Source organism: Streptococcus parasanguinis (assembly GCF_964238605.1).
Classification (GTDB): domain Bacteria; phylum Bacillota; class Bacilli; order Lactobacillales; family Streptococcaceae; genus Streptococcus; species Streptococcus parasanguinis_AJ.
Genome location: NZ_CAXSMM010000014.1, coordinates 1 through 50,429 on the forward strand (window position 1 = coordinate 1; position 50,429 = coordinate 50,429).

Below are 50,429 nucleotides of genomic sequence, written 5' to 3' on the forward strand. Positions count from 1 at the left end.
CCTACTCAACTGTGCGGAGGTGGGACGACGAAATCGAATTCTAACGAATTACCGATTTCTGTCCCACTCTCTATTTTTTATTTGTATCAAGAAAATGAACTGAAAAGACAAAAAACATATATATTAGCTTGTCATATCGAAGTGAAACGATTATAATGAAAAAAGATAGGTTGTGTATAAAATCACAATATGTAGTGATAATTTTTCGACTCACATACCTTATCTAGTAAACGTAGAAAAAGGAGAAAAATCGTTTATGAAAAAGTGGCTCTATTCTGTTGTGACAGCAGTTGCCCTATTTTTACTAGCGGCTTTAGGATTTGCCAAACCAAATAGTATAGCTAAAGTCCATGCAGATACTATTAATAGTGTAGTCAAATCTGTAAACATTTCGAAATCAACTGGTGGAGCGATTACAGATCCACTCGGTGTTTGGGAGAGCTTTCAAGTTGAAGCAGACTTTGAGTTGCCGAATGGGAGTGTAAAAGCAGGGGATCAGACTGAAATCCAACTTGGAGATGGCTTTAAGGTCTTTGAAACGGACACCATTGACCTGCTGGATCCAAGTGGTCAAAAGGTTGCGACAGCAACGGTAGATGATCAAAGAAAAAAGATTACAGTGACCTATACGGACTATCCTGAAAGAATGGCCAATGTGACAGGGAAACTGCGTTTCTTTGCGCGTGTAGACCACCAAGTTGTCAAAGGACAAAAGACACTTGAATTCAAACTTAAAATCGGTAAAGATGTGATTCCAGGTGGGAATATCGATTACAAAGGGGTCAATCCAGGTGAGAATCCTCCTACTCCAGAAGTCTTTAGCAAGTGGGGTTGGACCAATTCAGATGATAAATTAAAATTGACCTATACCTTGAATATCAATCAAGGCCACACAGCCCTTCATAATATTGATATCAAAGACCACTTGGCCTTTACAGATGGGAAGATCAAGGCAGATTCTGTTAACATCCATACAGGAACTTGGCAGGTTAGTGATGAAGATGGGGCTTATCATTTACGAGACACCACAAATGTCACGAAAAATTATTCCCCTGTTGTCAGTGCTGATGGTCAATCTCTAACGGTTCATATTGGAGATCTAGCTCCAGAACAAGGAATGACGATTCGCTATGATGTCTATTTGGACAAGGTCCCAGCCATCAATACATCCTTTAAAAACAATGCTAGCATGACAGCTACAGAAATCAAGGAGCAAAATAAGGTAGCAGACATTCTGTATCAGTTCTTTGATGGACACTTCAATGGTGAGAAGTACTCATTCACCATTCATAAAAAAGGTGAAAATGGCCAAGCGCTTGCAGGTGCCGTCTTTGCTGTGACAGCAGATGATACTGGTGAGCAAGTGGGAACCATTACGACAGATGAGAATGGTGTTGGCACCATTACGGGCTTGATCAAACAAGCTTATACGGTTCAAGAAATTCAAGCTCCAACAGGCTATGTTCTCTCTGAAGAACCTATCAAGATTAGCAAGGACGATTTTGGAAATGACCTTGCGATTTCTCGTGATGTTGTGAACCAAAAAGAAAAGACAAGCGTTGCTGGTCAAAAGACATGGAATGACAATGACGATCAAGATGGCAAGCGTCCGTCAAAAATCACAGTCAACCTCCTAGCAAATGGTGTCAAAGTCGCTTCTAAAGAAGTGAAACCAGATGCTACAGGAACTTGGGCTTATCATTTTGATAATCTCGATGTGGTCGATGATGCTGGCAATGTTATTGCTTATACTGTTTCAGAAGAACCTGTTGAAGGCTATGAAGCGACTATTGAAGGAACCAATATTACCAACAGTCGGACACCAGAAGTTGTTGAGATTCCAGTAACGAAAGTTTGGAAAGACAATGATAACCAAGATGGCGTTCGTCCTGACAAGGTCACTGTTCGTCTCCTTGCAGATGGTACAGAAGTAGCTAGCCAAGAGCTCAGTGAAGCAACTGATTGGAAGACAGTCTTTACCAATCTTCCAAAATACAATCACGGCAAACAAATTGTCTACACAGTCACAGAAGACACAGTAGCCAATTACTCTGCTGCGATTGATGGAACAAGCATTACCAATAGCTACAAGCCTGGTAAAACCAGCGTCACTGTTACAAAACGTTGGGAAGACAACAATGACCAAGATGGCAAACGTCCAAGCGCCATTAAGGTACAGCTCTATGCAGACGGCAAAGCTCAAGGAAAAGAAGTGGAACTTTCTGCTAAAAATAACTGGACTCATACCTTTAGTAATTTGCCTCTAAAAGCGAAAGGCAAAGAGATTCAGTACCAAGTGAAAGAAGTTGGGACAGTCAAAGGCTATACAAGTACGGTCGATGACAGTAACAAGGGAAATGTAGTGATCACCAATAGCCGCACACCAGAAGTAACAGAAGTAGCGGTCAAGAAGATCTGGGATGATGCAGACAATAAAGAGGGTCTTCGTCCTGAAAAAATCACAGTTCGTCTCCTTGCGGATGGTCAAGAAGTAGCTGTAAAAGAAATCACAGCTACTGATAATTGGCAGGCAAGCTTCACGGATCTACCTGTATACAAGGAAGGTAAGAAGATTGCCTACACGATTACAGAGGATCCAGTAGCAGGTTATACAAGCAACATTGATGGTTTCACGGTAACCAACCGTCATACGCCACCAACAACACCTCCTACCACACCACCAAGCACACCGCCAACGATTCCGCCAACAACACCTCCTACAACGCCACCAAGCACACCGGAAAAACCAGAAACTCCAACTACACCAAAAGAAGGGAAGAAAAAAATTCTTCCATCAACTGGTGAAGTTGTTGCTTACGGGTTGACCATACTCGGTGCCCTCTTAGCAGTTTTTGCTTTGGCTTTGCTCTTGCGTGGTAAACGGAAAGAGAAATAAGCTTCATACCGATAAAGAGGCTGGGACAAAAGTCCTAGCCTCTCAATTATTTTTGGATTGTCGAGCAAGACGCAGTGGTTGAGTGGGCTCTACTACGCTGATTTCATCAGCTTTTACAGCCCTACTCAACTGTGCGGAGGTGGGACGACGAAATCAAATTCTAACGAATTACCGATTTCTGTCCCACTCTCTTTTGAATAAGTTGTTTGAAGAATGATCCATCAAACCGTCCAAATTCCCAAGGTTTTTTTAGAAAAGAGAAAAGGTCCTCTTAAAGGAAACATAAGTGTTTGACAGAAAGATGAAATCTTGGTAGAATAAGAAGGTCGAATAGACAACTAACTCTTTCTTGGTAGCAGGATATGCCAAACCTGCCACTCGGATAGAGCATAAAGAAAAGGAGCTTATCATGGCAATCTCAAAAGAGAAAAAAAATGAAATCATTGCACAATACGCACGTCACGAAGGTGACACTGGTTCAGTAGAAGTACAAGTTGCTGTCCTTACTTGGGAAATCAACCACTTGAACGAACACATCAAACAACACAAAAAAGACCACGCTACTTACCGTGGTTTGATGAAGAAAATCGGTCGCCGTCGTAACTTGTTGGCTTACCTTCGTACAAACGACGTTAACCGTTACCGTGAGTTGATCAACTCTCTTGGACTTCGTCGTTAATTCAAGATACAAAGGCCGTCAAAAGCACAAAGCAAAAATAGGAAAATTGACGAAGAAGCTTCAGCTTCTAGGAGATTTTATCTTTTTTGCCAAGTGCTTAGGCCGTGTTCAATTGAATACAAAAAAAGTTACTCTATTATAGGGTGACTTTTCTTTTTCACTAGAATTATAGTACAATCTTCGGTTCGTCGCCTTGTCTAGAAACGTTCTATCCAGCAAGAATGGAGCTCTCTGGATTCAGGGGGCTGTTTTCTTGTCTTTTCCTTATCGAACAAGATCCATCATTCTGAGGAAGTCGTTTTGTTTGACAGATGTAATATCTAGAGTTACAATTGATGCATCATAAGAAATAGAGGTTATCGATATGATTGAAATTACATATCTAGACGGTGCAAAACAAGAAAGAGTCATGCATTTTGATTCCTACGAAGAGTTTGAACACTCCCAACAAGCCTGCTTGATTGGGGTAGCAGATTTTTATCCTGTTGTGAAACTGACCTATAATGGGTATGAATTGGATTACCAAGGGACTTACGGAGATGTCTTCTTCTATTTGATGAAGCAAGATTTGACGCAGTACCAAAACTAAAGGAGAAAGAAAATGGCAAAAGCAATTACAGACGCAACATTTGAAGCAGAAACCAAAGAAGGCTTGGTCTTGGTAGACTTTTGGGCAACCTGGTGTGGTCCATGTCGCATGCAAGCTCCTATTTTAGAAAAATTATCGGAAGAACTTTCGGAAGATGAGTTAAAAATCCTAAAAATGGACGTGGATGAAAATCCAGAAACAGCGCGTGCTTTCGGCATTATGTCCATCCCAACCTTGCTCTTTAAAAAAGATGGGCAGGTTGTTAAACAAGTAGCAGGAGTGCATACCGCAGCACAAATTAAGGCCATTGTGGCTGAGTTGAGTTAAAAAGCAAAAAAGCTAAAGAAGAATGAACCTTCTTTAGCTTTTTTTGAATTTTATTCTCCCAATTCTGCACTGTAAGCAATAATTTGATCCACAGTGTCTGAAAGGAATTGGATGGTATCGCGGAGTGGTTTGTCCGTTGAGATATCTGCCCCGATGATCATGGCTGACTCAAGTGGGGTCTTGCTACCACCTGATTTAAGGAGGTCTAGCCAATCTTTAGCTCCGTTTTCGGAGTTCTTCAAATGCAGGTAACCCGCTGTTGAGATAACCAAGCCAGCTGAGTAGGTGTAGCTGTAAAGTCCCATGTAGTAGTGGCTTTGGCGCATCCAGGTCAAAGCTGCGTCGTCATCGATTTCAACGGCATCTCCCCAGAACTCTGTCAAGACTTCCTTCATGATGCTGTTGAGCTTGCTAGCGCCGAAGGTACCACCTTCTTCGATCAAGGTGTAGACCTTGCGTTGGAAGGCTGCTTCCAATAAGTGGGTGATGAAGTTGTGGAAGTAGGTATCTGTCAAACGGTGAGCCAAGGCAAAGCGTTTTTGACGAGGATCGTCAAACTGGTGTTCCAAATAGTCGCTGAGGAGGAGCTCATTAAAGGTAGAAGGAGCTTCCACATAGTAGGTCGACATGTGGGCGTTGAAGTAGCTTTGGTTGTTGTCTGAGAAGATGAATTGACCAGAGTGTCCAATCTCGTGGATCAGGGTATAAACATCGCTCATCCGTCCTGTCCAACTCATCAAGACATAAGGATGGACACGATAGGGGTCAGCTGCATAACCACCGGAATCCTTGCCTTCATTGGCCGCAAAGTCAACCCAACGTTCGGTTTGGTAGCGGGCAATTTCGCGGGAATATTCTTCGCCAAGAGGAGCTACAGATTTCATGACCAAGTCATAAGCATCATCAATGGTGACATCTGGGTTGAGCGCACTGTCTAAGTCCAACTTCCAATCAGCAAAGGTCATTTTCTCAAGGCCGTTGACCTTGGCCACGTGTTTGAGGAATTTTTGAGCGACCGGAGCGAAGTCTTTCATGATCAGGTCGATCTGACGGTCAAACATGGCACGATCCACTTCCTGCTCGGCTAAGAGATAGTCAAAGACTGAGTCGTAACCTCGCATGTCTGCGATCAGTTTTTCTGCTTTGACTTGGGCTAGATAGGTGGCAGCAGCCGTGTTTTGGTGCTTGCGGAGGCCTTCTGAGAAAGAACGAAAGGCTTTTTCACGGACTTCTGCATTCTCATGGTTTTGGTAGAAGTTTTCATAGGTGACAAAGCTATTCTTGTAAACTTTTCCATCTACTTCAAAATCAGCCATTTCAAAGTCACCTGCCCGCATCTTGGTGTAGATATCTTGCGGTCCGTAGAAGACTTCACCAAGGTTGGTCAGAGTTTTTTCCACATCAGCTCCCAAGTAGTGAGCTTTTTTGATTTTAGCCTGACGAATGGCAAAAGTGAGGTGAGGGAGTTGTCCGAGACGTTCAAGGACTTCTTCATCCGCTTCTACCAAAGCATCATCAAAGAAGGAAAGTTCAACGCTAGCCCAAGTTTCGAAATCCATCCCCGCTTGAGCAATTTCCGCAAAAGCTTCGTCGCCAAAGTCAGTGGTTTGTGGCATAAAGCTGTAGTTGCCAATGTGGCTGAGTTGGATCTGAATCTGTTCAAAGACCGCAAAGGCAGCTTCAAAGTCTTCAAAAGTGTGGAGGTTGCCCTTGTAGTTGCGGACAAATTCATTGATTTCTTCACGTGTTTTTTCAATGGCGCGCAAGAAGTCTTCCTGGTCTTGGTAGAGGGCTGTGAGGTCCCAGAGTTCGTTCTCAGGAAATTCAGAACGTTTTTTTAATTCCATAGTGTTCTCCTTTTGATCAAATAACTATACTTAGTATAGCAGAAAAAAGGGCAGAAACATAGAGGGAGAGGGAAGATGCTTGTGTGAAAATCTTGAAAAGAGCTGGAAAAATTGACCATTTTTGATATACTAGGATTGATATGAGGAGGTTTTTATGAAAAAGGTTATGATTTCACTACTGGCGGGTGCGTCCGTTTTATCTTTAGTGGCTTGTGCTCCCAAACGCTACGAGCGCCAAAGTAAACCAAAGACAGCAACGTCATCAACTGTCAAAAAAGAAAAGAAGGATACAGGACAAAAGAACTATCAAGAAGTGTTAGACCGCTACAAGGCTTATGCAGTTGCGATTACTGCTCAGGATCAAACAGCTTTACAAAATGAACTGAAGAAGATCGATGCTACTTCAGAAGAATATGCGTATATCTTTAACCTTCAAACACTTGGGAGTACCAATGAGTGGAAATATGCTTTTGAGGATCTTAATCGTGATGGTAATGATGAACTGCTGATTGGGGATGGCAAAACGATTGCTGCTGTGTATTATTTGAAAGATAACCAGCCAACCTTGCTCCATGTAGCCTATGTGGCTTCTGCAGGTGGCTATCGCTCTAGCTTAGATCTTTTTGACAATGGACAAATCGTCTATGCTACTTGGCAATCCCTTAATCCAGAAATGGAATTGACCCTTTATTCGCTAGGAAAAGGCGAAGCCAAGGAAGAAAAGAAAGCAACCATTCAAATTGGTGGGAAGAAAACAGCAGAACAAGCTCTTGGGATTTCAGCCAAGAAGTTGGACCTCAGTAAGCTTGACTGGAAAACGTTTGACGGTTCAGGGGATTCCAAATCAACAGCTAAAGCAGAAGAGAAAAAATCAGAAAGCTTCCAAGTGCAAGTTAGCGTAGCCGATCTTCGTATTCGAAAAGAACCGTCTACTTCAGCTCCTTCTGCAGGGATGATCGCAAAAGGAACTCACACCATCACGGAAACCGTAGAAGCGGATGGTCATACTTGGGGCAAATTGGAATCTGGACAAGGCTGGATCGCCCTTGAATTCACAACGCGCGTGGATGGAAATGCCGAATCAGCTCCTGCCCCTGCCAAAACAAGCACTGGGATGAATCTGGATGAAATCAAAGCTGGAAATTTCTCAAGTGTAGCGGGAATTTGGAAAAATAAGTACGGTACGAGCATTGAGTTTGATGCGCAAGGAATTGTGAAGGTCAATGGTAGTGCTGTTAATGGTGTTCAATTTTCTGGTTTTTACTTCAAGGAGGGTAATCTACACGGAGTTAGTCGGATGCCTGGGGCAACGAACGAAACGCCTATTCTTTTCATTCCTTCAAGAGAAGGTGGCAGTGAATCCATTTACTGGAGTAAGAGTGATGCTACGAATGGGAACGATTTGTACTACCGTGTGGACTAAAAAAAGGAGACAAGCATGAAAAAAATAGGAACATATTTACTAGCTGCAGCCCTCTTGCTTTCTCTGGCAGCTTGCACCCCAAAACGCTATGAGCGTAAGCACAGTTCGGTAGGAGCTTCATCGGTCAAAAAAACATCTGACAAAGCCCAAGAAAAAGAGCAAACAGAAGAAGATAAGTCAGATGAACATGATAAAGAAGCCATTGGGACCTTGTCAAAAGCAGACCAAGCGGATATCTATTCGATTATTGAAAACAGTGCGTCTTTGACCTATTCACTTCAGGTGCAACCGACTCGCTTGCTAGAGTTGAACAATGATCACGGTGCAGTTGATGGTTACCCACAAGACATGTTCATTGATTACTACAATACCTACACGCCGGGAACTTATAATTTGCAAGATGTCATTGATAAATTGAATGCTGAAGAGACATCGGACTCTATCCGTAGTCTGTCACAAGATCAGCTGATCCAACTAACAAACGAAAAGAAGGACGGCTGGATCTATTCGACAAAAGACAAGGCCTTCTACGAAATTGTACCTGGTGGTCGTGGCGGAGCGATGCCACCGATGGAAATCCCTTCACCGGATGAATGGGTAGTCAATGAAGATTCAGTTGAAGTGACAACGACTATCCAAGGAACTTCCGACCCATACAGACGTTTTGTCTTGAAACGTAACAACAAGAACTACAAGGGTGGAACCCACAAAACACGCTTTTATGTCGACAGTACAGAATTCGTGAAATCGTAAAAATAATCAAAAGCTATATCCAGCTCTAAAATTTTTATATAGAACTTGCTGAAGATTCACAGAAAAAGGCCCTCAAAGCCTTTTTCTTTTGGGCTTGAATATGTTAAAATAAAAGGTATACGTGCTTGGATACAAAGATGAGGATATAACAAACAGATAGGCTGCGTCAATCGAATGCTATCATGCGTAATTGAACCCGCCTACAACTCTGTGGAAAAAGATAAATCTACCTAGGAGCGTTCGCTCCGTCGTTCGATTTCCTATTTTCCTTTGAGTTGCTTAACGCCTTTGTATCCTGATTTTTGTAGGCAAGTCGTATAATTTTATCAATCCAAAGGGGATTACAATGACAAAACAAGTGTTTCAAACGACTTTTGCGGGTCGTGAGTTAATCGTAGAGACTGGTCAGGTTGCGAAGCAAGCAAATGGCTCTGTTGTCGTGCGTTACGGTGAGTCAACTGTCTTGACGGCAGCCGTCATGTCTAAAAAAATGGCAACTGGGGATTTCTTCCCACTTCAAGTCAACTACGAAGAAAAAATGTATGCGGCTGGGAAATTTCCTGGTGGCTTTATGAAACGTGAAGGACGTCCTTCAACAGATGCGACCTTGACAGCGCGTTTGATTGACCGTCCGATCCGTCCAATGTTTGCGGAAGGTTTTCGTAACGAAGTGCAAGTCATCAACACAGTCCTTTCTTACGACGAAAATGCATCTGCACCAATGGCAGCCATGTTTGGTTCATCATTGGCTCTTTCTATCTCAGATATTCCGTTTGACGGACCAATCGCTGGGGTACAAGTAGGCTATGTTGACGGGGAAATCATCATCAACCCAACGCAAGAACAAGCTGAGAGCTCTCTTCTTGAATTGACAGTAGCTGGTACCAAGCACGCTATCAACATGGTAGAGTCTGGTGCCAAAGAATTGTCAGAAGAAATCATGTTGGAAGCTCTTCTTAAAGGGCACGAAGCCGTTAAAGAATTGATTGCCTTCCAAGAAGAAATCGTTGCGGCAGTCGGTAAAGAAAAAGCAGAAGTGGAATTGCTTCATGTAGATGCTGACTTGCAGGCTGAAATCATCGCAGCCTACAACAGTGACCTTCAAAAAGCGGTTCAAGTTGAAGAAAAATTGGCGCGTGAAGCTGCGACTCAAGAAGTGAAAGACCAAGTCACAGCTGTTTACGAAGAAAAATATGCAGACCATGAAGAATTCGACCGCATCATGCGGGATGTGGCTGAAATCTTGGAACAAATGGAACACGCGGAAGTGCGCCGTTTGATTACAGAAGACAAGGTTCGTCCGGATGGTCGTAAGGTTGATGAAATCCGTCCTTTGGATGCACAAGTGGACTACCTTCCTCGTGTGCACGGTTCAGGTCTCTTTACGCGTGGACAAACGCAAGCCCTTTCTGTCTTGACCTTGGCACCAATGGGTGAAACGCAAATCATCGATGGTTTGGATCCTGAGTACAAGAAACGCTTTATGCACCACTACAACTTCCCACAATATTCTGTAGGGGAAACAGGTCGTTACGGTGCGCCTGGTCGTCGTGAAATTGGTCACGGTGCCCTCGGTGAGCGTGCCCTTGCTCAAGTATTGCCAAGCTTGGAGGAATTCCCATATGCCATCCGTTTGGTAGCAGAAGTATTGGAATCAAATGGTTCTTCTTCTCAAGCCTCTATCTGTGCGGGAACACTTGCCCTTATGGCGGGTGGTGTGCCAATCAAGGCCCCAGTAGCAGGTATTGCAATGGGTCTGATCTCAGATGGAAACAACTATACCGTATTGACAGATATCCAAGGTTTGGAAGACCACTTTGGAGACATGGACTTTAAGGTTGCAGGTACGCGTGATGGGATTACAGCCCTTCAAATGGATATCAAGATCCAAGGGATCACTGCAGAAATCTTGACTGAAGCACTTGCTCAAGCCAAGAAAGCGCGTTTTGAAATCCTTGATGTCATCGAAGCAACCATTCCAGAAGTGCGTCCAGAATTGGCGCCAACTGCTCCGAAAATTGATACCATCAAGATTGATGTCGACAAGATTAAGATTGTCATCGGTAAGGGTGGAGAAACCATCGATAAGATCATCGCTGAAACAGGCGTTAAGATTGATATCGACGAAGAAGGAAACGTGTCTATCTACTCGAGCGATCAAGATGCGATTAACCGTGCTAAGGAAATCATTGCAGGTTTGGTTCGTGAAGCCAAAGTGGATGAAGTCTACCATGCCAAAGTGGTTCGGATCGAGAAATTTGGTGCTTTTGTCAACCTCTTTGACAAGACGGATGCCCTCGTTCATATCTCTGAAATGGCTTGGACGCGCACCAACCGTGTCGAAGACTTGGTAGCCATCGGCGATGAAGTCGATGTGAAGATTATCAAGATTGACGAAAAAGGTCGTGTCGATGCTTCTATGAAAGCTCTTCTTCCTCGTCCGCCAAAAGCAGAAAACAGCGAGGAAAAAGGTGAAAAAACTCATCGCCATGGCGACCGTCCTCGTCACCACAACAAAGACCACAAACCTAAAAAAGACTTTACTATTACACAAAAAGATTCAGAATAATCATTAGAAAAGGAGGAGCACGGTATGGGATGGTGGCGTGAAACCATCGATATTGTAAAAGAAAATGACCCAGCAGCGCGTACCTCGCTGGAGGTCCTTTTGACCTATCCGGGCGTCAAAGCACTGGCAGCTCACCGTGTTTCCCACTTTTTGTGGAATCATGGCTTTAAGCTTCTAGCTCGGATGCATAGTCAGTTCTGGCGTTTTTGGACCCAGATTGAAATCCATCCAGGTGCGACCATTGCTTCCGGTGTCTTTATCGACCATGGAGCGGGCCTCGTTATCGGGGAAACAGCCATTGTTGAAAAAGGAGTCATGCTCTACCACGGGGTGACCCTTGGGGGAACAGGGAAGGATGTCGGTAAACGCCATCCAACGGTTCGTGAAGGAGCCTTGGTCTCCGCTCATGCTCAGGTCATCGGTCCGATTGAGATTGGGGCCAAAGCCAAAGTAGGAGCGGGAGCGGTCGTGGTCTCCGATGTACCGAGTGATGTGACCGTTGTCGGAGTCCCTGCTAAAATTGTTCGTGTTCACGGTAAGAAGGATGAGCCAATCATTCACCAAGAAGAAGAAAAACGCGAATACTATGTGAATAAGATGGAGCATGCTAAGGAAGCCAGTCATCGGTCTTCTAGCTTGTAAGGAGATCGCTACGTGATTCAATCAACCAATACATTGAATGACCACCAACTACTGGAAGCAAAGGCCCTTATTGCCGTCTGTCGGAACTATGACGGAACTTTTCGGGATCCTTATCTCTCCAATATGCTCAATTTTGATCCCGATATGCCGGCCTTTTTCCTTTATTACGAAAAAGGTGAACTTGTTGGCCTATTAACCGTCTATGCGGATGACCCAGATGTGGAAGTAGCGATCCTGGTCCACCCTAATCACCGTCGTCAGGGAATTGCGCGTGCTTTGTATGGAAGTTTTGAGAAAGAAACGGCATCTTATCCAATTGAGTCTGTGACTTTTCAGACAGAGCGTATTTTTCTAGAGAATCATCCTGATTTTGCCAGCAATTGGGGACTGGTTGAGGATGACGAAACAGAAACCTGGTTAGGTAAAGATAGAAGACCATATCCGTTAGTAAATGATTCCAATCTGGAAGTTTTGTTAGCAGATCGTTCGTATCAGGATCAAATTAGTCAGTTAAAATTTCAGGCATTTTCAGAGGAACATGAATCGAGAGAAGTTGTGGATAGATATGTCGCCAAAGCTCTGAAAGATCCAGAAAGTCGCCTGTATATTTTGCTAAAAGACGGTCAGGTTATCGGGACTTGCACGGTTGATTTATCAAGTAATACCAATTACTTCTACGGTTTAGCAATAGCTGAACTTGAACGCGGAAACGGCTATGGAAGCTATTTGGCAAAATCCCTCGTTAACCAACTCATTGAGCAAAATGATAAGGAATTTCAGATTGCAGTGGAAGATAGCAATGTAGGTGCCAAACACTTGTATGAAAAGCTTGGCTTTGTCAAACAGACTCAGGTGGTTTATTTGAACCCAAAAGAGTAGAAACAGAAAGGAAATGAAGCGTGTTAAAAATTTATGATACCATGTCTCGTGATTTGCGAGAATTTATCCCCATCGAGGAAGGAAAGGTTCGCATGTATGTTTGTGGGCCAACGGTTTACAACTATATCCACGTAGGGAATGCCCGCTCAACGGTGGCCTTTGACACGATTCGTCGCTACTTTGAGTATCGTGGCTACGAAGTTGCCTACATTTCCAACTTTACAGATGTGGATGATAAGATCATCAACCGTGCCAAAGAAGAAGGCATTACGCCACAGGAAGTGGCAGACAAGTATATTGCGGCCTTCCGTGAGGATGTGACGGCTCTTGGAGTGAAACCTGCAACCCGCCACCCTCGTGTGGTCGAGTTTATGGATGACATCATCCGTTTTGTCGCTGATTTGATTGAAAAAGGCTATGCCTACGAGAGCCAAGGCGATGTCTATTTCCGTGTGGAAAAATCCCACAACTATGCAAAATTAGCCAATAAAACCCTAGAAGACTTGGAGTTAGGTGCTTCTGGTCGGACAGATGAAGAAACAGCTCGCAAGGAAAATCCAGTCGACTTTGCCCTTTGGAAAGCTGCCAAACCAGGTGAGATTTCTTGGGACAGCCCTTGGGGACCTGGTCGTCCTGGTTGGCACATTGAGTGTTCGGTCATGTCAACGGGGATTTTAGGCGATACTATTGATATCCACGGTGGTGGTGCCGATCTTGAGTTTCCACACCATACTAATGAAATTGCTCAGTCTGAAGCTAAAACAGGCAAGACCTTTGCCAATTACTGGATGCACAATGGATTTGTCAATATTGATAATGTCAAGATGTCCAAGTCCTTAGGCAACTTTATCACCGTGCATGATGCATTGAAGACTATCGACGGCCAAGTGCTTCGCTTCTTCTTTGCGACCCAGCACTACCGCAAGCCCATTAACTTCACAGAAAAAGCGGTTCGCGATGCGGAGACCAACCTCAAGTATTTGAAAAACACCTATGAGCAACCGTTCACAGGAGAAGTGGATCCAGCAGACTTGCAAGGTTTTGTGGACAAGTTTATCGTGGCTATGGATGAAGATATCAATGCGGCAAACGGAATTACCGTCGTCTTTGAATTGGCTAAATGGATCAATTCAGGTCACTACAACCAAGACGTTAAGGATGCCTTGACCAAGATGTTAGAAGTCTTTGGAGTGGTCTTTGTCGAAGAAGTCTTGGATGCAGATATTGAAGCCTTGATCGCTGAACGTCAGGAAGCGCGGGCGAAGAAAGATTTTGCGCGAGCAGATGCCATTCGCGATGAATTAGCTGCGCAAGGAATCAAGCTCTTGGATACAAAAGAAGGTGTAAGGTGGACACGTGATTGATGTCAATCTAATCAATGGGATTGCCCTTGCCTTTGAGGGAGATGCGGTCTATTCCATGTATATTCGCAGACACCTGATCTTTCAAGGAATGACTAAGCCCAATAAACTTCACCAGGCTGCCACCCGCTATGTCTCAGCTAGGGCTCAGGCTAGCTTGATTGAAAGCATGCTGGAGCAAGAAATTCTGACGGAAAAAGAGTTGGAGATCTACAAGCGCGGTCGCAACACCAATAGCCATACCAAGGCCAAAAATGCGGATGTCGTGACCTATCGGATGTCGACGGGCTTTGAGGCTGTTATGGGTTATCTCCATATGACGGGAGAGCTCTCTCGTCTAGAAGAGCTGATTGACTGGTGCATCCAGCAAGTAGAAGAAGGAAGAAAGCAGTGAAAAATATCAGAGAGTGGTTTCCTCATGCAGAGGTGACGGATCAAGCCAATCCACCAGCTGGTTATGTAGCCATTCCCCTTCAGGCTCATCAATGGTTGCTGCTGAAGGAAGAAGAGCTAACCGAGCGAGAAAAACAATTGATTTCCTGGTTGGGCAGTGAAGAAGAGGTTGCCCCTAATCCTTGGTACCAATACCTGATCGATGGAAAGGGAGATGCCCCTCAAGTCATCAAAAAAATGCAACTCGTCTATTGCCACATCTCGCACTCGACAGCAGAAGGGACAGCTTCTTGGTTGGAGATGATGCAGACACTCTTGCCCAATTTCCGAGCAACCTTGCAACTGAGTGGGCAGGACTATGTGCTCATTCTGGACCAAGACCAGTCTTTGCCTGTGGCCGATATCTTAAAAGATACCGTCTCTGCCATGGAGTATGACTTCAATATTCGTTTATCTATCCTGGTCGGGCAAGTATGGACCGAGTCTAAAGACGGGAAAGTGTCTCCTGTCATCCGAGCAGAACAGGCTGTCTTTCGAGCTTGGATTCGAGAAGGTCATCAAGGTGTTTATCGCTTTTCTCAACTCTACCTATGGGGAATCGAGCAGGCAGATTTGGAACTCCATCCTATCAAAGAACGTTTGCATCAGTTGATTGGAAGTCAAGACCAGTTGCAGGACATCATTGTCGCCCTCTGGGACAACGGGGCAGTCGTCACCAAGGCGGCCCAGCAACTTTATCTCCATCGCAATTCCCTTCAATACAAGATTGACAAGTGGGAGGAGTTGACGGGTCTTCAGTTGAAAAATCTGACAGATCTAGCCTTGTGCTATCATTTAGTTTTACAAGATGTGATTTAAACAGAATCAATCCAGAGTTTTGTGCAACTTGCACAAAACTCTTTTTCTTTTTTGTGAGACTTGCCATAGAAATGTAAAACGTTTTCATTTACAATAGAACTATAAAAATCAAAGGAGTACCATCATGGTAGAATTGAATCTTAAAAATATTTACAAAAAATATCCAAACAGCGAACATTACTCAGTTGAAGACTTCAACTTGGACATCAAAGACAAAGAATTTATCGTTTTCGTAGGTCCTTCAGGATGTGGTAAATCAACGACTCTTCGTATGATCGCTGGTCTTGAAGACATCACAGAAGGTGAATGTTCAATCGATGGTACTGTTGTAAACAACGTGGCACCTAAAGACCGTGATATCGCCATGGTATTCCAAAACTACGCTCTTTACCCACACATGACTGTGTACGATAACATGGCCTTTGGTTTGAAATTGCGTAAATACAGCAAGGAAGATATCGACAAACGTGTACAAGAAGCAGCTGAAATCCTTGGCTTGAAAGAATTCTTGGATCGTAAACCAGCTGACCTTTCTGGTGGTCAACGTCAACGTGTAGCCATGGGACGTGCCATCGTCCGTGATGCAAAAGTATTCTTGATGGACGAACCTTTGTCAAACTTGGATGCTAAACTTCGTGTATCCATGCGTGCTGAAATCGCGAAAATCCACCGTCGTATCGGAGCTACAACGATCTACGTAACTCACGACCAAACAGAAGCGATGACATTGGCTGACCGTATCGTTATCATGTCTGCTACTAAAAACCCTGCAGGTACTGGTACAATTGGACGTGTAGAACAAATCGGAACTCCACAAGAAGTGTACAAAAACCCAGTCAACAAATTTGTAGCTGGATTCATCGGAAGCCCTGCTATGAACTTCATTAACGTAAAATTGGAAGGTGGATACATCGTTGCCAATGGCTTGAATTTGAAAGTTCCAGAAGGTGCTTTGAAAGTTCTTCGTGAAAAAGGCTATGATGGTAAAGAAATCATCTTTGGTATCCGTCCAGAAGACGTGAACACAGAAGCTGCTTTCCTTGAAACATTCCCAGAATCAGTCGTGAAAGCAACCATCTCTGTATCTGAATTGCTTGGTTCAGAATCTCACTTGTACTGCCAAGTTGGTGACAACGAATTCATCGCTAAAGTAGATGCACGTGACTACCTTGGAACTGGTGAAACCATCGAACTTGGATTTGACTTGAACAAAGCTCACTTCTTCGACAAAGAAACTGAAAAAACAGTATACTAATACCTACTGAAACTGTAGAGACTGAGACGATATGTCTCGGTCTCTTTCATTTTAAGGAGACAAAACATGGAAAAAGACTGGTGGAAGGGAAAGGTCGCTTATCAGATCTACCCCAAAAGCTTCAAAGACAGCAATGGAGATGGTGTTGGGGATTTGAAAGGAATCACGGAGAAACTAGATTACCTTCAAGACTTAGGGATTGATATTCTCTGGTTATCTCCTATTTACAAGAGTCCTTTTATTGACCAGGGTTATGATATTTCCAACTATTATGCCATTGACCCAATTTTTGGAACCATGGAAGATATGGAAGAGCTGATCGCGGAAGGCAAGAAGCGGGGCATTTCCATCATTATGGACCTGGTGGTTAACCACTGCTCCAGTCATCACGAGTGGTTCCAAAAAGCTTTAGCGGATCCAGATGGACCTTATGCGGACTACTTTTATTTCATCGAAAGTGACAAGGAACCCAACAACTGGGAAAGTTACTTTGGAGGCAGTGTCTGGGAACCAGTTCCTGGCACCAACAAATACTATCTCCATTCTTTCCACAAGGATCAGCCGGATCTCAATTGGCAAAATCCTGTCTTACGCGAAGAGATTTACAAGATGATCAATTGGTGGTTGGACAAGGGAATCGCTGGCTTCCGGATTGACGCCATTATCAATATCAAAAAGGATTTAGAATGGCGTTCGCTTCCGTCCGATCGTGACAATGGCCTGGTTCCAGTGCCGGAATCGCTGGTCAATGCCCAACCGATTGAACCTTTCCTGCGAGAGTTAAAGGAGCGAACTTTCGCCAAGTACAATGCCTTCACTGTAGGGGAAGTTTTCAATGAAACCGATGAAGAGTTGCACTTCTTTATTGGAAAAGATGGTGTCTTCTCTTCCATCTTTGACTTCAAACAAACCATGCTGGGTCAGGAAGGAAAAGGCTGGTTCGACCATGCTCTTCCAACTGCAGATGAACTCAAGGAAAGTATTTTCCAAGCCCATGAGCGCGCGGATAGCATTGGGGTTCTTTCGACCATTATCGAGAATCACGACGAGCCTCGTGGGGTGTCCCATTATATTGCGGAAGGTCCAGTAAACGATACCAGTAAAAAAGCTCTGGGAACTATTCAGGTTTTGCGTAAGGGAATTCCTTTTATCTACCAAGGCCAAGAAATTGGGATGGAAAACCAAGTCTTTGAATCGGTGGAGGACTTTGATGATATCGCAACCATCAATGGCTACCACGTCGCGAAAGAAGCTGGTTTAAGCGAGGAAGAAGCCTTGGCCGCGATTGCCAACTACAGCCGGGACAATGCGCGAACACCCATGCAATGGTCAGCAGAGCCAGGTCTGGGCTTTAGTGATGGGCCAGCCTGGTTGATCAGTCCCAAACCAAATGTTGCCATCAATGTGGAAGACCAGGAAAAGGATCCAAATTCCATCTTGAATTATTATCGGCAGTTAACGGCCTTGTATCGACATCCCCTCTATGGGAATACTATCCGATTTGGAGATATGATCCCAGCGTATCGGGACCGTGAAAACATCATCGCCTTTGAACGCCGTGGGGACAAACGTCTCTTGATTGTCAGCAATTTCCAAAATCGCCAGGCCACCTTGGAGTTGCCAGCTCCGATTAAAACGGTCGTTTTAAATAATACTGCTGGGTTGTTCCAAGAAGGAGACCAAGTGCTCGAATTGACCCCTTACCAAACGGTTGTGTTGGAATTGGCAGAATAGAAAAGAACCTTCGCATCTGCGAAGGTTCTTTTCATGTCATCCAGGTCTAAATCTGGAACTTACTCAACTTCTTTCTTTTTCAAGAGGAGGAAGCCTCCGCTAACGGCTAGCAAGAAGCCTGAAAGAATGAAGTGCGCCGTTGTGTCTTCTCCAGTTTGTGGCAATTGTGCCTTGGCTGGACTTTCTTGGAAGCTTTGTCCTACTTGGTAAGTCAAGGCTTGCACGCTTTCTTCTTTAGTTGTCATTTCTTTTTGTGGAAGGAGCACTTTAGGAGTGTCCTTCTTGGCCAAGATTGGCTGTGGATTGGTTGTTTGGTTATGAATTGGTACCACCACTTGATCTGGTTCTTTAGCTGGAACGTAATCCATCAAGCTTGCTAACTTGCTGCCAAAGATCGCATTGGTTACCCAGCGGAAGAAGTGGACAGGGTGTTGACGGTTGGTTGGATTTCCTGCATAGACAAAGAGTGGTTGTCCCATCAGTTCTCCAGAGATGGCCATGACTTTGTTAGCCAGAACATCATTATGTGGCCACCAACCTGCAATATAATAATCGCTCGGAGCGATGCTCATCAAGGTCTTGAAATGTTCTGGAACCTTTTCAATCCAGTTTCCTGAGTTGGAGTAGAAGAGGGTATTCTTCTTGTATCCGCTGGTCAATGGATCCTGGTCATCAATGATCGCTTTCATCAAGCCTTCGTAGTCACTACCGCCTTTTAATTTTTCAGCGTCAAATCCTGTAAGAACTCCCAATTTTTCCAATTTTTGCATGGCTTCCCCACCAATGACAAGGGTTGGTTTCTTGCCAAAAATGGAAGCATCAAAGCGGTTGCTTTCCAAAATAACAACATCCGCTTCTTCTGGCGTATTGACGATTTGGAAGCCTAATTTTTCAAGGACCAGACTAGTATGAGCAGGCGCATCTACTCCAGCCCAATTATAGTGGTAGTTCGGAGAGTAGACCTTCATCGGTTTCAAGGTTGGTCCGCTTGGCACCTTGTAGAGGGCATCCCCATAAATGGCATAGTTTGGCAGGAGCGAAGCAAAGGTATCGCGGTCAACGATGTAGCCATCGTCTGTTAGGTAGACGGATTTTCCTTGTGCAATCGCCTGGTTAACAGCTTTAACGGCACTGGCTGAGGTGTTTGCGATCACATAGTAAGGAGCTTTTGGATCGATCTCAGAGGTACGAGTGGCGCGGGTGGTGGTGACTTCTCCTAATTTTCCGTTGAAAAGACCATCCGCAAAGACAGGTTCGGACTTGAACCCTCTCATATCTGGGAAGTTGACCAGCAACTCTGCGTACATAGCAGCCCAGGCAGATTCGTTGGAGCCCTTGTAGAGAATGTGGTTAGCATAGCCACGTTTGGCTTGGGCCATGTCAATGACTAAGTCCCCTTTTTTATAGTTGCCAATATCTTCTTTGAGTTCCTTGACGAGGACACCATTGCGTTTGAAGTAGTCGATCATATTAAAGGCTTCTTGGGCATCGTTGTCTTTGTCGAGGCTCATTGGGATGACGTAGTAGTCTGGGAAGAATTTCGGACGACCGTTTTTCACACGTCCCACGATTTCTCCATTTGGGCCGACCAGTTCATTTTCAGCTTTTGGATCTTCGGTTTTATTGAGACCGCGCAGGTAGAAGTTGAGACGCATCTCAAGGAGACGGTCCGGATCTTGGTTGAGGAAGTCAATTCCGCCTAGGACAGCATTGCGACCTGCTTTGTAGGATTCTTCATTTCCTTCTGGAATTTCGATAGTATGGCCTAAGATACCATGGTAGACAGCATAAACTCCTGTATAGCCAGAGAAGGAGTCATCCCAGCCATCGCCCCAATCCAGTTTTGGAATGATGTAACTATTGTATTTAGAATTGGCAACTCCTGCCCGTCCCATATGATGGGCATTTTCTAGCATCAGGTCTGACAGAAGATCGTATTCGAAGTTCGGATCATGTGGTGGCGTTGCAGGTTCGATCAAGAATTCTTTGACAAAACCGTGTAAGTCGTAGAGAGCGATTGGATTCCATTTGTTGATCATTTGGATAACCGTGCGAACTTCAGGGTTGGTTTGGTAGCTGGCATCCCGGTTTGGATCGAGCCCGTTTGCTAGGGCCCGCAGATTGAGAGCATCCCCATCTGGGTTTTCCGTGAAGTCAAATAAGAAGATGAATTTATTGAGCAAGGTTGGAATATCTAGCGTGACTGTTTTAGCATTTCCAGCTTCATCGGTGGTGTTAAAGGTCACCTTTTCCTTGGTCGCAAAAGTATTGAAGAGGCCTGTGATGATATCAATGCCTGGTTGTTCATCCGCGTGGGTGTTGTGGACTAAGACAGGTAATTTGTAATCCAAGGTCTTGTCCTTCAGAGCTGCCAGCATTTCGCTTGGCTTGGTCAAGGCTGTAGGGTTGGTACTAGAAAGGTAGTGATCAATGCTAGCTTGGTCCTTGCTCACGATCCCCATCTTCATATCCCGGCCTTGGGCACTCTTACCAAGGGTTTCCAGCTGCACCAAACGATCGGGTTTCGCTTCTTCCTTGGATTTTTCGATAGCAGCTAGCATCTCTTCATGTGTATGGTAGTCTTGGTAAGGTCGAAAAACAAGGGTCTTATTGATGGTGATCCCTAAGTCTGCATTGGTTCCGACTAGCTCATGGTTGCCGATGTAATTGCGATAAGTCCGGCGAATATTATTTGGGCTACGAAGACTGAGATCTTCACCAAAGAGATCCTGCACGTCAATGTGGAGATCCAGATCATTGCCGTTTGCGGTCTCTGTGATCGTAAGGAATGGATCCTTGCTCAGTGTTCCTGTCTCCATATCCCAAGTTTTCCACTCAGAGAGAGGCTTATTGTCTAAGGTCCAGTTGATCTTGCCAGCAGCTTGAGCTTTTTCTTGGACTTTGTCATCAATCGTACTCTTTTCAGAGAGATAAATGGTGCTATCCGCCAATCGAGTCGCTTGGTCAGCGGTTGTTGTAGCACGGTTAGTGCTTGGACTAGCGGCTGGAGCAACTTCTGTAGTAGAAGCCACATCAGAAGTCGCTGCTCTTTCTGCAGGACTAGCAGGAGTTACTTCTGTGGCTGTAGCCGGACTGGCAGTATCAGCTGTCACAGGTTGCTCAGTAGTAGGTGTCGCTTCAAGGACCGTGCTTGGTTCCGTTTGAGGCGCTTCTAAGCTATCGGCTGAAGCTTGGCCATGACCGATAACGGAAAGCAAGACAGCAGCGGAGAGGCTGAGTGTTGTAGTGTACAAATGTTTCTTATACGAAGACTTCATATAGAAGACCCTCCTTAAAAAGTTATTTTCCAGTTCTAGTATACCATTTTAGGAAAGCGTTTACAACAACTGCCTGAATAAAAAAGCCTTTGCATCTTGCAAGGGCTTCTTTGTCTATTCTGTTTCCTCATGGAATTGTTGGTAAAAATCAACCTTAACCTGGATAAAAGTTTCTAAGTCTCTTAAGAGTTGGAGCAAGGTGGCGCGTGTTTCGAATTCTTCACGGGTCTTAGGAAGAGGGCGTTCGCGAAAGATCGCTAAATACTGACTAATATCATCAAGAAGATCTTGGGCGGGATTTTCCTGACTTAACTGTTGGGCTGTCTTCTTAAATAGTTGTGCTAGGATCATACTTTCACTCGCCGCCAACTGACAGCGGTTGACGTTTTCTGCCATATCCCGCAGAATATCGTTTTGCCGCTTGCGCATTTCGAAGTAGTGAATATGGTAGTTGGTTTGGTGAAAGAGGTGGTTGGAATGGTCCAGATAAACTAGGTTCAAGGCATCCTGTAGGATGCTGTCCAACTCCTTGATCAAGCGAGCATCATTGCGACCATCCCCTTTACTAAGTAATTCCGCAAAACGACCAAGGATCTTTTTCAGTTGGTCTTCAACAACATCATGGTAGTGATCGATCGCTCCCTGATTAGAAGGCATATAGAGATTGGCCAGCAAGGCAAAGCTGGTCCCAATTAAAAAGAGGGCAAGTTCATTGAGCAAGAGTCCCCAGGAAGTAGACTGCTCAATTAAGAGATGGGTGACCAGCACCGTACTAGGCGTGATGCCGATCTGCCAACCCAATAGAAAGGCGCAAGGAACATAGAGAGCGATAAAGACTCCCAGTGCCCAAAGGTTGAATCCAAAAAAGGAAAAGGCGAGACTTCCGATAGCAAGGGCCAGCAAGGTCGACATAAAGCGCTGGTAGGCCTGCTTGATGGTACTGCGACGCGTATCAGAGATACTCAATATGGCAATGACGCCAGCTGAGATGGCATAGGTCAAGCCCAGAGCATAAGCAAGGGCAGCTGCTAAACAGGTGGCCAAGGTGAGCTTGATGGTTCGTTGAAAAAGAGGCATGGCTTCCTTTCTAGTTCGGTTTGTTCATTGAGATTGATTTGATTTCATTATATCATGAATTGGCCTCTTCCTCCTTTCTTGTGGTATACTAGTTCTATGGAAAATAACGATATCGTATATGGTGTCCACGCAGTCACCGAGGCTTTACAAGCCAACACAGGCAATAAATTATATATTCAAGAAGATCTCCGAGGGAAAAATGTCGACAAGATCAAGGCCTTAGCAGGCGAAAAGAAGGTGTCGATTTCTTGGACGCCGAAGAAAATCCTGCAGGAAATGACAGAAGGAGCTGTTCACCAAGGTTTCGTTCTTCGTGTAGCAGCCTTTGCTTACACAGACTTGGCAGCGATTCTGAAACAGACAGCCCAAGAAGAGAACCCGCTTTTGTTAATTCTCGATGGCTTAACAGATCCGCACAATCTTGGATCTATCTTGCGGACAGCTGATGCGACCAATGTCTCAGGAGTTATCATTCCTAAGCACCGAGCGGTTGGAGTGACCCCAGTGGTGTCAAAAACTTCTACCGGAGCTGTGGAGCACATTCCCATTGCGCGTGTGACTAATCTCAGCCAAACTCTAGACAAGCTAAAGGAAGAGGGCTTCTGGATCTTTGGGACTGACATGAACGGGACGCCATCTCACCAATGGAATACGGCTGGTAAGTTAGCCTTGATCATTGGCAATGAAGGAAAAGGGATCTCAGCCAACATCAAAAAGCAAGTCGATGAGATGATCACCATTCCTATGAATGGCCATGTTCAAAGCCTCAATGCCAGTGTGGCAGCAGCCATCCTCATGTATGAGGTCTTTCGCAACCGACTATAAATAGTAGAAAGGCAATGATATGAAACGAAAAATCTTATTGGTTGACGGCTACAATATGATTGCCTTCTGGCAGGAGACCCGCCAGCTCTTTCAAAAAAGTGAGCTCGATGCGGCGCGCAACATCCTCCTGCAAAAACTGAGCCATTATGCTAGCTTTGAAGGGATCGAAGTCATCTGTGTCTTTGATGCCCAGTATATGCCGGGAGTGCGGCAGACCTACGATGAGTTCAATGTTCAGGTGATCTTTACCGGTGAGGATGAGACGGCAGATGACTATATCGAGCGTTTGGCGGCAGAGCTCAATACGCCCCTCCACCAGGTATCCGTCGCGACCAGTGACTTACATGAACAATGGACTGTCTTTGCTCAAGGGGCCCTTCGGGTATCCGCTAGAGAGTTAGAAAAACGGGTCGCAGTCGTCAAAGGAAACCTCAATCAGGCGCAGCGAGTGGTTAACGATCAAAAACCACCCATGCGACCGCTCGATCACCAAGTATTGCGACAATTACAAGAAATGATGGGAGACAAGAAATGACATTTGCTGTTTTAACAGATTCGACCGCCGATTTAGACCAAAACTGGGCCAAGGAACACCAGGTGACTATTCTCGGTTTGACCATTGAGTTAGAGGGAACAGTATACCAGACAGTAGGACAAGGTCAATTGACCAGCCCTGAGCTTTTAGAAGCCATGAAAAATGGGGCCAAACCGACAACCAGTCAGGTCAATGTGGGCCAATTCCAGGAGACCTTTAAACAATTTGCCAAAGAAGGAAAAGATCTGCTTTATGTGGCCTTTTCATCGGTCTTATCTGGGACCTATCAGAGTGCAGTCATGGCACGAGACCTGGTTTTAGAAGACTATCCGGAAGCCGTGATTGAGATTGTCGATCCGAAGGCTGCTGGGATTGGAGAGGGCTATCTGGTCATGCGGGCGGTAGCTGCGCGCGATGCGGGTCGCTCATTAGCAGAAGCCAAAGAAGAGATCGTGGCTCTAGCTCCAAAACTGCGGACCTATTTCCTCGTCGATGATCTCTACCACCTCATGCGGGGCGGTCGTCTTTCTAAGAGTGCTGCGATCATGGGAAGTCTAGCAAGCATCAAGCCTATTCTCTGGATTGATGCAGAAGGTAAATTAGTGCCCATTACGAAAGTCCGTGGACGCAAAAAAGCCGTCCGAGAATTACTGGAGTTGATCAAAACCGATATCGGTGAAAGCACAGCCTTGGTCTCTTATACAAACGATCTAGAAGGAGCCGAAGCGTTGAAGGCAGAAATGCTTGCGCTTGAAGGCATCGATGAAGTTCTCGTGATGCCCCTTGGCCCGGTTATTTCTGCCCACGTCGGTCCGAATGCCTTGATCGGATTTGTCATTGGAAAAGAAAATCGTAAATAATTTTCCAAATCGGTTGACTTTTATCTTAGAATTTTGATACAATAGTAGGCGGTATTGTTTACCCCATTTGTAAGGCCCCGGAACCTTTCAAATAACTCGCGGACCGGAACATCCGCCCTGTAAACAAAAACGACATTCATATAGGAGAAATCATGAACAAAACTACATTCATGGCTAAACCAGGCCAAGTAGAACGCAAATGGTACGTTGTTGACGCAACTGATGTACCTCTTGGACGCCTTTCAGCAGTTGTTGCTAGCGTGCTTCGCGGAAAAAACAAACCAACATTCACACCTCACACTGATACAGGTGACTTCGTAATCGTTATCAATGCTGAAAAAGTTAAATTGACTGGTAAAAAAGCAACTGATAAGATCTACTACACTCACTCAAACCACCCAGGTGGATTGAAATCAATCTCTGCTGGTGAACTTCGTTCTAAAAATGCAGTACGTTTGATCGAGAAATCAGTTAAAGGTATGCTTCCACACAATACTCTTGGCCGCGCTCAAGGTATGAAATTGAAAGTATTTGTTGGAGCTGAGCACACTCACGCTGCACAACAACCAGAAGTTCTTGATATTTCAGGACTTATCTAAGGAAAGGAACAATAAAGTATGTCACAAGCACAATATGCAGGTACTGGACGTCGTAAAAACGCTGTTGCACGCGTTCGCCTTGTTCCAGGAACTGGTAAAATCACTGTTAACAAAAAAGATGTTGAAGAGTACATCCCACACGCTGACCTTCGTCTTGTAATCAACCAACCATTCGCAGTTACTTCAACTGCAGGTTCATACGACGTTTTCGTTAACGTTGTAGGTGGTGGATACGCTGGTCAAGCAGGAGCAATCCGTCACGGTATCGCTCGTGCCCTTCTTCAAGTAGACCCAGACTTCCGCGATTCATTGAAACGCGCAGGACTTCTTACACGTGACTCACGTAAAGTTGAACGTAAGAAACCAGGCTTGAAAAAGGCCCGTAAAGCATCACAATTTAGTAAACGTTAATTCGTTACTGGACAGCAGAATACAAACGAAAACACTTTGCATCTTGCAAGGTGTTTTTTTCTATGAGAACTGGCGGTGCGCAATTAGGATAGCTCTAGCGACTTTAGTCGCATAGAGATATGCTATGCACAGTTGCCTCAAGAAAACAATGCTTCTTGGTCCACCCTGTTAGACAAGCTTCAAAACCAAGGAATCCAACAGATTTCTCTTGTAGTTACAGATGGCTTTAAGGGGCTTGAGCAGATTATCAGTCAGGCTCACCCATTAGCTAAACAACAATGTTGCTTAATTCATATTAGTCGAAATCTAGCTAGTAAAGTGAAACGAGCAGATAGAGCGGTTATTCTGGGGCAATTTATAATGATTTATCGTGCTGAAAATTTAGAAATGGCAGGACAAGCTTTAGAGGACTTTCTCGCCGAATGGAAACCAAAGTATAGGAAAGTCATGGAAAGTCTGGAGAAGACGGATAATCTTTTAACTTTTTATCAGTTTCCCTACCAGATTTGGCACAGCATGTATTCGACAAACCTCATTGAGTCTCTTAACAAAGAAATCAAACATCAAACGAAAAAGAAGGTTCTTTTTCCTAATGAGGAGGCTCTGGAACGTTACTTAGTTACGTTGTTTGAAGATTATAATTTCAAGCAAAGTCAACGAATCCATAAAGGGTTTGGTCAATGTTCTGATACACTTGAAAGCTTATTTAATTAACACTCCGTAACTCTACTTAAGTGTTTACACATAATTATTTACAGTATCAAAAAATAAAGTATATTGTTTTCATCATAATATAATTAAATATCAGTATAGAGAATTTTATCTATATATCAGATATCAGCAATTGCTTTTGCTGTCATTTTTCGCTACAATAGTTACAAGGAGGAAATAAACATGTTAAAAGAAGTATTAAACGTCGCAAAAGTTGCGAAAAAATCATCTCTCTTCTTAGGAGGGGTAGCATTTGGGACGCTTGGCTTGAAAGTCTTAGCAAGTAAAGAAGCTAAGAAAGGCTATTCTAAGGCCTTGGCTAAAGCTTACAAATTGAAAGATGGACTGGATGCATCTGTTTCTGTTGTAAAACAACACGGTGATGATGTTTTACAAGACGCTAAATATTTATACGAACAGGAAAAGAAAGAAGAACAATTAGATAGCCTGACAGGTGAATAATATGTCTTTTAAAGTGCTACACAGAGGATATCAACATATCCGATTATCGTCCTCGTTTTCACTGACCTTGGATATTCAAGATTATCTTCGTTCCTTGGCTAAAGATGAAAAAGGGATCGACTCTATTCAGTTTTATATGGATCAGCAGCACTTTACTCTACGTATGAAAGAAGGCTTCTCTGTATTAGAAAATGCAGAGGCCTTTTTAAAAAAAATTGACAAGGGGAAAGTTTCGGACTTGATGACTCTTCCCATTCGTAGAGAAGAGAGTGCTTATTCAATTGTATCGGGTGCAGCGATTAAGCGTTTGCTGTTTCGAAGTTTTGTACCCTACCCTATTCGTTATATTTGGACTTGTTATCAGGCTTTGGGTTATGTCAAAGAAGCCTATCAAACTTTAGCGCGCAAGGAACTAACCATGGAGGTCTTGGACTGTTCGGCCATTTTGTTGTCCTTGTTTATGAACCAATCCAAGACAGCTAGCAACATCATGTTTATGCTTGATTTGGGTAATCATCTGGATCAGTGGTCTTTAAAAAAAACAGCAACAGATTTGGAACAAAGCCTTCTTGCTAAAGAAAGTGATGTTTTCTTAGTGCGGGGAGACATGGTCATCAGCATCAAGAGTTCTGATGTTCAAGTAGGTGATGTATTAGTTGTCTCCCAAGGTAATGAAATCTTGTTTGACGGCCAAGTGGTTTCAGGATTAGGCATGGTCAATGAGAGTTCCTTGACTGGAGAGAGCTTCCCTGTTGAAAAGAAAGAGGGAGATTCTGTATGTGCGAATACTGTTTTGGAAACAGGAGAGTTAAGAATTCGTGTGACTGATAATCAGATAAACAGTCGTATTTTGCAACTCATCAATCTGATGAAAAAATCTGAAGAGAGTAAGAAGACAAAACAACGTCATTTTATTAGGATGGCAGACAAGGTTGTAAAATATAACTTCTTAGGTGCTGGTTTGACTTATCTGTTAACAGGTTCGTTTTCAAAAGCCATTTCCTTTTTATTGGTGGATTTTTCATGTGCTCTAAAAATATCCACACCTGTAGCCTACCTTACGGCCATAAAGGAAGGTCTAAATCGAGAAATGGTTATTAAAGATGGTGATGTATTAGAAAAATATCTGGAAGTGGATACTTTCTTGTTTGATAAAACGGGTACCATCACGACGAGTTATCCTTTGGTTGAAAAGGTTCTTCCTTTCGGAGATTATACTGAGAAAGATATTTTAAGAATAAGTGCATGTTTGGAGGAACATATCTATCATCCTATTGCCAATGCAATTGTTAAACAAGCTGAAATTGAAGGCATTGAACACGAAGAAATGCATGGCAAGCTTCAGTATGTTGCAAGCAAAGGGATTAAATCGCAAATTGATGGTCAATCGGTTGTCATTGGAAATTATGTACTAATGCAAGACGAACAGGTAAGAATTAGTTCTGAGCAGCTGGCCTTGATTGAGCAATATAAGACTCATTACAATTTATTGTTTTTGGCTTATAAGAAAGAATTAATTGGGATGTTTTGTATCCACACTCCCTTGAGAAGCGAGGCGAAAGTTGCATTGAAAAAGCTAAAGCGCCAAGGGAAAAAACTGATTCTGGCAACTGGTGATACGTTGGCTAGAACAGAAGAGTTGGTTAAAGATCTGCCATTTGACAACGTTTATACTGATTTAAAACCAGATGGTAAGTTTCAGTTGGTTCAGGAATTACAGAAAGCTGGCCGAACTATTTTGATGGTTGGAGACGGGTTAAACGACTCTGCTGCCTTGACGCTTGCAGATATTGGGGTTGTGATGAATGAAAGTGCTGATATTTCTAAGCAGATGAGTGATATTTTATTATTAGATAATCGTTTAGATTTCTTCGAGGAATTGAATTCTTTATCTGAATCGTTGCAGAAATTAATTCAAAGAAATATTCAAGAAACAGTTGTAATAAATGGAAGTTTAATTGGATTTGGGTTGTTAAATTGGTTAAGCCCATCTAATCTTTCGATATTGCACAATCTGACTACTTTAAGAATCGTCCTTCGTAGTCTTTCTATTAAAAGTAGGTAAGAGACCGAGAAGCTGAGGTTATAAAAACTAAAAGGAGTTGTCTCATTTGAGAATAACGGCTCTTTGTCAACTGTAGTGGGTTGGTGGAAAATTATACCCTGGAGAGGACCAAATTGGTTCTCTCCTTTTAAATATTGAAAAAACCATTGGCAGTGGACATACTTTAAGACTATATATTTCTGAAACTAGTTTCACAATACAAATATTGACATGCAATTATTAATTGGTGGATTTTAAGTTGACATCTACAAAGTTTAATGTTAAAATACATTCAAAAATATATTTGAATGAGGTGCTTTATGGTTCAAAATGTTGTTACTTCAATAATCCTGTATTCTGGGACAGCCGTAGACTTACTTATTATCCTAATGTTATTTTTTGCCAAAAGAAAAAGCAGAAAGGACATCATTAACATCTATTTAGGACAATTTCTAGGCTCTGTTAGTCTAATATTCCTAAGTTTGCTTTTTGCATTTGTCTTGAATTATATTCCTAGTAAAGAGATTTTAGGTTTACTCGGTTTGATTCCAATTTTCCTAGGCCTCAAAGTTTTGCTTTTAGGAGATTCTGATGGAGAAGCTATTGCAAAAGATGGTTTGCGAAAAGACAATAAAAACCTGATTTTTCTAGTCGCTATGATTACTTTTGCAAGTTGTGGCGCTGACAATATTGGTGTCTTTGTCCCATATTTTACCACCTTAAATTTAGCGAATTTGATAGTGACTTTACTTACTTTTCTAGTCATGATTTATCTCTTGGTTTTTTCTGCCCAAAAATTAGCACAAGTCCCTTCTGTTGGAGAAACTTTGGAAAAATATAGCAGATGGTTTATTGCCGTTGTCTATTTAGGATTGGGGATGTATATCCTGATTGAAAACAACAGCTTTGACATGCTATGGGCTGTGTTAGGCTAGGAGAAAAAATTATGAAAAAAGATAGTATCTGTCAAGTGGATGTTATTAATCAACAAAATGTTACAACCGCAACGAACTACCTTGAAAAGGAAAAAGTCCAAAAATCACTTCGTATTTTATCAAAGTTTACCGATAATAAACAGATAAATATCATCTTTTATCTCCTTGCTGTTGAAGAACTCTGTGTCTGTGATATAGCCTGTTTACTAAATCTCAGTATGGCATCTGCCTCTCACCATCTTCGTAAACTAGCCAATCAAAACATCTTGGATACTAGAAGAGAGGGGAAAATTATATATTATTTTATAAAAGATGAGGAAATCAGAGATTTTTTTAATCAACTAGGATAACAACTATTTTTACTACTTTTCCATGATTATATATAGGACTTATCTATGAAATTTTTTGATGAAAATTACTCACAAGAAAGACCTGCTCGTAGCAAATGTTTAAGAAAAAAGTATAATTTAAAGCAAAGCGACCTAGGTAATGCAGGTCAAGTTAGCCAAGTTGAAAAGGGAGGAATTTGAAAGGATTTGTATCTTTTATTTTTTGTTTCATTTATGTCCTATGCTACTGGAATAGTTAGTAGTCATTTCATGAATCATACGGCACAGCTCTTTTATGGACTGATCGTTATTGTTTCAACGGTAGCAAACTGGTTTTTACATAAAGTAATTGATAAACCCAATATAGATCAGAAAGAATTACTTGAAGCTAACGCACAATATAGAAAGTTATTGATACCTGACCTAATAATTAAAGGAGTGGGATTGATTCTATCCTTAATTCTCTATCCTCCGATTATGATGTATAGTGTTTTGATTGCGGCATTTTACATCATAACTTTAAAAACACTATCTGAAAAAAGAGTGAATAACTAGAAAACGGTGACCAAAGTTAGGTGTATTATTTTAATGCTTACAGACCTAAACTATTCCCCTATTAAAACAATATTGATTCAAATTTTATGAAATGAATAAGTAGATTTCGTTCAGAAAATCCTTGATATTACGCTGTTTTTAGTCCAACTGAAATCAATACTTTCCAAACCAGGCTTGAAAAAAGCTCGTAAAGCATCACAATTTAGTAAACGTTAAAACTTATTTAAACTTATTGAAAGCATTTCGTATCAAAAATACGGGATGCTTTTTCTGTTCACCCCAAATTTTTGTAACTAGGTGATACTTGAAATTAATACAAATTTGGTTGTTTTTGATAAATCTAAGCAACACTAAATGATGAAGTGAAAGGGGATGAATCTTTGATAGTATTCATTTATTGTGAAATATGATATATTTATTAATTAGATGGATGAATACTTCTAGAGTTAAATATAGCATAATAGGGACAGACTTTTTGGTTTATTTTTGTTTGTAGTCGGATTATGAAAGAATATCCAATATTATGCGATAAGATAGAATGTTACAAAAAAGAAAGGGGATGCAATCCGATGAAGAAAGACAGATTAATTGTATTGACAGATGCTGTTCTAGCAATTATTATGACCATCTTGATTTTAGAGTTAGAAAAACCAACAACACCAAGTCTTGAAGCTTTTTGGGATTTACGGCAAAATTTCTTTGCTTGTTTTCTTTCCTTTTTCTGGTTGGGATCGTTATGGATGGCACTAAACACATTATGGGAAAAGGTTGAGAAAATTTCCTCAGAAATTATTTGGTGGAATTTGTTTCTACTCTTGGAGCGGCAGGAGTTCTCTTTGGAGAATTTCATGCCATCCAAGATACCAGTCTGAATGATGTGGTGGACCGGATCTATATAAATGTCAAGGATTTACCGTTTCAGTCCTTGGGAGCTTTAGCTAATATCCTGTCTGATGTTAAGAAGGGACTGATTCAAGACAGTCATATCTGGTCTTTCTTCCAGTCATTTTTCAAACAATATCAGTTGATAATCAGCTTAAATCAGATCTATCAGTTTGTCTATCTTTCTCTGATGGAGATCATGTCCTATCTTCACTTTGATTATTGGAAAAAACGGCTCGGTCAGGAGCTAGTATGAATAAGGAGAACAAATGAGACGTTTAAAAATGTTATGGCATATTATACAGGTTACGGGTTTTACTCGGTTTGCTCTGAGTTTTGTGACCTTTGTTTTTGGGTCAGGAGGCGTGCTTTTCCTAGTTGAACCTGCTATCACAAATTACGGAGACGGTCTTTGGTATGCTTTTGTGACTTCGACGACTGTCGGCTACGGGGATCTCCTAGCTGTGACCTTGATTGGAAGGATTACCAGTGTCTTCTTGACGATTTATGGGCTCATATTTTTTGGCTGTTTATCAGCTGTTATTATTAATTATTATACCGATTTAAATAAGGAAAGAGGAGAGGACAAATAACTGCCAATTATTCAACACGGGAATACCGTGAGAAATTATACGATGACCTTCATGTTCGATTGAGAGATACAGCGATTTTGATGTGTGCAATTTTTATTGCCTCTATCGGTCTAAATATGAATTCAACAGCTGTTATTATTGGAGCCATGTTAATTTCACCTCTCATGACACCGATTGTTGGACTGGGATTCGGTTTAGCTATTTTTGATACGCGTTTAATCAAGCAATCTCTAGAGGTTTTATTGACTCAAGTGTTGGTCAGTTTGCTTGTCTCGACTCTGTATTTCTGGATTTCTCCCTTGTCTTATGCAAGTAGCGAGTTGATCGCACGAACCTCTCCAACCATTTGGGATGTTCTCATTGCTATTGCTGGTGGGATTGCTGGTGTGATCGGTTCAAGGAAAAAAGAAGCAAACAATATCGTGCCAGGAGTAGCCATTGCTACAGCTTTGATGCCGCCTATCTGTACTGCTGGCTATGGTTTAGCTAATGGGAATGTACGATTTTTATTGGGGGCTCTCTATCTTTTCTTGATCAACTGTGTCTTTATCATGCTAGCCAACATTGTTGGAACAAGAATTTTGATGAGAAAATCTCCTTTAACTTCATTTAAAGAGCTGAGCATTAAAATGAGAATTGGCTTGATTTCTTTGATTGTATTGTTGATTCTTCCAGCTAGCTATTCGGCAGTTACTCTGACAATAGAACAAGCGCGCAAAGAAGGGATCAAACAGTTTGTAGGAAAAGAGTTCGCCAATTATACGGTTATTAATCAAGTCTACAAGTCAAGTAACAATGAATTGGTCTTGACGGTTGTTGGAGATCCGATTTCAGAAGAAGAATTAGAAACACTCCACCAAAAACAAGCCTCTTACGGTATTCAATCTGTTCAATTGAAAGTGAATCAAGTTCAGAACTCGCCAACATTAGATAGTGAAGCGACCAAGGAATTTTATGAAAACATTGACAAGTATATTGATCAAAAACTCTCTGAAAAAGATTCACAAAACGATCTCGTAAAAGAAAATGAAGCAGACAAGGATTGAGGACAATGAACTGAATCGGTTTTTACGCCGTGTTTTTCTTGTATCTTCCTCTTTCTTACTTATAGCAGGTTGTTTTTGCTTGAATAAGAAATAAATTAGAAGTTCTATCATCTAAGAAAAATGATGAAAAAAATCATTTAACTAATGGTGTGAACGTTTAGTGTTTATCAGCTCCATTCTCTGTAATTTTGGGGGTAAAATCCACACCATTTAGATAAAATTAGTTGAATTTGATTGGAAAAACGCTTTTATAAAAGCGGAGAAAAGTCTTGATATTACGCTGTTTTTAGTCCAACTGAAATTCATACTTTCCAAACCAGGTCTTAAGAAAGCTCGTAAAGCTAGCCAGTTCTCTAAACGTTAATTCGTTGCTGGAAAGTAGAATACAAACGAAAACACTTTGCATCTTGCAAGGTGTTTTTTGTATGAGAACTGGCGGTGCGCAATTAGGATAGCTCTAGCGACTTTAGTCGCATAGAGATATGCTATGCATAGTTGCCCCAAGAAAACAAGCGTAGCGATGTTTGATTGGATGGCAACCACTGCACTCAAAATGTTAATTCGAAAGAATTACTATACTTACAAAGAGCACCCTTCGGGGTGTTTTTTCTATACCTAAGATAAATGGAAAATAAAAAACCACCCTATCTTTCACAGTCAAATGTGACTGTAGAAAATAGAGTAGGTCTAGGATGTTAAAGACTATTTGTCGTCTTTATGAAAGATATTTTTAACGCCCTTGATAGCTCCTTCAACAGCTTCTTTTGCATCTTCAGCAACTTCTTTTGCTTTTGAAGCAACTTTTTCAGCAGTGCCTTCAGCTTCTGTTTTTGTATCGCCGGTTAATTTACCAAGGCCTTCTTTAACAGAACCTTTTGCTTGGTTCAATTTTTCTTCTAATGACATAGCGTCACCTCCATGAAGTTAGTAGTTTTTTCTCTGAATGCAATACTGTTGATTTAAAAAAATAAAAAATATTTGTCTCAGATTAGAATAAGTATATTCTTTTTAAAATGGAAAGTCAAATTTTTGCTACGGTATTCTGAAAGCAGGATCGACGTTTGATCTGATGGCAAATAGCGAGCGACTAATAAGTCACGATATTTCGTTTTTCCAGCAAAGATTTGAAACGAAAGAAGCAAAAACTTTTCTGTCTCCAATGAAATAAATGGTATAATGGTCGTGAATGGAGACATCGTAACGCTGTTTTTGAAAAAGAGAAGATAAATATGAAAAGAATCCTCACAACCTCCCCTGTTATCAGTACTTTAGCTCTAATCTGTTTGTTGCTTGCTCTATTAACTTCCTTTTATGGGGATGCTATGTATGACCTATTGGCTTTTCATTCGAAGCCGGTGTATGGTTGGCAATATGTCAGTGGGACCCTGATGCACGGTAGTAAAGGCGCACCTATCTGGTTTTTATGGGTCCATTTGTTGTTAAATGGACTCATGATCCTTCCTTTCGGAGGACTGCTAGAAAGAAAAAGAGGCTCCAGACAAGTCTTGATTGTTTTTGTGACGGCGACAGTCCTTTCTTCCATCGTTTTTCACCTCTTAACCCAGGGGCAAGACATTCAGGCAACAGGGATCTCTGCTGTAGGATACGCCTTTGTAACCGGAGGGATTATGCTCCTGCCAAACGTGTGGAAAGAATTTTCACGCACCGTAAAATGGTTTTATCTATTCTTAATTTTTCTATCTGGCCTCATGCTCTTACCAGCAATCACCGGATGGATCTCAACACTATTGCATCTTTCAGGGATTGTGAGTTATCTATTGGTCTTTATCGGAAGTAAAGTCTTGAAGGGGAGAAGCTAACCATTAAGACGGCTCCTCAGTAAGGTTTTCATCGTACTTCCTTGACTCTTCCTCTACCAGGCCGTATAATATTCTATATCAATGAAGAAATCACCTTTTGTCATTGTGCAAAGGGTGATTTTATAACGAAAAAAAGGAGACACAATGGGGTATATCTCTACTATTAAAACGGCTGTTCAGCTCTTTCCTTTCCTGGCATTTTTGCTGACCTTGCCCTACATGATTTTGAATTATCGAAAATATGGTTCGGTCAATAAATTGCGGGTGCTGATTTTCTATTCTTTTATGCTTTACTTGATGACGGTCTATCTCTTGGTGATCTTGCCTCTGCCAGATCCAAGTAAGATTCATACTAGCTACTCGGAAATGGTCAATCTCCATCCCTTTGCTTTTGTGGTGGATTTTTTCAAGGAGAGCCCCTTTGATTTAGCGCAGACTGGTACTTGGATTCAAGCCCTTAAGCATCCAACTTTTTATGTGCCTGCCTTTAATGTCCTGATGTTGATTCCTTTTGGGATGTATCTGCGCTATTATTTTAAGTGTGGTTTTAAGAAAACGATTCTTCTGACAGCCCTCTTTAGTCTCTTTTTGGAGCTGACCCAGTTATCAGGTCTCTATTTTCTGTATCCGGGTCCTTACCGCCTAGCAGATGTCGATGATATTATTCAAAATACTACCGGTGGTGGAGTGGGCTATTTGCTCGGTTGGTTCCTGGTTTGGTTATTGCCAACACGAGACGAAATTGACGAACATTCTTTCCGAGTAGGGACCAGAGTATCTGGTTTTCGGATGGGTCTTGCCTTCTTGATCGACTTTGTGATGCTATCCTTGCTTTACGAGGTAATCGAGCGTTTGGAGACGATTCCTTATGTAGCGGTTTTGGCTGTTTATTTTGGTTTGATTCCCTTGTGGCGGGGCAAAACCTTGGGAATGGCTTTATTGAAATTCCGCTTGCATTTTGACAAGCAAAAATGGCTTCGCACCATCTGGCGGGGAATCCTAGTAGTAGGTTATTTCTATCTGATTCCTCAAGGGTTGTTCTATTTGATTTCGCTCTTGAATAGCGACTTGACGGACAATTCCCTCTTAACCCTGTCCATGATTTTATTGCTCTTCTTTATGCTTTTATTGTACCTGATTCTCACTCTTGCCATCGTCTTACTCAATCGTCGCTTTCCCTTTGACCGTCTAGCTGGGGCTGAGTATGAGAGTACGGTGCGCGTGAAGAAAGAGCTCTTAAAGGATGAAACTGAATCATCAAAATAGAGAGAGTGGGACAGAAATCGGTAATTCGTTAGAATTTGATTTCGTCGTCTCACCTCCGCACAGTTGAGTAGGGCTGTAAAAGCTGATGAAATCAGCGTAGTAGAGCCCACTCAACTACTGCGTCTTGCTCGACAATCCAAAAACAATAAAGAGGCTAGGACTTTTGTCCCAGCCTCTTTATTGTTTTATACACATAAAAATATCCGAACGTTCCCAGTTGAGAAGGGCCATTTTAAGGGGAATGTGCTACAATGGAAGCAAATAGATAGAATGGAGCAGTGAAATGAAAGCAATTATTACAGTCGTTGGTAAAGACCAAAAAGGAATCGTAGCGGGTGTTGCAACGAAAGTGGCAGAATTAGGACTCAATATCGATGATATCTCTCAAACTGTATTGGATGAGTACTTTACCATGATGGCAGTCGTATCATCGGATGAGAAAAAAGATTTCACACAGCTTCGTTCAGAGTTGGAAGAATTCGGTCAGTCTCTGCATGTGAAAATCAATATCCAAAGCGCAGCGATTTTTGATGCCATGCACAATTTGTAAGATAGGGGTTGAGAATTTATGGACATTAAACAGGTAACAGAAACCATTGCCATGATTGAGGAGCAGAACTTCGATGTTCGGACTATCACCATGGGGATTTCGCTTCTAGATTGTATTGATCCGGATATCGAAAAGGCAGCGGAAAAAGTCTACCATAAGATTGTGACAAAGGCCAAAGACCTAGTGGCTGTTGGGGATGAGATCGCGGCGGAACTCGGCATTCCTATTGTCAACAAGCGGGTTTCAGTCACTCCGATTTCTATTATCGGTGCAGCAACCAATGCGACAGATTATGTCCCCTTTGCCAAAGCGCTGGATCGTGCGGCCAAAGAAGTTGGGGTCAACTTTATCGGTGGCTTCTCGGCCCTTGTTCAAAAAGGCTACCAAAAGGGGGATGAAATCCTTATCAATTCCATTCCTCGCGCCCTTGCAGAGACGGATTTTGTCTGCTCTTCAGTCAATATTGGATCGACCAAGACAGGGATCAATATGACAGCTGTCCGAGATATGGGTCGTATCATTAAAGAAGCATCCCAAGCAGATCCGATGGGGCCTGGTAAGCTGGTAGTTTTTGCCAATGCAGTAGAAGATAATCCCTTTATGGCGGGTGCCTTCCACGGTGTCGGTGAAGCGGATGTTGTCATTAACGTTGGGGTTTCAGGACCGGGTGTCGTCCAACGGGCCATCGAAAAAGTTCCAGGCGCTAGCTTTGATGTATTGGCTGAAACAGTCAAGAAGACAGCTTTCAAGATTACCCGTGTTGGGCAATTAGTGGGTCAAATGGCTAGTGAACGTCTCGGTGTTGAGTTTGGAATTGTCGACTTGTCTCTCGCGCCAACGCCAGCTGTTGGGGATTCGGTTGCCCGTGTCCTCGAAGCCATGGGGCTTGAAGTGGTCGGAACTCATGGGACAACAGCAGCCCTAGCTCTGCTCAATGACCAAGTGAAAAAAGGCGGCATCATGGCTTGTAACCAAGTTGGTGGGTTGTCAGGTGCCTTCATTCCGGTCTCAGAAGACGAAGGGATGATTGCAGCGGTCCAATCAGGCCATATCAATCTGGAAAAATTGGAAGCCATGACAGCTATCTGTTCCGTCGGTCTGGATATGATTGCCATCCCAGCTGATACTCCAGATACAACCATTGCGGCCATGATCGCCGATGAAGCAGCTATCGGGGTAATCAACCAAAAGACAACAGCGGTTCGGATCATTCCTTATGGGGAAGAGGGCGATATGTTAGAGCTCGGAGGGCTTCTTGGGTCTGCTCCGGTAATGAAGGTCAACAAGGCTTCGTCAGCTGATTTCATTGCCCGTGGTGGCCAAATTCCAGCTCCGGTTCATAGCTTTAAAAACTAAGAGAAATCTAGTATAATAGTAGAAAATAGAAAAGTCTGTGATGATGAAACTCCAGACTTTTTTCTTGCAAAAGGAGACAAGATGGCTAAAACAAGATTATTTGTGATTCGTCATGGGAGAACCATGTTTAATACCATTGGCCGTGCTCAAGGCTGGTCCGATACACCCTTGACAGCAGAAGGAGAACGAGGGATTCAAGCTCTAGGAATCGGCTTGCGTGAGTCCGGTTTGGAGTTTACTCGAGCTTATTCCAGTGATTCAGGCCGTGCCATTCAGACAATGGGGATCATTCTTGATGAATTGGGCTTGAAAGACCAGATTCCTTATCGCTTTGACAAACGGATCCGCGAGTGGTGTTTTGGTAGCTTTGATGGGGCCTACGGTGGGGAGCTCTTTCATGGTGTCGTGCCGCGCGTGCTAGATGTAGAAGACTATAAGACTTTGACCTTGGAAGACTTGGCCAATGGCATCTGCCAAGTGGACACAGCGAATTGGGCTGAACCTTGGGAGGTTTTGAAAGGCCGAATCTTAGAAGGTTTTGAAGCTATTGCCAAAGAAGTAGAAGAAAATGGAGGAGGCAATGCCTTGGTGGTCAGCCATAGTTGGACCATTCAGACCTTGGTCTGCTTGATCGAAGGAAAACCAAATCTCAATCTGCCTCTTTCAAACGGTAGTGTTACCCTTGTAGAATATGAAGATGGAAAATTGACGGTTAAGGGGGTTGGAGATAGCAGTTACCGTGAGGTCGGTGAAAGCTTGCAAGAATCCTAGTCCGTCCTGAAAGGCTGACCCTTTGGTCATGGCCTTTTCTTTTTCTCAAAACTTGTAAGAGCTTTCCTACTTTCTTTTTGCAAAAAATGATATAATGAAAGAGATACATACGGAGGTAATACAATGACAAAAACCAGATTATATATTGCTCGTCATGGAAAAACCATGTTTAATACCATTGGGCGGGCACAGGGCTGGTCAGACACTCCGCTGACAGAAGCAGGAGAGCGTGGGATTCGAGAATTAGGACTTGGTCTCAAGGAAGCTGGGCTTTCTTTTGAAGAGGCTGTTTCGAGTGATTCTGGACGCACCATTCAAACCATGGGAATTATTCTTCAAGAACTCGGTCTGACAGGGAAAATCCCTTATCGTTATGACAAACGGATCCGCGAGTGGTGTTTTGGTAGTTTTGACGGTGCTTATGATGGCGATCTCTTCATGGGAGTTTTACCCCGTGTCTTTAAGGTCGATGATTTCCATCAGTTGAGCCTGATGGAGTTAGCAGAAGGGATCGTCGAAGTGGATACCACTGGTTGGGCTGAATCCTGGGGAACCTTGAGTAGTCGGATCAAAGAAGGATTTGAGGCTATCGCAAAAGAGGTAGAAGCAGCTGGCGGTGGCAATGCTATTGTGGTTAGCCATGGTATGACCATTACGACCTTGATTTATCTCATTGATCCAAAAGCGGTCGAAGAATTGGTCTTGGACAACGGAAGCGTGACGGTTTTGGCCTATGAAGATGGTGCCTTTCATATTGAAAAGATTGGGGATCTGTCCTATCGTAAGGTTGGAGCAAAACTTCTAGAGGGTGGCCATGACGAATAAGTATAGACGCGCAAGAAAAAAACGTAAGAAATGGTGGCCTTACCTATTGAGTTTCTTTCTTCTTGTGGTCCTTGGATCAGGAATTGGTGTTTACTTAGCGAAGCCAAGCTTGTTTTCAGGGCTTCAGTTTTGGAAGGCTAAAAAAACAGCTGTAACGACTCCCTCTTCTTCTAAGAAAAAGGAAGAAAAATCAGATTTACCAGCCGTTTCGACAAAAGACTGGCAGTTGATCTTGGTCAATCGTGACAATGTGAAGCCTGAGCTGAACCCACAATTAACAGATGTGGATGCTATCAAAGTGGATAGTCGGATTGTAGAACCGACTCGTCAATTTTTAGAAGCGGCTCGAAAAATTGCCCCAGAAGAAACCTTGATATCAGGCTATCGAAGTGTGGCCGAGCAAACAGAGCTCTATAATGAGCGTGTTGCGCAACTAGAGGCTAGCGGCCTTTCGCACGAAGAAGCTGAAAAGCAGGTGCAGACTCAGGTACAGGTCCCTGGTGCTAGTGAACACCAGACGGGGCTTGCGATTGATATGAGTGTCGAAGCTGGTCAAAGTGATGAGTTGGGCATGCAGCTGGCTGCCATCGCACCGCAATATGGCTTTGTCCTTCGCTACCCAGATGGGAAGAGCAACATCACGGGGGTGAATTTTGAGAATTGGCATTTCCGTTATGTTGGCGTAGAAAATGCCCAGTATATGGCCAAGCATCAGCTAGTATTGGAAGAATATATTCAACTATTGAAAAAGGCTGGAAAATAGGAGGGGATTCACTTCTCTAGGTCTTAAGAATGATTTTTAGCACTCTTGAAAAAAGAGTGCTAATTTTTTGGATTTTTCTCTTGACTTTCTTTTGGATGGGTGTATAATAGAATCAAGGTTTAGCACTTGAGTGTTTAGAGTGCTAAAAAATGAAAGAGAGGTGAGGTCATGGTTACAGAACGTCAAAATGAGATTCTCAATCTTGTCGTCGATATCTTTACCAAGACCCACGAACCAGTCGGTTCAAAAGCGCTACAAGATGTGATTCAATCCAGTAGCGCGACCATTCGAAACGACATGGCTGCCCTCGAAAAACAAGGCTTACTAGAAAAGGCCCACACTTCGAGTGGCCGAATGCCTAGCCGAGCTGGTTTTCAATATTTTGTTCAGAACTCGCTTGATCTAGAGCTGATTGATGAGCAAGATGTCTACCAAGTGGTGAAAGCCTTTGATTTCGAAGCCTTTAAGTTAGATGATATCTTGGATGCTACGGCCAAGTTGCTAGCCCAGATGACGGGTTACACCGCAGTGATTCAGGATGTTGAACCGACACGTCAGCGCTTGACTGGTTTTGAGATTGTTCCATTGTCCAACCACGATGCCTTAGCGGTTCTGACCTTGGATGAATCAAAGCCTGTCACCGTCCAGTTTGCCATTCCAAAGAATTTCTTAACCAGTGACTTGGAAATCTTCCATCAGCTGGTTCAAGAACGCTTCATTGGAAATACAGTCTTGGATATCCACTACCGCCTGCGGACAGAGATTCCACAGATTGTACAGCGCTATTTCAAGACGACAGACAATGTGCTGGATCTCTTTGATTACGTCTTCTCGCAACTGTTTCAAGAACTGGTTTTTGTAGAAGGAAAGGTTTCATCATTAACCTACGCCGATCTTCAGACCTATCAGTTCTTAGATTATCCCCAACACGTAGCCTTGGAGTTACGAGGGGGAATGCCAGAAGACCAAATGACCCAGATCCTGGTTGCAGAATCCCAAGAAAAGGCCTTGAAAAATGTGACGGTGATTAGTCACAAGTTCCTAGTGCCTTATCGTGGGATGGCCCTCATGCATGTGATCGGTCCCGTAGAGATGGATTACAGGCGTGTGATTAGCCTGGTCAATGTCATCGGACGGGTACTGGTTATGAAGTTGACGGACTACTACCGTTACCTCAACAGCAACCATTATGAAGTAAATTAAGACTAAATGAAAGGGGTGTATGCCTTGACAGAAGATATCAAAAAAGAAGACGTGAAAGAAGAGGAAGTTGCCCAAACAACTGAAGAAGTTGTAGAGGAAAGCAACCAACCTTCTGAGTTAGAAGAAGCACAAGCGCGTGCCGAAGAATTTGAAAACAAATACCTTCGTGCTCATGCAGAAATGCAAAACATTCAGCGCCGTGCTAATGAAGAACGTCAACAATTACAAAAATACCGTAGCCAAGATTTGGCAAAAGCGATCTTACCATCACTGGACAACCTCGAACGCGCCCTTGCCGTCGAAGGATTGACAGATGATGTGAAGAAGGGCTTGGAAATGGTCCAAGAAAGTTTGGTACATGCTCTGAAAGAAGAAGGAATCGAAGAAATTCCAGCGGACGGAGCCTTTGACCATAACTACCACATGGCCATCCAAACCTTACCTGCAGATGACGAACATCCAGCAGACACTATCGCACAAGTCTTCCAAAAAGGCTACAAACTCCATGACCGCATCCTTCGCCCAGCCATGGTAGTGGTTTATAACTAGGCTGCCTTGTCCGAAACGACACTAAACTATGAAAGAAAGATAAGACGCAAGCCGGAGGCTTGCAAGGAAGATATTTCCCGCCGTGGTGAAAGTTTCAGTAGCTTGTGCTACTGAAACAGGGGATTTTTGAGACAGTAGGCTCAAAAATAAGTGATGAAATCCCGAAGGGAGTTGCTCACGTCCCCACCACTTAAGGGAAATATCAAAAAAAGAAGAAAAATCAACAAGGAGAAAAACATATGTCTAAAATTATCGGTATTGACTTAGGTACAACAAACTCAGCAGTAGCAGTTCTTGAAGGAACTGAATCAAAAATTATCGCAAACCCAGAAGGTAACCGCACAACTCCATCTGTAGTGTCATTCAAAAACGGTGAAATCATCGTTGGTGACGCTGCAAAACGTCAAGCAGTAACAAACCCAGATACAGTGATTTCTATCAAATCTAAGATGGGTACTTCTGAAAAAGTTTCTGCAAATGGTAAAGAATACACACCACAAGAAATCTCAGCGATGATTCTTCAATACTTGAAAGGTTACGCTGAAGACTACCTTGGTGAAAAAGTAACGAAGGCTGTCATCACAGTTCCAGCTTACTTCAACGATGCTCAACGTCAAGCAACTAAAGACGCTGGTAAAATCGCTGGTCTTGAAGTAGAACGTATCGTCAACGAACCAACAGCAGCAGCCCTTGCTTATGGTTTGGATAAGACTGATAAAGAAGAAAAAATCTTGGTATTCGACCTTGGTGGTGGTACATTCGACGTATCTATCCTTGAATTGGGTGATGGTGTCTTTGATGTATTGGCAACTGCAGGGGATAATAAACTCGGTGGTGACGACTTTGACCAAAAAATCATCGACTACATGGTTGAAGAATTCAAGAAAGAAAATGGTATCGACTTGTCAACAGACAAGATGGCGCTTCAACGTTTGAAAGACGCAGCTGAAAAAGCGAAGAAAGACCTTTCTGGTGTGACTTCAACTCAAATCAGCTTGCCGTTCATCACTGCAGGAGCTGCTGGACCTCTTCACTTGGAAATGACTTTGACTCGTGCGAAATTCGACGATTTGACTCGTGATCTTGTAGAACGTACAAAAACTCCAGTTCGTCAAGCCCTTTCAGATGCAGGTTTGAGCTTGTCAGATATCGACGAAGTCATCCTTGTCGGTGGTTCAACTCGTATTCCTGCCGTTGTAGAAGCTGTTAAAGCTGAAACTGGTAAAGAACCAAACAAATCAGTGAACCCTGACGAAGTTGTGGCTATGGGTGCTGCGATCCAAGGTGGTGTGATCACTGGTGACGTCAAAGACGTTGTCCTTCTTGACGTAACTCCATTGTCACTTGGTATCGAAACAATGGGTGGAGTCTTCACAAAACTCATCGACCGCAACACTACAATTCCAACTTCTAAATCACAAGTCTTCTCAACTGCAGCAGATAACCAACCAGCCGTTGATATCCACGTTCTTCAAGGGGAACGCCCAATGGCAGCAGATAACAAGACTCTTGGACGCTTCCAATTGACTGATATCCCAGCTGCACCTCGTGGTATCCCACAAATCGAAGTTACATTTGACATCGACAAGAACGGTATCGTATCTGTTAAAGCGAAAGATCTTGGAACTCAAAAAGAACAAACAATCGTTATCCAATCAAACTCAGGTTTGACAGATGAAGAAATCGACCGCATGATGAAAGATGCAGAAGCTAACGCTGAAGCAGATAAGAAACGTAAAGAAGAAGTTGACCTTCGTAACGAAGTAGACCAAGCTATCTTTGCGACTGAAAAGACCATCAAAGAAACTGAAGGCAAAGGCTTTGATGCAGAACGTGACGCAGCTCAAGCAGGACTTGATGATCTTAAGAAAGCTCAAGAATCAGGTAACCTTGAAGAAATGAAAGCAAAACTTGAAGCCTTGAACGAAAAAGCACAAGCATTGGCTGTTAAACTTTACGAACAAGCTGCAGCAGCACAACAAGCACAAGCAGGAGCTGAAGGAGCACAAGCATCAGGCAACGCAGGCGATGACGTCGTAGACGGAGAGTTTACTGAAAAGTAAGATGCAAAGCCCGTTAAAACCTCACAGTGAAAATAGGAAATCTGACGCAGGAACTTTAGTTTCTAGGAAGATTTATCTTTTTCACCAAGAGGTTAGGGCGTGCTCAATTCAGCTTAACAACTAAATGATAAAAAGAAATCCAGAGGTTGCAACCCAGCCTCTGTTTTTCGGTAAAATAGAGGATGTTGCCTATGAAAAAAGTACTTTGTTTGATTTATCCTAATTTTTCTCTTTATGAGATAACTGCTTTAACGAGTACTTTAGCTCTGTCTTTTGACGTCACGATTGATTATGTCGCTTCAGATCATTCGATGGTGGTCTCTGAGGATGGCTTGCTCTGTCAACCGACCAAAACACTGGATCAAATCTGTATAGAAGAGTATTCTTGTGTGATTTTGCCAGGAATGGTCAATATAGGGCCTGCCTTACAGGATGAGAAATTGATTTCGTTCTTGAAGGACCTTGGTGAGCAAGATATCCTCATTGCAGCCATTTCTTCAGCGCCTCTTTTATTAGCGAAAGCAGGTCTGTTGAAGGACACGAAATTTACAGGTGGAATTTGGCAAAACTTCTTTGACTATTTTGAATTTCTTCCACGTGAGAATTTCCAACCGAAAGTGCTTGTGCAAGATAAACAGATCATTACGGCTATCGGTTTTGCCCATCAAGAGTTTGCAAGAAGAGTGATTCTAAGTTTAGGCTTGGAAGAGAATACGGACAACTATTTTAAAGAACAAAACGACTACTCAGAAGAGGATTTGATATTTACTCTATCGGACAAAGAGTTTGATCAAGTAAAGCGAAGCATAGAAAATGCCCTCTAAAGATTACATGAAAATTATAGAAAGGAACAAAGAGTGTTCGTAACTGAACACGGGCTACGGACGGTGCCAAAAAGATAGTTTTTTCTAGGACGCAAGCGTCCGTCGTCAAAACTCCTATTTTGGCTGTGTCCGTTTAACGCCCTTTGTATCTTGAATTATGAACAATACTGAATTTTATGACCGTTTGGGCGTTTCAAAGAATGCATCTCAAGATGAGATCAAGAAAGCCTATCGGAAATTATCTAAAAAATATCACCCAGATATCAACAAGGAGCCTGGTGCTGAGGAAAAGTACAAGGAAGTTCAAGAAGCTTACGAGACTTTGAGTGACGAGCAAAAACGGGCTGCTTATGACCAATATGGTGCTGCGGGTGCCAATGGTGGCTTCGGTGGCGGAGCAGGTGGTTTTGGTGGCTTTGATGGTGCTGGTTTTGGTGGCTTTGAAGATATCTTCTCTAGCTTCTTTGGTGGTGGTGCAAGTCGTAATCCAAATGCACCTCGTCAAGGGGATGACCTCCAATACCGCGTCAATCTCAAGTTTGAAGAAGCGATTTTTGGTGCGGAAAAAGAAGTCAAGTACCATCGGGAAGCAAGCTGTCATACCTGTCATGGTTCTGGGGCTAAGCCAGGGACTAGTCCGGTGACCTGTGGACGCTGTCATGGTTCTGGAGTCATCAATGTGGATACTCAGACCCCTCTTGGGATGATGCGCCGTCAAGTGACCTGTGATGTCTGTCATGGTCGTGGTCAAGAAATCAAAGATCCATGTACGACTTGTCGTGGAACAGGTCATGAAAAACAAGCTCATAGCGTGAATGTCAAGATTCCTGCCGGAGTTGAAACGGGTCAACAAATCCGCTTAGCTGGTCAAGGAGAAGCTGGCTTTAACGGTGGACCATACGGGGACTTGTATGTTGTTGTCAATGTTGAGCCGAGCGATCGTTTCGAACGAGATGGCTCAACCATCTACTACAAGTTAGACTTGAACTTTGTTCAAGCAGCTCTTGGAGATACGGTCCATGTGCCAACTGTTCACGGAGATGTCGATTTGGTCATTCCTGAAGGAACCCAAACCGGTAAGAAATTCCGCCTCCGTGGAAAAGGGGCTCCAAGCTTGCGTGGTGGTGCTATGGGGGATCAATATGTATCTGTCAATGTCGTCACCCCAACTGGTTTAAATGACAAGCAAAAAGAAGCCCTTCAAGCCTTTGCGGAAGCAAGTGATTTGAAGGTCAACCCAAAGAAAAAAGGGTTCTTTGACAAGGTCAAAGATGCTTTAGATGATTTATAAGAATGAACGAGTTTCCTTTTGAGTAAGGAGCTCGTTTTATTTTGGATCGAATCCAAGAACTTCCTCTCCTAATTAAAGAATAATGAGGACCCTCATTGAATTTATTAAGATATCGTGGTAAATTTAAGAAAACGATTACAATGACAATTTAGGAGGTCCTGATGAAATCAGATCAACCACGTTATGCGATTCGCAAGTATGCAGTAGGAGCTGCTTCGGTGCTCATAGGATTTTTTGCTGGCGCGAATGTTGTAGCAGCTGATACGCCAACGGCTACAGACAGCCCTTCAACGACAGTTCCAACTCAGCCAAACGAGGGTGAGTCGACGATTTCCCTTAATGAGGAAGCTTCTCAGCCAACAGTAGAAAAACCAACGGCTCCTGCCCCAATCGTCGATCAAAGTCAACCGACACTGCCTGATCGTGAATTGCGGGTATCAGATCTTGACCGTTTGATTCGCGAAGAAGCAAGTTCTGTCGCAGAGTCGGATGTGGCAGCTCAACCAGCGACGGAAACGCCTGCTAAAGATCCTGATCAGGAAGAAAAATTAGCCAAGAAAAAGATTGTTTCGATCGATGCCGGTCGCAAGTACTTCTCACCAGAGCAAATCAAGGAAATCATTGATGAAGCTAGTAAGACGGGCTATACAGACTTGCATCTTCTAGTTGGAAATGACGGCTTGCGCTTTGTGCTGGATGATATGTCTTTGAAAGTGGGAGATACTTCTTATTCTAGCCAAGCCGTGACAGATGCGGTTGAAAAAGGGACAAAAGCTTATTACGATGATCCGAACGGGACAGCCTTGACCCAGGCTCAAATGGATGATATTTTGGCCTACGCCAAATCGAAGAAAGTGGGCGTCATCCCAACTATTAATAGTCCAGGTCACATGGATGCGATTCTGACAGCCATGGAACAATTGGGCATCGAAAACCCTCACTTTAATTACTTTGGCACTAAAAAATCAGCTCGGACAGTTGATTTGGACAACCAAAAAGCCTTAGACTTTACCAAAGCCTTGGTAGACAAGTATGCGGCTTATTTCAGCGGCAAGGCAGACATTTTCAATATTGGTTTGGATGAATATGCCAACGATGCCACAGATGCCCATGGTTGGCAGGTTCTCCAAGCTAGCAAGCATTGGCCAGGTGAAGGCTATCCAGAAAAAGGCTATGAAAAATTCATCCAATACGCCAATGATCTAGCAGCCATTGTGAAAAAACACAAGATGAAACCAATGGCCTTCAATGATGGAATCTACTACAATGGCGATACTTCCTATGGTACTTTTGACAAGGATATCATTGTGTCCTACTGGACAGGTGGCTGGAATGGCTATGATGTCGCTTCTTCAAAACTCTTGTCTGAACTAGGTCATCAGATTCTTAATACCAATGATGCTTGGTATTATGTGCTTGGACGGGACAAGGCTGGATCTGGTTGGTACAACCTTGATCAAGGTCTCGAAGGAATTTCCAAGTCAGCGATTGATGTGGTTCAAAAAAATGATGGGGCTAAGGTTCCCTTCATCGGTGGCATGGTAGCTGCCTGGGCAGATACGCCATCTGCAACCTACAAAAAAGACCTTCTCTTTAAGCTCATGCATGCCTTCGCGGACAAGAATGCGGACTACTTTGTAGCAGATCCTGAAGTGGTCGAAAAAGCTCTTTCGGAAGCTCCAACTGATTTGGACCACTATACAAAGGAATCTCTAGTAGCCTTTACGGCAGCTAAAAAAGCTTTAGAAGGGGCAGGAGCAAATACCACTCGAGCAGAGGCCAAAACCTTAATCGACAATCTCAAAGCAGCTCAAGGTGCTTTGGTGTATACGGAAAGCTACGCGAAAGAAGTTGCAGCAAAAGAAGCGGAAGAAAAACTTGCCATGAAGAAGGTCATCTCGATCGATGCAGGCCGCAAATACTTCTCATTGGATCAGCTGAAACGGATCGTCGATAAGGCCAGTGAGCTGGGTTATTCTGACTTGCACCTCCTTGTCGGAAACGATGGCATGCGCTTCGTCCTCGATGATATGACGGTGGAAGCCAATGGCAAAACCTATGCTAGTGACGATGTGAAAAAGGCCATTCTAGAAGGCACCAAGGCCTATTACGATGATCCAAATGGTCAAGCCTTGACTCAAGCAGAAATGGATGAACTCCATGCTTATGCTACTGCTAAAGGAATCGGCTTGATTGCGGCGGTCAATAGTCCTGGCCACATGGATGCTTTGTTGGTGGCCATGGAAAAATTGGGCATTGAAAATCCACAAGCCAGCTTTGATACGGTTTCAAAAACAACCATGGATTTGACCAATGAAGCAGCAGTCAACTTTACCAAAGCCTTGATTGGCAAGTACATGGACTACTTCAAAGACAAGTCTAAGATCTTTAACTACGGAACAGATGAATATGCCAATGATGCTACCAGTGCGCAAGGCTGGTACTACCTCAAGTGGTATGACCTCTATGGTAAATTTGCGGAGTATTCCAATAGTCTTGCAGCCATGGCGCGTGAAAAAGGCTTGCAGCCAATGGCCTTTAACGATGGCTTCTATTATGGAGATGAAGATGATGTTACCTTTGACAAGGACGTCTTGATTTCATACTGGTCCAAAGGATGGTGGGGCTATAACCTCGCATCTCCACAGTATTTGGCAGATAAGGGGTATAAATTCCTTAATACCAACGGAGACTGGTACTATGTTTTGGGAAGAACACCTGAAACGGGTGGTGGTTATATTGAAAAAGCGATTGCCAATGCAGCTGCTACTCCATTTAGACAACTCCCAAGTACAAAATATCCAGAAACATCTTTGCCGATGGTCGGTAGCATGGTAGCTGTTTGGTGTGATACCCCAAGTGAAGAATACATCGAAAAAAATGTCTTTGATCTCATGGAAGCTTTTGCCAACCACAACAAGGACTATTTCAAAGCAGACTTCACTGCCCTTAGAAAAGCAGTTGCCACGGTGCCAACAGATCTAGCCATATACACACCAGAATCGCGCGCAGCCCTTGCGAAAGTCTTAGATAGCTTGAATTGGAATGTGAGCCGTGCTCATCAAGATCAGGTGGATCAAGAAGTGGCCGCTCTGACCCAAGCCCTTGCGGGGCTCAAGCCAATCACGCAAGTAGGTAGCTTGGCTGAAAATGACGTCAAAGCCCTAGTGGAAGACAAACCAAGTCTTGAAATCGTAGAAAAAGAACTTGATTTTGACCTTGTGGAACGGACCAATCCAGATCTCGCTAAAGGAGAACGCAGAGTGATCCAGGCTGGGGTTAAAGGGCAAGGTCTTGAGTATGTAGAGGTTTCGGCACTTGATCAAAGTCGAAAAGTGATCGCTACAGAAGTTGCCACAGAGCCGGTTGCAGAAATTGTTGAAGTCGGTACCAAAGAAATTGTGATCCCAACAAGCCCTTCAGTAGAAGCACCAGTGAAGTCAGACGTGCTTGTGAACAAAATGGTTCCAGATCCTTCAACACCTCAAGTGATTTCGAAAGATCAACCAGTAGCACCAGTAAATACCCCAATGCCAATTCCAGCAGCTGTGGAAAAAGAGGTTCGTTCAGAAACAGTATCTTCTAACAAGCAACTTCCAGAAACAGGAGTGGAATCTGCTCTTAGGCTCGCTTTACTAGGAGCGATCTTAGGAGCAACAGGAATGGACTTGAAAAATAAAAAAAGAGACTAAGACCTAGTAGATTTGTAACAGGTCGAAGTTAGGAGAGTGGGACAGAAATCGGTAATTCGTTAGAATTCGATTTCGTCGTCCCACCTCCGCACAGTTGAGTAGGGCTGTA

At 43.1% G+C, this 50,429-nt stretch carries 46 protein-coding genes and 1 pseudogene; 43 read left to right on the forward strand and 4 right to left on the reverse strand.

The window, feature by feature from the left end; all coding sequences use genetic code 11:
* Positions 1–256: 256 nt before the first annotated feature.
* The 4 genes from ACESR9_RS09135 (at position 257) to trxA (ending at position 4,491) form a co-directional block, all read left to right on the forward strand.
* Positions 257–2,896 (forward strand): Cna B-type domain-containing protein, encoded by a 2,640-nt coding sequence (locus tag ACESR9_RS09135; RefSeq protein ID WP_373106341.1) that lies wholly within the window; start codon positions 257–259, stop codon positions 2,894–2,896.
* 409 nt (positions 2,897–3,305) lie between these two features.
* Complete coding sequence (gene rpsO, locus ACESR9_RS09140) at positions 3,306–3,575, forward strand: 30S ribosomal protein S15 (RefSeq protein ID WP_003004251.1); 270 nt, start codon at positions 3,306–3,308, stop codon at positions 3,573–3,575.
* 364 nt (positions 3,576–3,939) lie between these two features.
* On the forward strand, positions 3,940–4,164 hold the full coding sequence (locus ACESR9_RS09145; protein WP_373106343.1) for a DUF4649 family protein: 225 nt from the start codon (positions 3,940–3,942) through the stop codon (positions 4,162–4,164).
* A gap of 12 nt (positions 4,165–4,176) precedes the next feature.
* A complete protein-coding gene (trxA, locus tag ACESR9_RS09150) occupies positions 4,177–4,491 on the forward strand; it encodes a thioredoxin (protein ID WP_003013593.1) in 315 nt (104 codons plus the stop codon).
* Positions 4,492–4,541: 50 nt separating this feature from the next.
* Here the strand turns inward: trxA and pepF are convergent, their stop codons facing one another.
* Positions 4,542–6,338, reverse strand: coding sequence for an oligoendopeptidase F (pepF, locus tag ACESR9_RS09155; RefSeq protein WP_373106345.1), 1,797 nt, complete (start codon positions 6,336–6,338; stop codon positions 4,542–4,544).
* A 154-nt stretch (positions 6,339–6,492) separates the two neighbouring features.
* Here pepF and ACESR9_RS09160 point away from each other — a divergent pair, with 154 nt between their 5' ends.
* From ACESR9_RS09160 to ACESR9_RS09205, 10 genes are all read left to right on the forward strand, one after another.
* Positions 6,493–7,761: a DUF6287 domain-containing protein gene (locus ACESR9_RS09160; RefSeq protein WP_373106347.1), complete on the forward strand. Its 1,269-nt coding sequence runs from the start codon at positions 6,493–6,495 to the stop codon at positions 7,759–7,761.
* 15 nt (positions 7,762–7,776) lie between these two features.
* A complete protein-coding gene (locus ACESR9_RS09165; RefSeq protein ID WP_373106349.1) occupies positions 7,777–8,514 on the forward strand; it encodes a hypothetical protein in 738 nt (245 codons plus the stop codon).
* Between the two features lie 346 nt (positions 8,515–8,860).
* Positions 8,861–11,083 (forward strand): polyribonucleotide nucleotidyltransferase, encoded by a 2,223-nt coding sequence (gene pnp, locus ACESR9_RS09170; RefSeq protein ID WP_195529602.1) that lies wholly within the window; start codon positions 8,861–8,863, stop codon positions 11,081–11,083.
* Between the two features lie 24 nt (positions 11,084–11,107).
* On the forward strand, positions 11,108–11,725 hold the full coding sequence (gene cysE, locus ACESR9_RS09175) for a serine O-acetyltransferase (protein WP_061604741.1): 618 nt from the start codon (positions 11,108–11,110) through the stop codon (positions 11,723–11,725).
* A gap of 12 nt (positions 11,726–11,737) precedes the next feature.
* On the forward strand, positions 11,738–12,604 hold the full coding sequence (locus ACESR9_RS09180) for a GNAT family N-acetyltransferase (protein WP_223325186.1): 867 nt from the start codon (positions 11,738–11,740) through the stop codon (positions 12,602–12,604).
* A gap of 20 nt (positions 12,605–12,624) precedes the next feature.
* A complete protein-coding gene (gene cysS, locus ACESR9_RS09185) occupies positions 12,625–13,968 on the forward strand; it encodes a cysteine--tRNA ligase (RefSeq protein ID WP_003004399.1) in 1,344 nt (447 codons plus the stop codon).
* Positions 13,961–14,359: a Mini-ribonuclease 3 gene (locus ACESR9_RS09190; protein WP_003004765.1), complete on the forward strand. Its 399-nt coding sequence runs from the start codon at positions 13,961–13,963 to the stop codon at positions 14,357–14,359. The genes cysS and ACESR9_RS09190 overlap by 8 nt, the downstream gene beginning before the upstream one ends.
* The gene (locus tag ACESR9_RS09195; RefSeq protein ID WP_223346068.1) at positions 14,356–15,216 is read left to right on the forward strand and encodes a helix-turn-helix domain-containing protein; all 861 of its coding nucleotides are present in this window, start codon (positions 14,356–14,358) and stop codon (positions 15,214–15,216) included. The genes ACESR9_RS09190 and ACESR9_RS09195 overlap by 4 nt, the downstream gene beginning before the upstream one ends.
* A 124-nt stretch (positions 15,217–15,340) precedes the next feature.
* On the forward strand, positions 15,341–16,471 hold the full coding sequence (locus ACESR9_RS09200; protein WP_031576152.1) for an ABC transporter ATP-binding protein: 1,131 nt from the start codon (positions 15,341–15,343) through the stop codon (positions 16,469–16,471).
* A gap of 66 nt (positions 16,472–16,537) precedes the next feature.
* Positions 16,538–18,205, forward strand: a complete 1,668-nt coding sequence (locus ACESR9_RS09205) for an alpha-glucosidase (RefSeq protein WP_373106351.1) — start codon at positions 16,538–16,540, stop codon at positions 18,203–18,205.
* 59 nt (positions 18,206–18,264) lie between these two features.
* Here ACESR9_RS09205 and ACESR9_RS09210 read toward each other — a convergent pair whose 3' ends face one another.
* Entirely contained in the window at positions 18,265–21,483 is a 3,219-nt protein-coding gene (locus tag ACESR9_RS09210) for an LPXTG-anchored zinc carboxypeptidase (RefSeq protein ID WP_373106352.1), read from the reverse strand.
* 114 nt (positions 21,484–21,597) lie between these two features.
* The gene (locus tag ACESR9_RS09215; protein ID WP_373106353.1) at positions 21,598–22,560 is read right to left on the reverse strand and encodes an aromatic acid exporter family protein; all 963 of its coding nucleotides are present in this window, start codon (positions 22,558–22,560) and stop codon (positions 21,598–21,600) included.
* A 96-nt stretch (positions 22,561–22,656) separates the two neighbouring features.
* On the opposite strand from ACESR9_RS09215, the gene rlmB reads away from it, so the two are divergent.
* The 16 genes and pseudogenes from rlmB to ACESR9_RS09295 all read left to right on the forward strand — a co-directional run bounded on the left by rlmB (position 22,657) and on the right by ACESR9_RS09295 (position 33,347).
* The gene (rlmB, locus tag ACESR9_RS09220) at positions 22,657–23,385 is read left to right on the forward strand and encodes a 23S rRNA (guanosine(2251)-2'-O)-methyltransferase RlmB (RefSeq protein ID WP_373106354.1); all 729 of its coding nucleotides are present in this window, start codon (positions 22,657–22,659) and stop codon (positions 23,383–23,385) included.
* 19 nt (positions 23,386–23,404) lie between these two features.
* Entirely contained in the window at positions 23,405–23,920 is a 516-nt protein-coding gene (locus ACESR9_RS09225; protein WP_373106355.1) for an NYN domain-containing protein, read from the forward strand.
* The gene (locus ACESR9_RS09230; RefSeq protein WP_373106356.1) at positions 23,917–24,780 is read left to right on the forward strand and encodes a DegV family protein; all 864 of its coding nucleotides are present in this window, start codon (positions 23,917–23,919) and stop codon (positions 24,778–24,780) included. Before ACESR9_RS09225 ends, ACESR9_RS09230 begins: the two co-directional genes overlap by 4 nt.
* Before the next feature lie 152 nt (positions 24,781–24,932).
* Positions 24,933–25,379, forward strand: a complete 447-nt coding sequence (gene rplM, locus ACESR9_RS09235) for a 50S ribosomal protein L13 (protein WP_002876943.1) — start codon at positions 24,933–24,935, stop codon at positions 25,377–25,379.
* A gap of 18 nt (positions 25,380–25,397) precedes the next feature.
* Positions 25,398–25,790, forward strand: coding sequence for a 30S ribosomal protein S9 (gene rpsI / locus ACESR9_RS09240; RefSeq protein WP_002893764.1), 393 nt, complete (start codon positions 25,398–25,400; stop codon positions 25,788–25,790).
* Between the two features lie 123 nt (positions 25,791–25,913).
* Positions 25,914–26,504 (forward strand): annotated as a pseudogene (locus ACESR9_RS09245) (IS256 family transposase); the annotation flags it as partial.
* A gap of 180 nt (positions 26,505–26,684) precedes the next feature.
* Positions 26,685–26,963: a DUF6110 family protein gene (locus ACESR9_RS09250; protein ID WP_002893755.1), complete on the forward strand. Its 279-nt coding sequence runs from the start codon at positions 26,685–26,687 to the stop codon at positions 26,961–26,963.
* A 1-nt stretch (position 26,964) separates the two neighbouring features.
* A complete protein-coding gene (locus ACESR9_RS09255) occupies positions 26,965–29,028 on the forward strand; it encodes a heavy metal translocating P-type ATPase (protein ID WP_002893754.1) in 2,064 nt (687 codons plus the stop codon).
* A gap of 299 nt (positions 29,029–29,327) precedes the next feature.
* The gene (locus ACESR9_RS09260) at positions 29,328–29,942 is read left to right on the forward strand and encodes a CadD family cadmium resistance transporter (protein WP_045759101.1); all 615 of its coding nucleotides are present in this window, start codon (positions 29,328–29,330) and stop codon (positions 29,940–29,942) included.
* An 11-nt stretch (positions 29,943–29,953) separates the two neighbouring features.
* Positions 29,954–30,292 (forward strand): Cd(II)/Zn(II)-sensing metalloregulatory transcriptional regulator CadX, encoded by a 339-nt coding sequence (cadX, locus tag ACESR9_RS09265; protein ID WP_000711078.1) that lies wholly within the window; start codon positions 29,954–29,956, stop codon positions 30,290–30,292.
* Between the two features lie 45 nt (positions 30,293–30,337).
* Positions 30,338–30,472 carry a hypothetical protein gene (locus ACESR9_RS09270; RefSeq protein WP_003004655.1) on the forward strand — a complete coding sequence of 45 codons (135 nt, stop codon included), beginning with the start codon at positions 30,338–30,340 and terminating at the stop codon, positions 30,470–30,472.
* Positions 30,473–30,541: 69 nt separating this feature from the next.
* Positions 30,542–30,826: a hypothetical protein gene (locus tag ACESR9_RS09275; RefSeq protein ID WP_227038813.1), complete on the forward strand. Its 285-nt coding sequence runs from the start codon at positions 30,542–30,544 to the stop codon at positions 30,824–30,826.
* A 569-nt stretch (positions 30,827–31,395) separates the two neighbouring features.
* Positions 31,396–31,698, forward strand: a complete 303-nt coding sequence (locus ACESR9_RS09280; RefSeq protein WP_004240734.1) for a TMEM175 family protein — start codon at positions 31,396–31,398, stop codon at positions 31,696–31,698.
* Complete coding sequence (locus tag ACESR9_RS09285; protein ID WP_000397556.1) at positions 31,623–31,964, forward strand: hypothetical protein; 342 nt, start codon at positions 31,623–31,625, stop codon at positions 31,962–31,964. The genes ACESR9_RS09280 and ACESR9_RS09285 overlap by 76 nt, the downstream gene beginning before the upstream one ends.
* Positions 31,965–31,977: 13 nt before the next feature.
* Positions 31,978–32,301 carry a potassium channel family protein gene (locus ACESR9_RS09290; RefSeq protein ID WP_001253404.1) on the forward strand — a complete coding sequence of 108 codons (324 nt, stop codon included), beginning with the start codon at positions 31,978–31,980 and terminating at the stop codon, positions 32,299–32,301.
* Positions 32,298–33,347 (forward strand): DUF389 domain-containing protein, encoded by a 1,050-nt coding sequence (locus tag ACESR9_RS09295; protein ID WP_000126416.1) that lies wholly within the window; start codon positions 32,298–32,300, stop codon positions 33,345–33,347. Before ACESR9_RS09290 ends, ACESR9_RS09295 begins: the two co-directional genes overlap by 4 nt.
* Before the next feature lie 702 nt (positions 33,348–34,049).
* Here ACESR9_RS09295 and ACESR9_RS09300 read toward each other — a convergent pair.
* Positions 34,050–34,253 carry a CsbD family protein gene (locus ACESR9_RS09300; protein WP_049471982.1) on the reverse strand — a complete coding sequence of 68 codons (204 nt, stop codon included), beginning with the start codon at positions 34,251–34,253 and terminating at the stop codon, positions 34,050–34,052.
* A 323-nt stretch (positions 34,254–34,576) separates the two neighbouring features.
* On the opposite strand from ACESR9_RS09300, the gene ACESR9_RS09305 reads away from it, so the two are divergent.
* The 13 genes from ACESR9_RS09305 (at position 34,577) to ACESR9_RS09365 (ending at position 50,320) form a co-directional block, all read left to right on the forward strand.
* Complete coding sequence (locus ACESR9_RS09305; protein WP_373106357.1) at positions 34,577–35,167, forward strand: rhomboid family intramembrane serine protease; 591 nt, start codon at positions 34,577–34,579, stop codon at positions 35,165–35,167.
* 144 nt (positions 35,168–35,311) lie between these two features.
* Positions 35,312–36,433 carry a VanZ family protein gene (locus ACESR9_RS09310; RefSeq protein WP_070590493.1) on the forward strand — a complete coding sequence of 374 codons (1,122 nt, stop codon included), beginning with the start codon at positions 35,312–35,314 and terminating at the stop codon, positions 36,431–36,433.
* Between the two features lie 283 nt (positions 36,434–36,716).
* Positions 36,717–36,983 carry an ACT domain-containing protein gene (locus tag ACESR9_RS09315; protein WP_003004214.1) on the forward strand — a complete coding sequence of 89 codons (267 nt, stop codon included), beginning with the start codon at positions 36,717–36,719 and terminating at the stop codon, positions 36,981–36,983.
* 18 nt (positions 36,984–37,001) lie between these two features.
* Entirely contained in the window at positions 37,002–38,339 is a 1,338-nt protein-coding gene (locus tag ACESR9_RS09320) for a PFL family protein (RefSeq protein WP_340281735.1), read from the forward strand.
* A gap of 81 nt (positions 38,340–38,420) precedes the next feature.
* Positions 38,421–39,110, forward strand: coding sequence for a histidine phosphatase family protein (locus tag ACESR9_RS09325; protein ID WP_373106358.1), 690 nt, complete (start codon positions 38,421–38,423; stop codon positions 39,108–39,110).
* A 123-nt stretch (positions 39,111–39,233) separates the two neighbouring features.
* A complete protein-coding gene (locus tag ACESR9_RS09330; RefSeq protein ID WP_031576016.1) occupies positions 39,234–39,935 on the forward strand; it encodes a histidine phosphatase family protein in 702 nt (233 codons plus the stop codon).
* Positions 39,925–40,698, forward strand: coding sequence for a M15 family metallopeptidase (locus ACESR9_RS09335; protein WP_031576018.1), 774 nt, complete (start codon positions 39,925–39,927; stop codon positions 40,696–40,698). The genes ACESR9_RS09330 and ACESR9_RS09335 overlap by 11 nt, the downstream gene beginning before the upstream one ends.
* Before the next feature lie 168 nt (positions 40,699–40,866).
* On the forward strand, positions 40,867–41,901 hold the full coding sequence (hrcA, locus tag ACESR9_RS09340; protein ID WP_031576020.1) for a heat-inducible transcriptional repressor HrcA: 1,035 nt from the start codon (positions 40,867–40,869) through the stop codon (positions 41,899–41,901).
* 24 nt (positions 41,902–41,925) lie between these two features.
* A complete protein-coding gene (gene grpE / locus ACESR9_RS09345) occupies positions 41,926–42,450 on the forward strand; it encodes a nucleotide exchange factor GrpE (RefSeq protein ID WP_301355021.1) in 525 nt (174 codons plus the stop codon).
* A gap of 239 nt (positions 42,451–42,689) precedes the next feature.
* Positions 42,690–44,513 (forward strand): molecular chaperone DnaK, encoded by a 1,824-nt coding sequence (gene dnaK, locus ACESR9_RS09350; protein ID WP_021154445.1) that lies wholly within the window; start codon positions 42,690–42,692, stop codon positions 44,511–44,513.
* Positions 44,514–44,704: 191 nt separating this feature from the next.
* A complete protein-coding gene (locus ACESR9_RS09355) occupies positions 44,705–45,337 on the forward strand; it encodes a DJ-1/PfpI family protein (RefSeq protein WP_373106359.1) in 633 nt (210 codons plus the stop codon).
* A 157-nt stretch (positions 45,338–45,494) separates the two neighbouring features.
* Positions 45,495–46,628: a molecular chaperone DnaJ gene (dnaJ, locus tag ACESR9_RS09360; RefSeq protein ID WP_003004734.1), complete on the forward strand. Its 1,134-nt coding sequence runs from the start codon at positions 45,495–45,497 to the stop codon at positions 46,626–46,628.
* A gap of 161 nt (positions 46,629–46,789) precedes the next feature.
* Positions 46,790–50,320 (forward strand): family 20 glycosylhydrolase, encoded by a 3,531-nt coding sequence (locus tag ACESR9_RS09365; protein ID WP_373106360.1) that lies wholly within the window; start codon positions 46,790–46,792, stop codon positions 50,318–50,320.
* Positions 50,321–50,429 lie beyond the last annotated feature (109 nt).

Coding starts and splice junctions, on each gene's coding strand:
- ACESR9_RS09280 (WP_004240734.1), top strand. CDS start 31,396: ATGAAGAAAGACAGATTAATTGTATTGACAGATGCTGTTCTAGCAATT.
- ACESR9_RS09290 (WP_001253404.1), top strand. CDS start 31,978: ATGAGACGTTTAAAAATGTTATGGCATATTATACAGGTTACGGGTTTT.
- trxA (WP_003013593.1), top strand. CDS start 4,177: ATGGCAAAAGCAATTACAGACGCAACATTTGAAGCAGAAACCAAAGAA.
- cadX (WP_000711078.1), top strand. CDS start 29,954: ATGAAAAAAGATAGTATCTGTCAAGTGGATGTTATTAATCAACAAAAT.
- ACESR9_RS09305 (WP_373106357.1), top strand. CDS start 34,577: ATGAAAAGAATCCTCACAACCTCCCCTGTTATCAGTACTTTAGCTCTA.
- rpsO (WP_003004251.1), top strand. CDS start 3,306: ATGGCAATCTCAAAAGAGAAAAAAAATGAAATCATTGCACAATACGCA.
- ACESR9_RS09320 (WP_340281735.1), top strand. CDS start 37,002: ATGGACATTAAACAGGTAACAGAAACCATTGCCATGATTGAGGAGCAG.
- ACESR9_RS09310 (WP_070590493.1), top strand. CDS start 35,312: ATGGGGTATATCTCTACTATTAAAACGGCTGTTCAGCTCTTTCCTTTC.
- dnaK (WP_021154445.1), top strand. CDS start 42,690: ATGTCTAAAATTATCGGTATTGACTTAGGTACAACAAACTCAGCAGTA.
- rpsI (WP_002893764.1), top strand. CDS start 25,398: ATGTCACAAGCACAATATGCAGGTACTGGACGTCGTAAAAACGCTGTT.
- ACESR9_RS09300 (WP_049471982.1), bottom strand. CDS start 34,253: ATGTCATTAGAAGAAAAATTGAACCAAGCAAAAGGTTCTGTTAAAGAA.
- ACESR9_RS09160 (WP_373106347.1), top strand. CDS start 6,493: ATGAAAAAGGTTATGATTTCACTACTGGCGGGTGCGTCCGTTTTATCT.
- ACESR9_RS09210 (WP_373106352.1), bottom strand. CDS start 21,483: ATGAAGTCTTCGTATAAGAAACATTTGTACACTACAACACTCAGCCTC.
- dnaJ (WP_003004734.1), top strand. CDS start 45,495: ATGAACAATACTGAATTTTATGACCGTTTGGGCGTTTCAAAGAATGCA.
- ACESR9_RS09365 (WP_373106360.1), top strand. CDS start 46,790: ATGAAATCAGATCAACCACGTTATGCGATTCGCAAGTATGCAGTAGGA.
- ACESR9_RS09315 (WP_003004214.1), top strand. CDS start 36,717: ATGAAAGCAATTATTACAGTCGTTGGTAAAGACCAAAAAGGAATCGTA.
- rplM (WP_002876943.1), top strand. CDS start 24,933: ATGAACAAAACTACATTCATGGCTAAACCAGGCCAAGTAGAACGCAAA.
- ACESR9_RS09325 (WP_373106358.1), top strand. CDS start 38,421: ATGGCTAAAACAAGATTATTTGTGATTCGTCATGGGAGAACCATGTTT.
- ACESR9_RS09205 (WP_373106351.1), top strand. CDS start 16,538: ATGGAAAAAGACTGGTGGAAGGGAAAGGTCGCTTATCAGATCTACCCC.
- ACESR9_RS09200 (WP_031576152.1), top strand. CDS start 15,341: ATGGTAGAATTGAATCTTAAAAATATTTACAAAAAATATCCAAACAGC.
- ACESR9_RS09215 (WP_373106353.1), bottom strand. CDS start 22,560: ATGCCTCTTTTTCAACGAACCATCAAGCTCACCTTGGCCACCTGTTTA.
- ACESR9_RS09260 (WP_045759101.1), top strand. CDS start 29,328: ATGGTTCAAAATGTTGTTACTTCAATAATCCTGTATTCTGGGACAGCC.
- ACESR9_RS09355 (WP_373106359.1), top strand. CDS start 44,705: ATGAAAAAAGTACTTTGTTTGATTTATCCTAATTTTTCTCTTTATGAG.
- ACESR9_RS09275 (WP_227038813.1), top strand. CDS start 30,542: ATGAATCATACGGCACAGCTCTTTTATGGACTGATCGTTATTGTTTCA.
- ACESR9_RS09255 (WP_002893754.1), top strand. CDS start 26,965: ATGTCTTTTAAAGTGCTACACAGAGGATATCAACATATCCGATTATCG.
- ACESR9_RS09225 (WP_373106355.1), top strand. CDS start 23,405: ATGAAACGAAAAATCTTATTGGTTGACGGCTACAATATGATTGCCTTC.
- ACESR9_RS09230 (WP_373106356.1), top strand. CDS start 23,917: ATGACATTTGCTGTTTTAACAGATTCGACCGCCGATTTAGACCAAAAC.
- ACESR9_RS09145 (WP_373106343.1), top strand. CDS start 3,940: ATGATTGAAATTACATATCTAGACGGTGCAAAACAAGAAAGAGTCATG.
- ACESR9_RS09165 (WP_373106349.1), top strand. CDS start 7,777: ATGAAAAAAATAGGAACATATTTACTAGCTGCAGCCCTCTTGCTTTCT.
- ACESR9_RS09335 (WP_031576018.1), top strand. CDS start 39,925: ATGACGAATAAGTATAGACGCGCAAGAAAAAAACGTAAGAAATGGTGG.
- cysE (WP_061604741.1), top strand. CDS start 11,108: ATGGGATGGTGGCGTGAAACCATCGATATTGTAAAAGAAAATGACCCA.
- pnp (WP_195529602.1), top strand. CDS start 8,861: ATGACAAAACAAGTGTTTCAAACGACTTTTGCGGGTCGTGAGTTAATC.
- ACESR9_RS09135 (WP_373106341.1), top strand. CDS start 257: ATGAAAAAGTGGCTCTATTCTGTTGTGACAGCAGTTGCCCTATTTTTA.
- pepF (WP_373106345.1), bottom strand. CDS start 6,338: ATGGAATTAAAAAAACGTTCTGAATTTCCTGAGAACGAACTCTGGGAC.
- rlmB (WP_373106354.1), top strand. CDS start 22,657: ATGGAAAATAACGATATCGTATATGGTGTCCACGCAGTCACCGAGGCT.
- hrcA (WP_031576020.1), top strand. CDS start 40,867: ATGGTTACAGAACGTCAAAATGAGATTCTCAATCTTGTCGTCGATATC.
- ACESR9_RS09270 (WP_003004655.1), top strand. CDS start 30,338: ATGAAATTTTTTGATGAAAATTACTCACAAGAAAGACCTGCTCGTAGC.
- ACESR9_RS09330 (WP_031576016.1), top strand. CDS start 39,234: ATGACAAAAACCAGATTATATATTGCTCGTCATGGAAAAACCATGTTT.
- ACESR9_RS09250 (WP_002893755.1), top strand. CDS start 26,685: ATGTTAAAAGAAGTATTAAACGTCGCAAAAGTTGCGAAAAAATCATCT.